36 protein-coding genes and 1 tRNA gene (1 of these 37 running past the window's edge) are annotated in these 45,793 nt (G+C 43.0%); 23 read left to right on the forward strand and 14 right to left on the reverse strand.

The annotated features are described in order from the left end of the window. Positions 1–169, reverse strand: the beginning of a protein-coding gene (gene mfd, locus ACFSYC_RS03465) for a transcription-repair coupling factor (protein ID WP_377123554.1). It extends 3,179 nt beyond the left edge of the window; 169 of the gene's 3,348 nt are visible here — the first part of the coding sequence; it begins with the start codon at positions 167–169; the stop codon falls past the left edge of the window. A 198-nt stretch (positions 170–367) separates the two neighbouring features. Here mfd and ACFSYC_RS03470 point away from each other — a divergent pair, with 198 nt between their 5' ends. The 5 genes from ACFSYC_RS03470 (at position 368) to ACFSYC_RS03490 (ending at position 4,631) form a co-directional block, all read left to right on the forward strand. Next, entirely contained in the window at positions 368–778 is a 411-nt protein-coding gene (locus ACFSYC_RS03470) for a DUF4199 domain-containing protein (protein WP_377123556.1), read from the forward strand. Beyond that, a complete protein-coding gene (locus tag ACFSYC_RS03475; protein ID WP_377123558.1) occupies positions 771–1,073 on the forward strand; it encodes a DUF2752 domain-containing protein in 303 nt (100 codons plus the stop codon). The genes ACFSYC_RS03470 and ACFSYC_RS03475 overlap by 8 nt, the downstream gene beginning before the upstream one ends. Positions 1,074–1,180: 107 nt before the next feature. Next, positions 1,181–1,588 carry a hypothetical protein gene (locus ACFSYC_RS03480; RefSeq protein WP_377123560.1) on the forward strand — a complete coding sequence of 136 codons (408 nt, stop codon included), beginning with the start codon at positions 1,181–1,183 and terminating at the stop codon, positions 1,586–1,588. A 134-nt stretch (positions 1,589–1,722) separates the two neighbouring features. Then, entirely contained in the window at positions 1,723–3,933 is a 2,211-nt protein-coding gene (locus ACFSYC_RS03485; RefSeq protein ID WP_377123562.1) for a transglycosylase domain-containing protein, read from the forward strand. Positions 3,934–4,001: 68 nt separating this feature from the next. Then, positions 4,002–4,631 (forward strand): NAD(P)H-dependent oxidoreductase, encoded by a 630-nt coding sequence (locus ACFSYC_RS03490; RefSeq protein WP_377123564.1) that lies wholly within the window; start codon positions 4,002–4,004, stop codon positions 4,629–4,631. A gap of 60 nt (positions 4,632–4,691) precedes the next feature. On the opposite strand, the gene ACFSYC_RS03495 is transcribed toward ACFSYC_RS03490, so the two are convergent. From ACFSYC_RS03495 to ACFSYC_RS03505, 3 genes are all read right to left on the reverse strand, one after another. Continuing rightward, positions 4,692–4,988, reverse strand: coding sequence for a hypothetical protein (locus tag ACFSYC_RS03495; protein WP_377123566.1), 297 nt, complete (start codon positions 4,986–4,988; stop codon positions 4,692–4,694). Between the two features lie 67 nt (positions 4,989–5,055). After that, the gene (locus ACFSYC_RS03500; RefSeq protein WP_377123568.1) at positions 5,056–5,499 is read right to left on the reverse strand and encodes an Hsp20/alpha crystallin family protein; all 444 of its coding nucleotides are present in this window, start codon (positions 5,497–5,499) and stop codon (positions 5,056–5,058) included. Between the two features lie 163 nt (positions 5,500–5,662). Further along, a complete protein-coding gene (locus ACFSYC_RS03505; protein ID WP_377123570.1) occupies positions 5,663–6,373 on the reverse strand; it encodes a LytR/AlgR family response regulator transcription factor in 711 nt (236 codons plus the stop codon). A 117-nt stretch (positions 6,374–6,490) separates the two neighbouring features. Here ACFSYC_RS03505 and ACFSYC_RS03510 point away from each other — a divergent pair, with 117 nt between their 5' ends. The 5 genes from ACFSYC_RS03510 (at position 6,491) to ACFSYC_RS03530 (ending at position 15,129) form a co-directional block, all read left to right on the forward strand. Next, positions 6,491–7,600, forward strand: a complete 1,110-nt coding sequence (locus ACFSYC_RS03510; RefSeq protein WP_377123572.1) for a sensor histidine kinase — start codon at positions 6,491–6,493, stop codon at positions 7,598–7,600. 145 nt (positions 7,601–7,745) lie between these two features. Then, positions 7,746–8,660, forward strand: coding sequence for a hypothetical protein (locus tag ACFSYC_RS03515; protein WP_377123574.1), 915 nt, complete (start codon positions 7,746–7,748; stop codon positions 8,658–8,660). A 17-nt stretch (positions 8,661–8,677) separates the two neighbouring features. Continuing rightward, positions 8,678–9,484 carry a hypothetical protein gene (locus ACFSYC_RS03520; protein WP_377123576.1) on the forward strand — a complete coding sequence of 269 codons (807 nt, stop codon included), beginning with the start codon at positions 8,678–8,680 and terminating at the stop codon, positions 9,482–9,484. 30 nt (positions 9,485–9,514) lie between these two features. Next, positions 9,515–12,481: an outer membrane beta-barrel protein gene (locus ACFSYC_RS03525; protein ID WP_377123578.1), complete on the forward strand. Its 2,967-nt coding sequence runs from the start codon at positions 9,515–9,517 to the stop codon at positions 12,479–12,481. Between the two features lie 119 nt (positions 12,482–12,600). Then, entirely contained in the window at positions 12,601–15,129 is a 2,529-nt protein-coding gene (locus ACFSYC_RS03530; protein WP_377123580.1) for a M14 metallopeptidase family protein, read from the forward strand. A 106-nt stretch (positions 15,130–15,235) separates the two neighbouring features. Here ACFSYC_RS03530 and ACFSYC_RS03535 read toward each other — a convergent pair whose 3' ends face one another. The 4 genes from ACFSYC_RS03535 to ACFSYC_RS03550 all read right to left on the reverse strand — a co-directional run bounded on the left by ACFSYC_RS03535 (position 15,236) and on the right by ACFSYC_RS03550 (position 20,079). Beyond that, positions 15,236–17,668 (reverse strand): outer membrane beta-barrel protein, encoded by a 2,433-nt coding sequence (locus tag ACFSYC_RS03535; RefSeq protein WP_377123582.1) that lies wholly within the window; start codon positions 17,666–17,668, stop codon positions 15,236–15,238. A 174-nt stretch (positions 17,669–17,842) separates the two neighbouring features. Continuing rightward, complete coding sequence (locus ACFSYC_RS03540; RefSeq protein ID WP_377123584.1) at positions 17,843–18,067, reverse strand: hypothetical protein; 225 nt, start codon at positions 18,065–18,067, stop codon at positions 17,843–17,845. Further along, positions 18,067–19,719 carry a PspC domain-containing protein gene (locus tag ACFSYC_RS03545; protein WP_377123586.1) on the reverse strand — a complete coding sequence of 551 codons (1,653 nt, stop codon included), beginning with the start codon at positions 19,717–19,719 and terminating at the stop codon, positions 18,067–18,069. Before ACFSYC_RS03545 ends, ACFSYC_RS03540 begins: the two co-directional genes overlap by 1 nt. Before the next feature lie 27 nt (positions 19,720–19,746). Further along, complete coding sequence (locus ACFSYC_RS03550) at positions 19,747–20,079, reverse strand: PadR family transcriptional regulator (protein ID WP_377123588.1); 333 nt, start codon at positions 20,077–20,079, stop codon at positions 19,747–19,749. 183 nt (positions 20,080–20,262) lie between these two features. On the opposite strand from ACFSYC_RS03550, the gene ACFSYC_RS03555 reads away from it, so the two are divergent. The 3 genes from ACFSYC_RS03555 to ACFSYC_RS03565 are packed head-to-tail and all read left to right on the forward strand — an operon-like array spanning position 20,263 to position 25,348. Then, a complete protein-coding gene (locus ACFSYC_RS03555) occupies positions 20,263–23,397 on the forward strand; it encodes a SusC/RagA family TonB-linked outer membrane protein (protein WP_377123590.1) in 3,135 nt (1,044 codons plus the stop codon). A gap of 11 nt (positions 23,398–23,408) precedes the next feature. After that, the gene (locus ACFSYC_RS03560; RefSeq protein WP_377123592.1) at positions 23,409–24,878 is read left to right on the forward strand and encodes a SusD/RagB family nutrient-binding outer membrane lipoprotein; all 1,470 of its coding nucleotides are present in this window, start codon (positions 23,409–23,411) and stop codon (positions 24,876–24,878) included. 11 nt (positions 24,879–24,889) lie between these two features. Next, positions 24,890–25,348 carry a hypothetical protein gene (locus ACFSYC_RS03565; protein WP_377123594.1) on the forward strand — a complete coding sequence of 153 codons (459 nt, stop codon included), beginning with the start codon at positions 24,890–24,892 and terminating at the stop codon, positions 25,346–25,348. Between the two features lie 49 nt (positions 25,349–25,397). Here ACFSYC_RS03565 and ACFSYC_RS03570 read toward each other — a convergent pair whose 3' ends face one another. After that, positions 25,398–26,315 carry a S66 peptidase family protein gene (locus ACFSYC_RS03570; protein ID WP_377123596.1) on the reverse strand — a complete coding sequence of 306 codons (918 nt, stop codon included), beginning with the start codon at positions 26,313–26,315 and terminating at the stop codon, positions 25,398–25,400. A gap of 78 nt (positions 26,316–26,393) precedes the next feature. Between ACFSYC_RS03570 and metG the strand changes: the two genes are divergently transcribed. From metG to ACFSYC_RS03590, 4 genes are all read left to right on the forward strand, one after another. Continuing rightward, positions 26,394–28,460, forward strand: coding sequence for a methionine--tRNA ligase (gene metG / locus ACFSYC_RS03575; RefSeq protein ID WP_377123598.1), 2,067 nt, complete (start codon positions 26,394–26,396; stop codon positions 28,458–28,460). A 105-nt stretch (positions 28,461–28,565) separates the two neighbouring features. Next, positions 28,566–28,637 (forward strand) — tRNA-Arg (locus ACFSYC_RS03580). Positions 28,638–28,901: 264 nt separating this feature from the next. Then, positions 28,902–29,432, forward strand: a complete 531-nt coding sequence (locus ACFSYC_RS03585) for a hypothetical protein (protein ID WP_377123600.1) — start codon at positions 28,902–28,904, stop codon at positions 29,430–29,432. A gap of 215 nt (positions 29,433–29,647) precedes the next feature. After that, positions 29,648–31,246, forward strand: a complete 1,599-nt coding sequence (locus ACFSYC_RS03590) for a hypothetical protein (protein WP_377123602.1) — start codon at positions 29,648–29,650, stop codon at positions 31,244–31,246. Positions 31,247–31,607: 361 nt separating this feature from the next. Here ACFSYC_RS03590 and ACFSYC_RS03595 read toward each other — a convergent pair whose 3' ends face one another. Both ACFSYC_RS03595 and ACFSYC_RS03600 read right to left on the reverse strand, forming a co-directional pair. Then, a complete protein-coding gene (locus ACFSYC_RS03595) occupies positions 31,608–32,651 on the reverse strand; it encodes an acyltransferase family protein (RefSeq protein WP_377123604.1) in 1,044 nt (347 codons plus the stop codon). Between the two features lie 143 nt (positions 32,652–32,794). Beyond that, complete coding sequence (locus tag ACFSYC_RS03600) at positions 32,795–34,438, reverse strand: ABC-F family ATP-binding cassette domain-containing protein (protein WP_377123606.1); 1,644 nt, start codon at positions 34,436–34,438, stop codon at positions 32,795–32,797. Between the two features lie 189 nt (positions 34,439–34,627). Between ACFSYC_RS03600 and ACFSYC_RS03605 the strand changes: the two genes are divergently transcribed. Further along, positions 34,628–35,644, forward strand: coding sequence for a zinc-binding alcohol dehydrogenase family protein (locus ACFSYC_RS03605; protein ID WP_377123608.1), 1,017 nt, complete (start codon positions 34,628–34,630; stop codon positions 35,642–35,644). 6 nt (positions 35,645–35,650) lie between these two features. Here the strand turns inward: ACFSYC_RS03605 and ACFSYC_RS03610 are convergent, their stop codons facing one another. Next, a complete protein-coding gene (locus tag ACFSYC_RS03610; RefSeq protein ID WP_377123610.1) occupies positions 35,651–36,991 on the reverse strand; it encodes a sensor histidine kinase in 1,341 nt (446 codons plus the stop codon). A 245-nt stretch (positions 36,992–37,236) separates the two neighbouring features. Here ACFSYC_RS03610 and ACFSYC_RS03615 point away from each other — a divergent pair, with 245 nt between their 5' ends. The 3 genes from ACFSYC_RS03615 to msrA all read left to right on the forward strand — a co-directional run bounded on the left by ACFSYC_RS03615 (position 37,237) and on the right by msrA (position 40,923). Beyond that, positions 37,237–39,690, forward strand: coding sequence for a phosphocholine-specific phospholipase C (locus tag ACFSYC_RS03615; RefSeq protein ID WP_377123612.1), 2,454 nt, complete (start codon positions 37,237–37,239; stop codon positions 39,688–39,690). A gap of 63 nt (positions 39,691–39,753) precedes the next feature. After that, positions 39,754–40,257, forward strand: a complete 504-nt coding sequence (msrB, locus tag ACFSYC_RS03620; protein WP_377123614.1) for a peptide-methionine (R)-S-oxide reductase MsrB — start codon at positions 39,754–39,756, stop codon at positions 40,255–40,257. A gap of 6 nt (positions 40,258–40,263) precedes the next feature. Beyond that, entirely contained in the window at positions 40,264–40,923 is a 660-nt protein-coding gene (gene msrA, locus ACFSYC_RS03625) for a peptide-methionine (S)-S-oxide reductase MsrA (protein WP_377123616.1), read from the forward strand. Positions 40,924–40,993: 70 nt separating this feature from the next. Here the strand turns inward: msrA and ACFSYC_RS03630 are convergent, their stop codons facing one another. After that, positions 40,994–42,046 (reverse strand): glycoside hydrolase family 43 protein, encoded by a 1,053-nt coding sequence (locus ACFSYC_RS03630; protein WP_377123618.1) that lies wholly within the window; start codon positions 42,044–42,046, stop codon positions 40,994–40,996. 316 nt (positions 42,047–42,362) lie between these two features. On the opposite strand from ACFSYC_RS03630, the gene ACFSYC_RS03635 reads away from it, so the two are divergent. Next, a complete protein-coding gene (locus ACFSYC_RS03635; protein WP_377123620.1) occupies positions 42,363–43,457 on the forward strand; it encodes a hypothetical protein in 1,095 nt (364 codons plus the stop codon). After that, positions 43,342–44,262 carry a T9SS type A sorting domain-containing protein gene (locus ACFSYC_RS03640; RefSeq protein ID WP_377123635.1) on the forward strand — a complete coding sequence of 307 codons (921 nt, stop codon included), beginning with the start codon at positions 43,342–43,344 and terminating at the stop codon, positions 44,260–44,262. Before ACFSYC_RS03635 ends, ACFSYC_RS03640 begins: the two co-directional genes overlap by 116 nt. A gap of 279 nt (positions 44,263–44,541) precedes the next feature. Here ACFSYC_RS03640 and ACFSYC_RS03645 read toward each other — a convergent pair whose 3' ends face one another. Further along, positions 44,542–45,552 (reverse strand): glycoside hydrolase family 43 protein, encoded by a 1,011-nt coding sequence (locus ACFSYC_RS03645; RefSeq protein WP_377123622.1) that lies wholly within the window; start codon positions 45,550–45,552, stop codon positions 44,542–44,544. Positions 45,553–45,793 lie beyond the last annotated feature (241 nt).

The following is a 45,793-nucleotide window of genomic DNA, read 5'->3' on the forward strand; positions in this document are numbered from 1 at the left end:
CCATGTGCTTGTGCTGCAAAAAATACAATGCTACCGCCATGGTTGCATCGCTTGATCCAACCAGCCCACGTAGCTGTATCCTTGGGTTTTTGGTGGCGTTTAATGCTGTAGCAAGCGCCTTTACCCGGTCATCAGCTTTATATCTGTCTAATATATCACGGATGTTCAAAACGGTGCAAAGATATGTAATTAGACCACTGTTTACGGCTGATTGTTTTGATTGGGCGTAATTTTTTATCAGCAGATTTTTTAATCGTGCAAAACAATATCATAACTAATTTCCTTTTAATGGTAGTTTAAGCTACATGCGTAATTATTACTTATGTAGATCATAACTCACAACTTTTTACCTAATACTTTTAAAAAAATGAGAAATGCATTAATATGGGGCGTTGTAATCGGAGTGTTAAGCGCCGCCTGGTTATTTATTACACATGCTATGGGTTATGATGCCCATGATGACAAAACCGCACCGCACGAGTATATCTCGATATTTATACCCATTATAGGTTTATTCTTCGGCGTTAAAAGCTACCGCGACAGCGAACTAAAAGGCAATATGGGTTTCCTTGAAGCCTTGGTACAAAGCTTTAAAATATTAATTGTTGGTGGTGTACTGGCTATATTTGTGGCTATCGTTTACATCAACTATATACAAACTACAGACAGCAATTTTATGGCATTCTCGGGCCGTATGTTTGGCGCTTTGTTAATTGGTATATTGTCGGCATTAGCCGTATCTTTGATTTTGGCAACAAAATCAAACAAGGTTGATTAAGTTTTTAAAATCAAATTTAGAACTGATATTTTGGGTAGCCGCCATCATTGCGCTGGCGGCTGCTAACCCTTCGCTTGAGTCTCAATACCCGCTTTGCCCGCTTAAGTTGATGGGCATAGCCTGGTGCCCAGGCTGCGGCATAGGCCACGCTATCTCGTGGTTACTGCACGGCAACATTGCTAAATCATGGCAGGCGCATTGGTTGGGCGTACCGGCAGTTATTATTATTACGTACCGGATATTTGTTTTGGGGCGGGCTATGCTTATGCCTAAGAAAGCGTTTAAGTTTGAATAGCGTGGCAAGGCGAATCTTTTTCCATAACCTGCTATAACATAAACTTTTATACAAAATTTAACATTTCTCCTATTGGATTTTCAAATGCTTAAGTATATTTTTGCTGTATGGTCAAAAGATTTACAGCGCTATTTTTAACCCAGCTATGCCTGGTAACGGTAATTGCCCTGGCGCTTAATCTTAATTTCTGTAATGATGCGCTTGCCGGTGTAAAAAGCGCTGCTGCTGCTGTTACCCCTCCGGGGGATAAATTATTGCCGCCGGTAATAGTAAAAAAAACCATTGAGCCACAACAGCCGGATGCTAAGGTTAAAGGCATCGCTCAAGCCGAATCGACCTCGGTTATATCTAAATTATTCAGTTTTGAGATACCGAAAACTACCTTCGGCGACTTTGTATTATCGGCACAAAAGGCCTTGTTAAGCAAGTTAATTAACGACTCACCTGCATTGCCCCCACCGCCATGCGGTAAAACCTCGCAGTATATTAAAAACGGCGTTTTACGCTGTAATTGATAGCTATCTGCTACCCTCAAAATTCTTATTTCACCTATAAAATAGCGGTTAGTAACTGCGGGTAAGGAAACATTTTAACAAACCTTACGTTTGTATTTTTACATTTACGTTAGTTTTGAACAAAAATCCTTTTGATGCGCCGCCTCAATCCTAAACACATCCGCATTGCGGTTATAGTTGCTGTTTCTTTAATTGTACTGTTACTTATCGGCGGTTTCATCGCTTACGGCAAACGCGAAGCTATTTTACAAAGCCAAATTGCCAAAGCCAAACTTAAAGCCAAACGCCAGTATAATTTAAATTTGCAGATAGGATCGGCTCATTTTTCAGGTTTAACTACCATAAGCTGCAAAGATATTATCATAGTACCTCAGAATAGGGATACCTTATTAAATGTAAAACGTTTTGAAGTAAGCATAAAGCTTTTGCCCTTGCTGTTTGGCAATATCAAACTGGCAGACGTTTATATGGACGACGCTTTATTGAACCTTACGGATATTAAAGGCGTAAGAAATTTTGATTTTTTATTTAAGAAAAAGCAAGACTCGGTTAAAACCAACACGAAGCTCGATCTGAGTGAGTTGTCTAACAACCTGATCAAACAGGTGCTTTACAAGATTCCTGATAACCTTAATGTTAGTAATTTCCTGGTATCATTTAAAAATGACAGCGCGAGGTTGAAACTACTGACCGAAACCGCCAAAATTGACGATGGCGACCTTACATCAACCGTTAAAATAAATGATACCGTTGCTACCTGGCATTTCTCGGGCATAATGCATCCAAGTGACAAGGAGATAGATGTTAAGCTTTATGCCGATAATGGCAAAGTGGAGATCCCCTTTATAGAAAAACGTTTTGGCGCAAAAGTAAACTTTGATAACCTAACGGTTAAGCTAACTAATGTTAAGCACAGCAATGGCGAAACCAAAATAGCCACTTTTTGCAGCGCACACAACTTGCTGATCAATCATCCGGCCTTTGCGGCTAATAATGTAATTGTGCCTGATGGCTCTATAGCGGCCGATTTTTTAATAGGGACTAATTACATTTCATTGGACAGCTCGTCGGTAATCCATTTAAAGAAAGCTAGCGCCCATCCCTACTTAAAATATACGCTTAAACCGGTTAAAACTTATGAGTTAAGGCTGAGTACAGGCTGGCAAGATGCGCAAAATATCTTCGACTCTTTCCCGACTGGTATGTTTGAGTCTTTAGAAGGTATTAAGGCCCAGGGTAAGCTTAATTACAGCTTAAACTTTTTCCTGGACAAAAGCATGCCTGACAACCTTCGGTTTGATTCGAAGATGGAAAAGGACGCGGATTTTAAAATTGTCCGATATGGCCGTACCGACCTTAGTAAGCTCAATAAAACATTTGTTTATACCCCGTATGAATATGGAAAGCCGATGCGCCCACACGTAATTGGCCCCGAAAATCCGGAGTATACACCGTTAGAGGAAATGTCGCCATACCTGCGTAACGCCGTTATGACTGCCGAGGACCCTACCTTTTACAAGCACCGTGGCTTTGTTGAAAAATCTATTCGGGCATCTATTGTTACAAATATTAAAAAGCAGGAGTTTAGCCGGGGTGGAAGCACTATTTCTATGCAGCTTGTTAAAAACGCTTTCCTTACCCGCAAAAAAACCCTGAGCCGTAAAATAGAGGAGATATTAATTGTATGGCTGATAGAAAATAATAATATCATAACCAAAGACCGTATGTTAGAGGTATACTTTAACATAATAGAATGGGGGCCGGGTATATATGGCATCAGCGAGGCATCACATTATTACTTTGGCAAATCGCCGTCTGAGTTAAATTTGGGCGAGAGTATTTACCTGGCCAAAATTGTTCCAAGACCTAAAGCTGGGCTATACGCGTTTTTACCTGATGGCAGCTTAAGGCCCGGGCTTGAGCGGTATTTTAACTCGCTTGGGCGCATGATGATGGGTAGGGGCTTTGCCCAGCAGGACAGTAATTCTTACGGGTTTTATACGATTAGGTTACGCGAAGGTTTACGCCAGCGTATTGAGTCGGTTGATTCGACAGAGGCTAACCAAATCCTTAACTCACCGCGACAGGATGATGTTGACCTGGCCTTACCCCAGATAGAAGACCCCGAACCGTCTAAAAAACCTAATTTCCTGCAACGGATATTTGGTAAACGAGATACCGTTACACAGCATACAGAGCAAATGCTGGAAGATGAAGAGGAACGACGCATTAACGCCATTGACGAAACCGGTAAATCTGGTAAGCAAATCCGCCAGGCGAAGCGGGCTATCAGAAACGATATTAAAGCCAAAAAGAAAGCGCTGGAAGCCCAGGGTAAACTTTAAATGGCTTATGTGTGACAACATGTAATGTTTAACCTTTTAATTTCGCATCGAATTAAGAATTGAATATCATGTCACTCATAGATAAATTAAATTGGCGTTACGCCACCAAAAAATTCGACGCAAATAAAAAGATCAGTCCGCAACAATTAGCCGAGCTTTTAGCCGCCGTGCAACTTGCCCCTTCATCAGCAGGTTTACAGCCCTACCGCATCATCATTGTCTCTGATCCTGAAGTTAAAGCCAAGCTACGCGATGCCGCCAAAGGCCAGCAGCAATTAACCACTGCATCGCATGTAGTAGTTTTTGCCGCCGAAACCAACCTGGACGAAGCTTATGTAAAACGCTACATTGATTTGATTGCAGAAACACGGGGAATGGATAGGACGCTGCTGGAGGCTTTTGAAACTAATATCATCCATAACGTTAACAGTAAAACCGAAGACGTTAAAATTACCTGGAACCATAAGCAGGCCTACATTGCATTGGGCGTTTTGTTAAGTGCAGCTGCCGATTTAAATATCGACGCCTGCCCTATGGAAGGATTTGAACCCGGTAAGTTTGACGAGATATTAGGCTTACGCGAACTGGGCTTAACAACATCTGTCATAGCGCCAATAGGTTTTCGAGCAGAAGATGATCATTTAAGCAAAGCCAAAAAGGTACGCAGACCTACGGAAGAGCTTTTTATTCATATTTAATATACTAAAGAAGCAAGATCACGGCAGGGAGCATCCTAAGCGGCTTTGTTTTAGGCCGTCTCATTCGTCGTAGGCCTTTAAATTTTTTTGCTTAAAAGTTTCCCGTGCAATAAGCTTGGTGTTTTCGGCTAGCTGATTTATGGTGCAACTTATTGTTTTGATTTTTGTTGGTAGTTCGTCAACAGTTTCCATGAGGTCAATATGTAATAAATGATCATCTGCCAATGTCCGGTTTCCTTGCAACTCATCAAAAAGTGTATTAGCTACTTTTCTGTCTTCACCCAAAAAATATTGTCCATAGGTCTCAAAGCCTTGTAAGGTTTTTAAACTCAGCAAAATATAAAAGCGTGTTTTCATAACCGTTTAATAATTAAAAAACAAATGGCCCCTGGTTACCAGGGGCCATTTGCTTTACCTGCCTAAATTATTTTATCTCTATTTGCCTGCGTACGGCTTTCGCTTCTTCGCGTTTAGCAATATCGATTTTTAAAACGCCGTCGGTATACGCGGCTTCAATGCCTTCGGCGTTGGCGCTGTCGGGCAGGGTAAATGAACGGACAAACGAGCTGTAGCTATACTCGCGTTTGCTGTAGTTTTTCTTCTGGTCAGTATTTTCGCGTTGCTGCTCCACAGAGATATTAAGCGCGTTACGTTCCAGATTGATCTTAAAATCCTCTTTTTTTAAACCCGGGGCAGCCAGTTCAACATGATAGTGGTCCTCCGTTTCGCTAATGTTAACAGCCGGAACGCGGGTAACCATGCAGTCGTTAAAAAAAGTGTCGTTAAAAATAGAATCAAAAACATCATTAAAGCCTGGCATTAATGATCCGTTGTGGGTTTTTGCGGGATTAAATTTAACCAATGTCATAGGTCGTCCTCCTCAAATAATTTAAATGATTGAACTTAATAATTAATTAAACTAATCATTGATATTCAAGTAAAATGCCAAACGGTTACAGGCATATATTTGCTGAAAAAAATACAGAACAGGGTGAAAAATTTTCAGTTAATCTGTCAAATTTTCAATCCGGCTACTCCATTTTCCCGGTCATTCGCGTTATTACTTCTTTATAGCCATCGCTAAATGGTATCTCTACTTCGGCAATTTTTATGCGCCCTTTGCGGATAGAGTGTACATGGTCAAGGTTGACGATGTATGATTTATGCACCCTGAAAAAATCGTCAGCAGGCAACTGGCTTTCCAACGATTTTATGGTGACTCTTGAAATGATCGGTTTTGGCGCGTTGGCCAGGTAAATCTTTACATAGTCTTTCAAGCCCTCTACATACATAATATCCTCATGGTTTACTTTAATAAGGTTATAATCAGCGTACAAAAAAATGTGTTTGCGGCGTTTGCCGGTTTCGGGTTCGTTAATACGTTTGGCTTGCTCATGTACGGCAACTGCTTTGTTGCATGCTTTTAAAAAACGCTCTACAGCTACGGGTTTTAACAGGTAATCAACCACATCAAGTTCAAAGCCGTCTAGCGCAAATTGTTCGTAGGCTGTCACAAAAATAATGAGGGGCTTTTGCGTCAGGCTTTTTACAAACTGCAACCCGCTGATTCCGGGCATTTGGATATCGCAAAATATCAGGTCGACCGTATGCTCCTTTAAAGCCTGCATAGCTTGCGTGGCTGATCGGCAACTGGCCACAAGCTCAAGTTTTTCAACCATGCGGATGTTGTCCTCCAGTAGTTCCAGGGCCAGTGGTTCGTCGTCTATAATGATGCAGTTCATAAAAGGTTATACAATTATAAGGTTATAATATCATAAAGTAATCGGGGTTCGTCGCAACAATGCGGGGTCTTGTCTACTATATGTTATATCGTAGTTTTTTCTGTTTTTATTTGTGGTATGAAAAAACTGCTTGATAGCCGCTGGTTTTGGTTTGCTATGCCTTTTGTAGTGTGGTTTGTGGTAATGGTACTGCCTTTTATTGCCAGTGCCGATAGTGGCAACTTCCCTGAAGAAGCCCGCCGTCGATTTATCATCAACATACTTACCGGTAACTTTTTATTGCTGTGTGTGTTTTATATTCACACCTACCTGGTTTACCCGCTGGTGAACAAAAAGGTGCTGTGGTACGTGCTTGCAGCATTGTGTTTGCTGGGTCTGTACTGGCTTTGCTGGCATTATTTGCGTGTTGACCAACCCCGTATGGTGCGTATAGATATAAAGCATGACATTGTTAAAAGCAAGCCATTTGGCGATGCTCACCCAATGCCACGCAGTGGAAAGCACTTTAGGCGTGAATTTGGCGGACCGTTTAATTTCTTTCCGCTGATGCCTTTGATCGCAATTTTGTTTAGCTATTGTTACCGCGTGATTATTGATAACCGAGCTAAACAGCAATTATTAAAAGAGCGCGAGAATGTGCAGTTGCAATCAGAGCTTACCTTTTTGCGGTCGCAAATAAGCCCGCACTTTATGTTTAACGTGCTTAATAACCTGGTAGCGCTTGCACGCAAAAAGTCTGATGATTTGGAGCCGGCCATTATCAACTTATCGCAACTAATGCGCTATATGTTATATGAGAGTGATGATAATAAAGTGCTTTTAAGCAAAGAGGTTGATTATATACAAAGCTTTATTAACCTGCAGATGCTGCGTTTTGGCAGCAACGTAAAAGTTAACATAGATATACAGGGCGATACCAATATGTATACGATTGAACCTATGCTGCTCATCCCATTTGTTGAGAACGCCTTTAAACATGGCACCGGCATGGTCGAAAATCCGATTATTGACATATTACTTACTATTGATAGTGAAACCAATTTAATGCGCTTTAAGGTTTATAATACAGTAAGCCCGCTTGATGTGTCTAAAGATGATAGTTCGGGAATTGGTATTAGCAACGTTATACGCCGGCTGGCCATATTATATCCTGCGAAACACAATCTGGATATTGTGAATGAAAACAATATCTTTACTGTAGACCTAAGCATTAACCTGTCCAACTAGCCTGCATAAAGCCCTGCGTGGTCGCACCAAAGGGTAATTTTGTCGCTACAAACAACGCGGTGGTATACTTTATTTTTAACTTTCACTTACTATTATTAACCTTGTTTGCGCCTAACCTAATACCGGCGCACACTAAGCTAAAACGATGAAAAAACCTACTCTCTTAGCAAGCCTGCTCCTGATGGCCGCGCCTTGTGTGTTTGCCCAGGAAACATCAAAAAAAATTAAGGATATACAAAACGAATCATCTTTAGCCCCATCAACGGTAAAGGTTGATGGCAGGGTAAGAGAATGGGAAGGTTTTCAGGCCTATAATAAAAGCACGCATTTGTATTACACCCTGGCCAATGACGACAAGAACCTTTACCTGGTAATAAAAACATCAGACCTTACCACCAACGCTAAAATAACGGCCGGCGGCATTACCCTATCTATCAATACAGCCGGTAAAAAGAAAGAGCAGGATGCGTACAGCTTAACTTACCCAATAATACCACGTAGCATGGGCAGGCCACCGGGCATGGCAACTATGTCAGGCGGCGGTGCTGGCGGCGCGCGTATCGTGAATATTACTGTTGGCGGTCCAGGCGGCAGCCCGGGTGGTGCTGCTTCCGGACCCGACTCTGCGATGGTTAAAGCCATGCATGACCGGGTGATCAATGGAGCTAAAGAGATCAAGGTTTCGGGCTTCAAAGATATCCAGGACTCGATGATAGCCATTTACAACGATTATAAAATAAAAGCTGCTATAGATTATGATAAAGACAATGCCTTTGTTTATGAATTAGCTGTGCCATTAAAGCTAATGGGCCTTGAAGCAGGTGATGGTAAAGAGCTGGCATACAACATTAAACTTAACGGCCTGCAGTTAAACTTCAGGATGCCCGAGGGCGGCGATGGCCCTCCCGGCGGCGGTTTTGGCGGCCCCGGTGGTGGTATGCGCGTAATGAGTTTTGGTGGCCCCGGTGGCGGCGGCCCGGGCAGAGGGGGGATTGATTTTCAGGATCTAACTAGCCCAAACGGATTTTGGGGTCAATATACTTTGGCTAAAAAACAATAATGCGATTAATGATTACGATGAGAAGGTTATATACCATAGGGATATTAGTGTTGCTGGTAGCAAAGGTATTTGCGCAAGAGGTTAACTATAAGAAATTAGAGAGTGTACAGGCTGCAAGCCTGCGCACGCCAGGCCCCATAAAAATTGACGGTAAGCTTGGCGAATGGAACAACAATTTTCAGGCTTATAATAGGTCTACCAGGTTAATTTACACGTTGTCAAACGATGATAAAAATCTTTATTTGATAGCTAAATCAAATGATTTTACAACCGTGGCTAAAATTATATCGGGCGGCATATGCCTGGCTATAAATACCGACGGCAAAAAGAAAGAGCAAGACAGTTACAGCATTACCTTCCCGGTGATTGAAAACCCGCAGCGACTGGCTGGTGGACTAAGTAATCGTTTTGAAAACCGCAACGCCGCGGCCGATACCGAATTGATGCGAACCGTACGCCAACGCACCATTTTAGCGGCCAAAACAATTAAAGTATTGGGATTTAAAGACATTACCGATACAGTGATATCTATTTATAACGAACACAGCATTAAGACAGCTATCAATTTTGACGAAACCGGTGCTATGACCTTTGAGTTGTCTGTGCCCTTGAAATCATTAAATCTAAATGCTGATAAACCGAAAGAGTTTGCCTATAACTTAAAGCTAAATGGCCTGCAGTTAAACTTTGGCGGCGGCGGCCCTCCGGGCGGCGGCGGTGGTGGCGGCAGGCCTGGTGGTGGTGGCGGGCGTAACGCGCTTGATTTTCTGGACCTGCTTACACCAAGCGATTTTTGGGCCAAGTACACTTTAGCAAAAAAATAACAACCTATCTACCTAACAATATACACAACAATGAAAAAATTATTGACTATAGCTATCCTGCTTACCTTATCTGTGGGAGCATTTGCACAGCGCGGTGGCGGTGGTGGTGGTGGCAACAATGGTGGCGGCGGCGGCATACGCCCCCAGCAGCCAACTACGCCTGTGGCGGTTGCAGCTCCTTTGGCAAGCCGCGACGTTAGCGGGGTTATAAAAGACGAAAAAGGCGAAACCATAGTTGGCGCTTCGGTGATATTAAAATCACCAAAAGATACCATAACGGTGGGTACCAATGAAGATGGCGTTTTTATATTTAAAGGCGTTAAAGGTAATACCTTTAACGTAACCGTTAATAACCTGGGCACTTTGCCGTTTGTGCAAAAATATGCCTTTAGCGATACCAAGAAAAACGTGGTGCTTGACCCCATCACCCTAAAAACTAACGCTAAAGAATTGGGTTTGGTAACCATAAACGGTACGCCAAGCATCGTTTACAAAACGGATACAGTAGAGTATCGCGCCAGCGACTATAAAGTGCGCGAGAATGCTACAGTTGATGAGTTGTTGAAGAAAATGGAAGGCATGGAAGTTGGTACCGACGGCTCACTGGTTCACCAGGGAACTGAAGTTGTGCGTGCCAAGTTAAACGGTAAAGAATATTCGGGTGGTAGCGTGGCGCAAGCCATACAAAACCTACCTGCAGACATTGTTGAAAAAATACAGATCGTTGACGATTATGGAGACCAGGCGGCGCGTACGGGCGTAAAGGAAGGTGAGCCCTCAAAAATATTAAACATTACCACCCGTGCCGATAAATCGGTAGGCACCACAGCGCGTATAACCGGGCAGTATGGTAGCGCGGGCCGTTACAATGGTCAAATCTTCGCGCAGCGTATTAATGCTAATCAGCAAATAGGCATCATCGGCAACATCCGTAACACGGTTTTAGGGGTAGCATCTACCGGTGCTGGTGGTGGTATTGGTGGCGGTGGCAACGGTGGCGGAGGAAACGGCGGAAACGGCGGCGGCGGTGGTGGTGGTGGCGGCAACGGCGCCAGTGGCGGCGTTACACATTCCGGTTCGCCAAGTGTGAATTATCGCGACCAGTGGGGGAAAAACGTCCAGGTGATAGGTAGTTATAATTATAATTTTAATAATAATAACTCTTTAAATGATCAATACGGTTTCCGCAATAGTGTGCGTGGCAAAAGTGATTTTATCACAAAAAGTAATTCAGACAGAAACAGCAAAGGGCACAGCGCAAGTTGGGAGATGGATATCAATTTAGATAGTGCTAATTATTTGCAAATAACCCCCAATTTTAGTTACAGCAATTCTAACAGCTCAAACGCCACTTATAACAAAACTATCAACTATTATACGCTATTTGAACACGCGATTAGAGAAGGAACTAATTCGACTGTAAACAGTTCTAATAGCATTGGCGTATCGGCACTGTACTTGCACGTTTTCAAAAAAGCAAGAAGGAATTTTTCATTGAACTTAAGTGTAAGCCGATCAGACAATAAGGCTGATGGCGAGCAGAATACAAGAATTAGAAATTACGCCGATGCTACCGAAGATCTGTTAAAGAGAGACTCGTTAATACACGTTTTAACTACAAGGGATAACGTAAGCAGTAACTTTTCCGGGTCATTGTCGTATGTTGAACCAATAAGTGCCCTTTCAGTGATTGAGTTTAGTGGCAGCATCAGCAGACGAAATAATAGTTCAATATCCTTACAAGACACTGTAGATGCCAAAGGTAGGGTGTATAGCGTCCCAGCGTTTAGTAGTATTTATGATTTTAATGTAACCGATAGCCGTGGTACGTTGAATTATAGATACAATGGTAGTAAGGTGACGTTTTCTATAGGCGCAGCGGCAGTTCCGTTTAACATTAGCGGTACAAAACTTAATGCCGCCGCAGGCACCAATGCCGAAACTTCGCTAAGTAATTTCAGGGTTATCCCTTCATTTAGATTTGGATATTCTTGGTCGCGTACAGAACGTTTAACCATAAATTATACCGGTCGCAATCAGGAGCCTAATTTTACACAGATACAGCCTTTTACAGATATATCTGATCCTAATAATGTTGTAATAGGCAACCCGAACTTAAAACCAACATTTACCCATTCTATAAACGCGCAGTATAATAATTATCTGGCTAATTCAAAGTTTAATTTCTCGTTAGGCATAACTGCAAACCAGGTTGAAAACTCGATAACACAAAACACAGTAGAGAGAGCAATTCCTATTTATATTGATGCGGACCCAAAAAAAAGTTTGTACCGGTATATTAACGAAGTTTACTATGTAAATATCAGCGGCGCTCAATCAGTTACCGGCAGGTATAATATCTCTAAACAATCAAATAACCGTGCAGTTAACCTCGCTTTAAACGGTAGTATAACATATAGCTATACACCGGCTTTAAGTAATAATGAACAGTTTCATCAAACAAACTGGCGTTTTAACGAACGTTTTGGTCCGCGTATAACTCCTACGGAAAGCATTGAGGTCAATCCTTTTATTGGTTATGACATTTCAAGATATTTCACTACGCTGGTACCTAAAAACACTGCGCCGGGATCTGCTGTTAATAATTCAACGCAGCTTAATACTGCCTCATTTGGCCTTAATGGCAGAATGTATTTTTTTAAAACATGGCAAATTAATTACGACGCCACTAAAAGGTATATATCTGGTATAACTGGTGGTAACACCACACCATTAATTATCAATGCGGGTTTTGAAAAGGAGTTTTTGGAGCGCAAAAATCTGGTACTAACGTTTAATGTGTATGACGTTTTAAAACAGAATAATTTTATACAACAAAGTGTAACTCCGCAAGCTACTACCAATACTATATCAAACGCATTGAGCCGTTACTTTATGGTTGGCCTGCGTCTTAACCTGCAAAAATGGAGCGGTACCCCGCAGCGTGGCGGCCGCAATATGCAGCGCCGTGGCGATGGTAGTTTTATTTATAATTAAACAAATCCAAACAATAGTAAAAGCGGCGGGCCATAAACCTGCCGCTTTTTTTATTTACTATAGTGATATTGTCCTTAGGCCGATAGCAATTTGCCAAAAACTCTTATCTTCACCTTTGTATGTTTAAGAAATTACTATTGCTTACCGTCGGCCTGTGTTTTGCCTTAGTTGCATCGGCCCAAAAAATAATGACGCCATCGGCGTTTTTGGGCTATGATCTGGGTACACAGTTTACGCCGCATCAACGGGTGATTGATTATTTTAAGTATGTAGCCGTAACCTCAAAGCAAGTAGACTATAAGGATTATGGCACCACTTACGAGGGCAGGCCGCTTATTGCTATGATCATAGCGTCGGCCGATAATATTAAAAAACTCCCGGAAATTCGCTTTAATAACTTAGCGCTTGCCGGGTTAGAGGAAAATAATGCTGCAGGTAAAAGTGTCACTAATGCCGCACCCCCCGCTAACACCCCGGTCATAGTTTGGTTAAGTTATAATGTACACGGTAACGAGCCATCATCAACCGAGGCCGCTATGCAGACTTTGTATGATATGGTGGATACAGACAACGCTAAAACCCAGGTCTGGCTACAAAATACGGTTGTTGTTATAGATCCCTGTTTAAACCCAGATGGGCGCGAGCGGTATGTTAATTTTTATAACTCGGCAAAAGGCGCAATGCCCGACATCAACCCCACCGCACGCGAGCATGTTGAGCCATGGCCGCAAGGTAGGACAAATCATTATTATTTTGATTTGAACCGCGACTGGGCCTGGCAAACGCAACGCGAGTCTAAAGCGCGCATGTTTTTATACAACTCCTGGTTGCCACAAATACACGTCGATTTTCATGAGCAGGGCTATAATTCGCCATACTACTTTGCCCCGGCTGCCGAGCCTTTTCATAAAGACATTACGCCCTGGCAAAAAGAGTTTCAAACTACCATTGGAAAGAATAATGCCAAATACTTTGATAAAAATGGCTGGCTATATTTTACTAAAGAGGAGTTTGATCTGCTGTATCCATCATACGGCGACACCTATCCAATATACAACGGCTCAATAGGGATGACCTATGAGCAAGGCGGCATTGGCGCCGGATTGGCAATAACAACCCATGTAGGCGATGAGCTGACCTTAAAAGACAGGTGGACACACCACCACTCCAACAGCTTAAGTACAATTGAAAGTGCGTCGGCAAATGCAAACAAAGCCGTGGCCGAGTTTAAAAAGTATTTTGATAACAGCCGCACAAACCCTACCGGACAATATAAAGCCTACGTTGTTAAAAATGATAATAATGACAAGGCACGCAGCCTGACCGACTTTTTGAAAAATAACGACATTAAATATACATTAGGTACAAAGGTTGCCGCCGCGGGCTACAACTACTTTACCGGTAAAACAGAGCGTTTTGATGTTGATGAGCACGATATCGTGATCAGCGCCTATCAACCAAAGTCCGTATTGCTGAATGTGCTTTTTGAGCCCAAAACTTTTGTGGCCGACTCAAACACATACGACATTACCGCATGGTCATTGCCCTACGTATACGGCTTACGTACCTATGGGCTTAATGAGGAAATTAAAACTACAAATAGCAAACTTACCGACGTTATACCCTTGCCGCCGCAACCACCCGCCGGTACAGTTATGCATGCTTATGCCTATGTGGCCAAGTGGCAATCGATAACCAACGTTAAGTTTTTAACCGAGCTTTTAAAAAATAACATTAAGGTACGCTATGCCGAAGCAGCGTTTGAGGCTGGCGGTAAGAAATTTGAAGCCGGATCATTAATTATTGCCCGCGCCGGCAATGTTGACAAGGGGTTAGATAACCTGCTGTTGGCTACTGCCTACAATACAGGTGTTGAGCTAACCCCATTAAACAGCGGCTTTGTCGATAAAGGTGTAGACCTTGGGTCGGCATCGGTGCATTTAATACGGGCGCCCAAAGTGATGTTAGTGAGTGGCGAAAGTACATCGGCAGAAGCCATGGGCGAGGTTTGGCATTACTTTGAAAAGCAAATAAACTACCCGGTTACTTTAGTTAATTACAACAACCTCGGCTATGCCAAGCTGAGTGATTTTGATGTGATCATCTTCCCCAACGGGGATTATGATGGCTTCCCTTCAGAGCGTTTGCAGGGTTGGGTGAACGATGGCGGTAAACTTATTGTATTGCAGGATGCCGTTGCGCAACTGGCCGGCAAAAAAGGATTTGATATTAAGGCTAAAGAGGTGGATACTACTAAAATCAAACCATCGGTAAAGGCTTATGCCAATCGTATCCGCAATGCGATTACGACCAATGTGCCGGGCGCTATTTATAAGATAGATTTGGATAATACCCACCCGCTGGGCTTTGGTTTTCCTGGGTATTATTACACACTAAAGCTAAGTAATGATATTTACGAATTATTGGGCAATAATGGCTGGAATGTAGGCACCGTACGCAAAGACGGCTACGTGGCCGGGTTTGTAGGTGATAACAGTAAACAAAGACTTAAAAACGGCATGCTGCTCGGCGTGCAGTCTATAGGCCGCGGCTCAGTAGTCTACCTGGTCGATGATCCGCTGTTCCGTAGCTTTTGGGAAAATGGGAAGTTGCTGTTTAGCAACGCGGTGTTTATGGTAGGGCAGTAAGAAAGTAGGGTTCAGTTAAAGTGTCAGTTTACAGTAGCATTCGTAATTTTACTACTCACACAATGACATCCTTAAATTCTGCAATTGCTACTAACATTTGCTGCAATTAATTTCCCCCGCCTGCACGGCTTTTTTCTTCTTCGGCACCGGTGCGGCGTTCGCGCTGTTTAATTTTGGCGTTGCCGAAATTGTAAGTAACGTTAAACTTAAAATAGCGCGTATCTCGTTTTTGCAGAATCACAAAGTTGTTGGCAAGCTCGTTACTGCTTATATCATTGCGGCGGGTATTAAACACATCATCTAAACCAACTTTAATGTTAATTTTTTTGTCGAAAAATGCCCTGCCTACAGCGGCGCTTACGCCATATTGGCGACGGATCTCGTAAATGCCGTAGGTAAGTGATGACCGATATTCGGCCATGATCTCCGCTTTATAGCTGCCAAACAGCAGGTTTTGCGTGGTTTTAAATACAAAGGCTTTACGGCCGTTATCAATTGCCCCACCATACAAATCGGCTGATTTAAAGCCTGCGTAAAAGCCATTAAAATTAACGTTACCTGTCCACCATTTAAACACGCTGTATGGCGAAAAGATATCTACACTATAACCTTTTTGGGTTTTTACGTTAGCAATTGTTTGAAAAGTTTTATTGCCTTGGGTAATGATAATTTCTAAACTGGCATCGGTGGTATGGCTATAGCCCAGGGTAATATTTACGGTTTTATTGTAACTGTAAGCCAACTCCAGATTGTGGGTATACTGTGGTTTTAAAAACGCGTTACCAGCCGAATAGGTATACGGATCAAGATAGTACACAAAGGGGTTTAAATCTTGGTAATTTGGCCGATCAATACGGCGGCTGTATGAAAAGCTCAAATCGTTTTTCGGGCTTAGCGTTTTATTAAAAAACAGGCTCGGAAATAAGTTTAAATAGCTGCGGTTTACAGACGTGCTGCCCAACAGGTTTCCGTTAGACTGTGTATACTCTGCCCTTAAACCCAGCTGTATGGAGCCCGATGTATATTGTTTATTAAAATTAGTGTAGGCTGCAGCAATTTTCTCTGTATAGACAAATCGATTTGACCGCGCGGTATCGTTCACAAAAGGCCCACCGTTTGATATTTGCGCGCGCAGGTCATTATCTGTTTTTACGCTGCTAAATTTTGCGCCGGTTTCAAACTTCATAGTTTTGTTTAGGGGTTTTGCATAATCAGCCTTGGCACTGTAAACATCAATTATAGCAGGGGTTTGGTTGCGCAACCAAAGCGGTGCATGCTGTACGCCGCCGCTACTCAAAAAGTAGTTTGTAAGTATCTCTGCGTCGTTGTTGTTTCTAAATCTTGAATAGTCAAGGTCAAAGCTTAGCGTTTGGCCAACAGTATCCAATTTTAAACGGTCATTAAAGTTTACAGCCAAATTTTTGCCGTTACTGTTAATAATTGAGGTGCTTATTAAAAATGAATCAATCAACCCTGGCTGCGAGCCTATGTTAGTACGGGTAAAATTGTCGTCAACGCCCGGGCCTGTGTAGCCGCTAACCACTAAGCCTAAGGTATTATTAGGTGTTATATCCCAATCGGCCCCAATTTTAAAGCTATTGTAACTATTTTTTGATGGCATACGCGTCATCTGATCGAAATAGATATTATTTGTGCCATTTTTTATAGTACGGTTAATGCTCATATCGCGGTAACGCGGGTTGTCGCCATGGCTAAAGGTGCCGAAAAGGTTAACGTCGCCCTCTTTATGATTAAGCGAAAGGCTTAAATTATCCCGCCATTTACGCGCTTTGCCTACACTAACCGCTAAGCTGCCGTTTGTACCGGCCTGTTTGTTCTTTTTAAGTTTTATGTTGATAATGCCTGAATTGCCCGCAGCATCATATTTAGCCGATGGGTTGGTAATGATCTCTATAGATTGTACCGTATTCCCGTCGGTTGAGCGTAACAACGTCGCCAGTTGTGTGGCAGACAGGTAGGTAAGCTTATCATTGATCATTACCATTACACCTTGTTTGCCTTTAAGGCTAATGTTGTCGTTATTATCAACTGTTACGCCGGGCGCGCGTTCTAATATCTCGAGCGCATTGTTACCGGCCGCCAACAAGCTGTTCTCGACATTAATAACGGTGCGGTCAATTTTACGCTCGATCAGTGGTTTGCTCGAAGTTATAGTAACGGTATTCAGCGTTTTTGAAGCCGCTTTCATGCTGATAGCCGGAACGGTGAAGCTACCCTTGTCGCCCGACATTGTAACCACTGCCGATGCAGCATTCGTATACCCCACCGAATTTGCTTTTATAATATAGCTGCCGGGCTTAACAGCATCAAACTTGTAGATGCCGGCATCAGTGGTCAGTGTGCCTTTTACAACGGCCGAATCGGCGGCATTTAATAGACTCACACTGGCATAGCTAATTGGTACGCCTTTATCATCCACCAATTTCCCCGACACCGCGGAGGAAGTCTGGGCAAATGCCGTTCCCGTGCACAGCAATAAAATCAGTAATGTATATATATTGTGTAAAGTTGTTTTCATGCGATAAATAGTTGTAAAAATTTGGCAATAGCTGTTCCCTTAGGGCTTTTACCTTTTTTATGTTGCGTTATTAAATTGTTAGGTTAATGAACAGGATTATTCTTGCTTCAGGACAATTAGTTTCAAAACAATGATTGGCCCTCTTTTTATAAGATGCAGAAGGGTACCAAAAGGTTACAAACTATTTCGACTTTTTAAAGCCGGAACGAACTTAAGGATCACATTACTGTAGATAGAAAATCGGCCGTTGCTGCCGATACTTTTGGTTATGGCATTTTTTCGTCGGATATCCTTATCTGCCAGGATATTTTGCCAGGCAATACTTAGGTATAAGTATAATATAAGCCCGCCGCAAAGCAGCAAGCTTATATTCCTTACATAGATAGCAAACGTCTTCACTATTTTTTCTTTAATACAGTGGCTGAGTCAATTGGCGCAAGCTTTGGCAGCACTAGGGTATCTATCTTGCAGCCCAGACCGGTTTCACTCATAATGTAAGCTGCTGACCTTAAGCCCTCCGGCCTCTTATTAGTTTTATTGCACTCGCCAATGTTGGCATAGTTACGTATATAATCGTTTATATCTTCGTCAATAACCAATACGGCATTTAATGGCACTTTTAACGTCAGCTCAATACTTTGATCATGCCAGCCGGTGTTGGGTGCTTTTTGTAAATAACGGTCAAACGTCAATACCGAATCTTTTTGACTAAATATATAGCTGGTGTTACGTGCGTTACGCAGTGCGTCTTCAAAGCGTTGGCCTTTTGCGCGGAATGTTTCAATCAAAATCGGTTGGGCAACATCACTGCGTTCTATGTTAATAGATACGTCGCTAAGCATCAACTCGTCAATCCCTTTACCATCAACCGTTACTACCATGTTTTTAAAGTCCGATTTCATATCTAAACGCACACTGTCATCGTGCGTAAAGTATTTTATGTCATTTAACTTTAAGTGATAGGTGTTCTTAGTTGCCGGTTTTAAAGTTAGGGTTTGGTTAAAACTGGCTGAGGACTGAAATTCTGACGCCACCTTTGTGCCATAGTAAGCTAATACTCCGACAGAGAATAGCCATATTATAAATATCACCGAACCGACAGACTTGTCAATTGCCCTTGTTTTAAATATAGCGTTAAGCGTTAAAAGAAAGATAGCTAACAGCGGGAGGAATGCCGCTACAAAACCTGCCAACAGCAAGCGGTTGGCATATTGGTTAGTCATAATCTCATAACTAAACAGATTGGGGTTCGCATCGGCCCATACGGTACCCATCGCCAACAACACTATTAATGTTATAGCAAAGCCCAGGCAGGTAAGCAATACCAGTATGCCAAATAACTTAACCAATACCTTGCCGGATACTTTAAAAAACTGCCCCAGGTGAAAAAAGAATTCGCCGAAAAAGTCGCGCAGCTTGTAAATCAATGGCTTAGCCTCGGCGCGCAAATTGGCCATGTGTGTACGTAAGTTACTTTCTTCTTCAAAACTGTTTTTAAACCCTTGCAGATTCAGTTTTTCGCCTTTCATAGCCATGCGGTCCGCGCGGCTATGGGCGCGGGGTATCACGATCCATAGTATAGCATATAACAATATACCGGTGCCAAAAAATGCAACTGCTACAGCAAACAACAACCTAACCCAAATAGGCTGTATGTCAAAGTAATTTGCCAGGCCTGAACAAACGCCTCCAATTAAGTGATCGTCAGGATCGCGAAATAAAGCACGTGAGCCCGTGTTGGTATAGGCAAAAGGGTTGCTCGCCACGCTTGGTTCGTCAGATTCTGCATTTACAAAATCTTCAACGGTACCCATTTGCTCCACTACTTGTTTAACATCCTGCTCTATAATAACCTGCTTGCTGTCTTTAATCAATATGTCAGAAAACATTTCGGCAATGCGGTTCTCTATATCAGTAGTTATCTCGTGGCTGTCAGCCGAGTTCATGAAATGACGTTTTACATCTGTCATGTATTGCTTTAGTATTTCGTAGGCATCCTCCTCGATATGAAAGACGGTGCCGTTTATATTTATGATGATTGTTTTGTTCATGATATAATTATTAATGCGGTGTAGGTATTATTTCTTTTTTCCAATTGCGGTGTCAACAGCGTACGCCAACTCTTTCCAGGTAGTATCCAACTGCCCAAGCACTTTGCGGCCTTCGTCAGACAGGGAATAGTACTTGCGTGGGGGCCCGGAGGTTGACTCGACCCAGTTATAAGTAAGCAAGCCGTTATTCTTTAAACGGGTTAATAATGGATATAAAGTACCCTCAACTACAAGCAGTTGCGCATTTTTTAGCTCGGCAATTATATCAGACGCATAGGTTTCATCGCGGGCGATGATGGAGAGTATACAGTACTCAAGTATACCCTTGCGCATTTGGGTTTGTGTATTTTCTGCTATCATGCTACAAAGATATATGTTTTAAATTGTATTATGCAATACATAGTACTGAATAAATTGTATTTTGTGAATAAAATGCGTTTGTGCTAAATATATTTTCGCTTTTTTGATGAATTAATTTGTGTTTTAAATAAGCGAATGCTACTTTTATAATAATTAACTATTAACTGATCTTATTTATTTAACATGAAAAAACTTCTACTAGTAAGTTTGTGTTTTCTGGTGTTATGCGTAACACAAGTATTTGCACAAAGCCGTACAGTTACTGGGACGGTTACCGCCAGCGATGATGGCCTGCCCATGCCTGGAGTAACGGTAAAAATTAAAGGTACCAACCTTGGTACACCTACTGATGTAAATGGTAAATACTCAATAAGTGCCCCGGAGGGTGCAATTCTTGTATTTTCTTTTATCGCGTTTGACACTCAGGAAGTGCCTGTAAATTCAAGGAGCGTAATAAATGTAACCTTATCTACGAACAACAAACAACTAACGGAAGTTGTTGTGACTGCGTTAGGTATTACGAGAGAAACCAAGTCCTTAGGATACTCTGTTGCGAGCGTAAAAGGGAGCGAGATTACTCAGGCCCGCGAAACTAACATCGTACAGGCCTTAGCAGGTAAAGTTGCTGGTGTTAACGTAACACAAGCATCGGGTACTGTAGGTGGGGGTTCTAAAATCGTAATTCGGGGCGCTACATCATTAAGTTCTGACATTCAGCCGCTATTCGTTATCGACGGTTTGATCATCGATAACTCATCGCAACAATTGGCTACAACTAACAGCGCTGTGCCGCAAGGTACTGCAGGTGTTGATTTTGGTAACCGTGCAGGCGACATTAACTCTGACGACGTTGAATCAATGACTGTGTTAAAGGGCGCCGCCGCCGCCGCTCTTTACGGCACTTTGGCTAAAAACGGTGCTATTATCATTACCACTAAGCGTGGTAAAAGAGGTGACAATGGTAGTGTAAGTTTTAGCTCCTCAACCAGATTTGACGCCCCTTTGGTTTTGCCTAAATTTCAGAATGACTATGCGCAAGGTAACCAAGGTGTTTACAACATAGCAAACACAAATGGTTGGGGTCCAAAAATTAGCGAAGTGCAAGACAGAACGTTTCCAAACTTTTTAGGACAAAACGTTAAGTTGCAAGCTTTCCCTAATAACATTAAAGAATTTTATAAAACAGGTAAAACTTACATAAACTCCGTAGCCTTATCAGGCGGTAACGAGCAAGGTGATTACCGTTTTGGTTTTACCAACACTATTCAAACGGGTATTATTGAGCAAGAGCGTTTAGTGAAAAATGCAGTGTCATTTAACTCTGGTCGTACTATTTTAAAAAACTTACAAGTTAGGACAAGTGTAAACTATGTTAGAAGTGTTACTGATGGTTTACCATTCCAGAGTTCAAACAATTCAAACGTACTAACTTCAACTATATATAGTTTGCCAAGAACGGTTGACGTTAATTTTTTAAGAGACAATTATTTAAACGCGACCGGGCAACAAAATACATTAACTCCTGCACGTAATGGCAATAATCCATACTGGTTATTATATAACAACAAAACAGGGGCGGTAAATAACCGTGTATATGGTAGCGCTAACTTTAGCTATAAAGTAGCTCCTTGGTTAACTTTGTCTGATAACGTTGGTACGGATATTTATTATGAGTTCCGTAAGTCAGTTACAAGACCAGGTACCATAGGTGGCCTAACCGGTAACTTCTTTACTGCTAACTTGTATCAGCGTATTATCAATAACGACTTCCTTGCTACATTCAATCATAATGTAACTCAGGATCTGAATGTTAAATTTATTGCCGGTACTTCAATTTATGAAAACTACTACCAGAGAGAGCAAAATGATGCTCAGGGTTTAACCGTTGATCAATTGTACGTTTACACAAACGCTGCAACCAATACGTTGTCAAACACCTCAAATAAAAAGAGAATTCAAGGTGTTTATGGAGATTTGACTTTGACTTATAAAGATTACTTGTTTTTACAAGCAACGGGACGTAATGATTGGAGCTCTACATTACCAAAAACTAATAACTCTTATTTCTACCCATCGGTAAGTTTGGCTTTCGAATTCACCAAGGTGATTCCTCAAATGGACTGGTTATCATATGGTAAGTTAAGAGGAAGTTACGCTAACGTGGGTGGTGATACTGATCCGTACCGTGTTGACTTCGTATATTCTGCAGCAAGCAACGTATTTGCACAATACAGTGCTGGTTCATCTTTCCCATTCAATGGTTTGTTAGGCTTTACCAGCCCGTCAACTATACCTGGTTTGGATAAACTAAAATCACAAACACAAAATTCAACTGAATTCGGTATTGATTTGCGATTCTTAAATGACAGAATTACTTTAGACGCTGATTATTACAGCAGCAAAACTTCTAACCAAATCTTAGCTTTACCTTTACCTCAGTCTACCGGTTACGCATTTAAAGTAATTAATGCGGGTGATTTGACTAATAAAGGTTTTGAAGTTAATCTAGGCATCGTTCCGATTAAGTCTCAATTTACCTGGGATTTACAATTGAGATATTCAAGAAACAAAAACGTAGTTACCTTACCTGCTGAAATTAAGCAAGTAACTGTACAAAGCGGTTACAGTGGTTTGACTCTTAAAGCAGAAAACGGCAAATCTATTGGTTTGTATGGTGTAAAGTGGTTACGCGACCCGGCGGGTAATATTGTGATTGACCCTGCAACCGGTCTTCGTAAAACTATTACCGATCAGCGCTTAGGCCAAACCGCACCAGATTATACTACAGGTATAACTAACACATTTAGTTACAAAGGATTTCAGTTAGCATTTACTGTTGACGCTCGTAAGGGCGGTGTAGTGTTCTCTAACACTGTATCATCTTTACGTACGAGTGGTTTGGCTGACGAAACTGCGCTTAATCGCGGTAAAGTATTTATAGACAAAGGTGTTACCCAAGTAGGCACTACCACCAGCTATATACCAAACACAATACCCGTACAAAGCATGCAAGACTACTGGAGCCAGTACCAAACTGGTAATACAGAAGCAAATACATTTGACGCGTCTTACATAAAACTAAGGGAAGCTAGACTTGCTTACAATATCCCGTCAACAGTATTAAACTCATATGCCAAATTTATTAAAGGTTTATCTGTAGGTCTTGAAGGTAGAAACCTATGGTTGATTCACTCTAACGTACCTGACATTGATCCTGAGGTGAACTTCTTTGGTTCAGGCAGTGCTGGTGAGGGTGTTGAATTTAACTCTATTCCATCAACAAGAAGCTTTGGATTTAACGTACGTCTTACGTTCTAATTTTAGAAAACATGAAACAGAAATTTTTAATTACATTTAGTGTTTTAACACTAATATTAGCTTTACCGTCGTGTAAAAAATATTTGGACATCAACAAAAATCCAAATGCGGCGGTAACGCTTGACCCGAAGTTGCTATTTTCTTACGCCGTAACCTCATATGTTAACTTGAGGCCGAGTGGTGACATGGGTCTTCCATTAAATTTGGCTGGCCAAACCATGGCCGATGGCTTTAATAACCCTACCGGCTGGTCTGGCGGTGGCTTAAACGAAGCTGAATATAGAATTGATCCTCTTATTTATGGTAACCCTTGGAGAGCTTATTATACTTCAATTGGCAACAATTTGCAACAAGCAATCCAACTTGCTGAAGCGGCTACGCCTAAAAACAATAATGCTGCTGCACAGTGTAAGGTTATGTTGGCTTTAGTTTATTATGAGTTGACGACGCTTTATGGTGACGTGCCATTTTCTGAGGCTTTCAGATCTGATGTCACTTATCCAAAATTTGATCCTCAGCAAAAGGTTTTAAGCGGTGTTGTTTCAACACTTGATGGTGCATTGGCCCAGTTTGATGAAGCTAGTACAGTTAAAATAGCAGACTACGATTTATTTTATAAAGGCAACATTGCTCAGTGGAAAAAACTTGCTAAATCATTAAAGCTACGCACGTATATGGTGATGGTTGATAAAGATCCGTCTGTTGCAACTAAGATTGGTGAGATGATAACTGCAGGTGGTATGGTTGCCGCGGCTGCCGATAACTTCTTTATTCCTTTTCAGGATATTCAACAAAAGAAAAATCCAAAATATGATATTGGAGAGAGATTTAATGGTAAGATCAATTTCTTCTTCGCTATCAAATGGGTGACCGATTATATGGATCCGATGAATGATCCTCGCCTGCCTAAATTTTATGATAAACCTGCGACCGCTGCGCGTTACGTTGGTATAGAACAAGGTACTGATGGTGATGATAAACTTCATCCTCGTGTTTCAACCACCTTGCAAAGTGCTGCACAGCCAGAGGTAATATACACATATGAAGATCAACTGTTTTACGAGGCTGAGGTTTATGCAAGAGGTTTAGGTGTACCGCAAGATATCGCTAAGGCTAATACTCTACTAAAATCAGCAGTTAACGCATCTTGTTTGTTTTACAAGGTTGATGCTACCACTGCCACAAATTTTAGTGCAGCCCTGCCTAATTACGTAGGTGCCACCGGCCCAACTTCTGTTTTATACAACATACATTACCAACACTGGTTAGATATGTTTGATAGAGGTATAGATCCGTTTACTGAATGGAGACGGTCTGGGCCTGAAGGTCAGGAAATTCCTGCGTTTACAATCCCTGTTGGCGCGCCGTCAAATGGTTTATTTAGAAGATACGAGTATCCTATCACTAATGAGATCAACCAAAACCCGAATGCACCGAAGGTGACAATTAAGTATTACGAAAAAATGTGGTTTGACCTATAATATTTAGAAACATGAAAAAATTAATTTATATATGCTTATTGTTGCCCTTAGTGGCATTTCAATCATGCAAAAAAGCGGCATCACCCGGCGATAACTATGATTTTTCAAATCCGCTGCCGCCTTATGCCGAGTTTAAAGCCCTTACAGGCCTTAGCGTTAAGCTAGCTGCTAATCAAACCACTGCCGGTACTGCTAAAGTTACCTTTATAACGCGTACTGCTTTACAGCAGGATGTTACCGTTACTTATTCGGTAACAGGTGCAGTTAATTTAGCGAACCAAACAATAGTGATACCTAAAGATGCTACAACAAGTGCTGAGGCGTCTATAACTATACCGGCTAAAACAGCTCCCGGTACTGCCGTTGTAACAATAAACAAAGTGGTAGCTGCGGATGGTACACTTTTAGCTATTGGTAAGGATAATGTTGCTGCTAACCAAAAGGTAACCATTACCATAACTCAGTTGTAATATTAAGTGATAATTAAAAGCCCCGCAAACATTAGTTTGCGGGGCTTTTTTATTCGGCGAAACTAAATTGATTATTTGCTACAGCAAGTACCGCTGTCTTACCAAATATCACCGCCCTATTATCAGGTATATGCCCGGCCGGGAAATCAAAGCATACCGGATAATCATAATCTTTAACTATATCTAAAATTATTTCGGGCACAGTTTGCCCAAACGGGATATCATTATCTTTAATATCTGTGAAGCCGCCTACTATTATACCAGCCAGTTTTTTAAGTTTACCGGCTCGTTTTAGTGTCCGCATCATACGGTCTACGGCGTATAAATACTCGCCTACGTCTTCAATAAATAATATTTTGCTATTGTAATCAGGATCTGACACTGAGCCTATTGCTGATATCAGCAGGCTTAAGTTGCCGCCTATCACGATGCCGGTTGCCTCGCCGGGTTTATTAATGCTATGCGACTGAAATTGGTAGGACACCTCCTCGCCAAACAAAGCCTTTTTAAGGCTTTTAAGCGATGCTGCCGAAGCGTCCGGTATATTTACCGGCATTTGTCCGTGGATACTTTGCAGCCCGTAATTAGCAAACAGGTGGGCATGTAAAAGGGTAATGTCACTAAAGCCGATCAACCATTTAGGATTTGTTGCCAATCGGCTGAAGTCAACCTGGTCTATCATTCGCACCGTACCATACCCACCGCGGGCCGCAAAAATGGCTTTTATGCTGTCGTCATCAATAAATCGCTGCATGTCCCGGGCGCGCAGCTCATCATCGCCAGAAAATTGGTGATAGCTGGCCGTAACCGTTTCGCCCAATACAACTTCCAATCCCCATGATTGTAGCAGCGCCACCGCGTCATCCATTGGCTTTGGTAGTTTTTTTGCCGGGCAGGTAATGGCAACCTTATCGCCCTTTTTTAAAAATGGCGGCTGTATAGTTTGTATGGGTGTGGCGCTATGCATATCCAATATTAAAAAAACTTTCTGACTTTACGCCTTTCGCACTTCCCAACCAAATAGCTTACCTTTGCTATACTCATTATGTCACAACTCGATAAATTTAAAAGATATACTATAACGTCGGCTTTACCGTATGCTAACGGTCCGCTTCACATAGGGCATTTGGCCGGTGCTTACCTGCCTGCTGACACTTTTGTGCGGTACCTTCGCCTTAAAAAACGCGATGTAATTTACATTTGCGGCTCTGACGAACACGGTGCGGCTATCACCATAAAAGCAAAAAAAGAAAATACGACGCCAAAGGCCATAATTGATAAATACCACACTCAGATAAAAGAAAGCTTTGAGCAATTTGGGATAGATTTTGATATTTATCATCGTACCTCATCGCCTGTGCATCATGATTTGTCGCAGGAGTTTTTCCTGAATTTGTATGAGAAAGGCGAGTTTATAGAGAAGTATTCTGAACAGTATTATGATGAAGAGTTCAACCAGTTTCTGGCCGATCGCTACATTACCGGTACCTGCCCTAACTGCAGCAACCCAAGTGCCTACGGCGACCAGTGCGAACGCTGTGGTACGTCATTAAATCCTACAGACCTGATTAACCCGGTATCAACCCTTAGTGGTAAAACACCGGAATTAAGACCTACTAAGCATTGGTTTTTGCCCCTGGATAAATATCAGCTATGGCTGGAGAAATGGATAGATGAGAAAGACGGCGAGTGGAAGGTTAATGTATTTGGACAGTGCAAGTCCTGGTTAAAGTCCGGCTTGCAACCCCGCTCAATGACCCGCGACCTGGATTGGGGTATTGACGTGCCTTTAGCGGAAGCAAAAGGTAAAAAGCTTTACGTTTGGATGGATGCGCCGATAGGTTATATATCTGCCACCAAACAATGGGCCGAAGACAACGGTAAAGACTGGCAACTATACTGGAAAAAACAAGCCGACGAGGCAGATGATACCTGCCTGATACATTTTATTGGTAAAGACAATATTGTTTTTCACTGTATAATTTTCCCGTCGATATTGCACGCGCATGGCGATTATGTGCTGCCGCAAAACGTACCGGCTAATGAGTTTTTAAATTTAGAAGGCGAAAAGCTTTCAACCTCCCGCAATCACGCGGTGTGGCTGCATGAGTATCTGGAAGAGTTTCCGGGTAAGCAGGATGAGTTGCGCTATGTGCTGACCTCAATATTACCCGAAACCAGCGACAGCGAATTTACCTGGAAAGATTACCAGGCCCGTGTAAATAACGAGCTGGTGGCCATATTAGGCAACTTTGTAAACCGGGTAATGATCTTAATGCACAAATTCTTCGACGGTAAAGTTGAAGCTGACAGCGACATCAAACTGACAGACGGTTACCTTAACGACGAGATCGGCATTTTTTATGATAGCCTGGAGAGCAGTCTGGAAGCCTACCGTTTTAGACAAGGCCTGCAAAGTGTGATGGACATTGCCCGTTTAGGCAACAAGTACCTGACAGACAAAGAGCCTTGGAAAAGTATCAAAACAGACCCTGCCGGCGCCAAAGATGCTTTGCATAACTGCTTATTTATTATTGGGCATTTGGCTACCTGTGTGCAACCATTTTTGCCGGCTACAGCCAAAAAGATATTTGGTATGCTGAACCTGCCTGAGCAATTTACATTTGACCAGGAGATAACTTTTGCAAACGGACATCAGCTTAATGCTGCTGCCTTATTGTTTGAAAAAGTAGAGGATGAAATAATTGAGGCCCAGATTCAGAAATTGCATAACAAGAAACAAGAGAACGCCGTGGCCGAAGAAATAATAATAACACCAGCAAAGGACAACATTAATTACGAGTCGTTCGCAACGATGGATATCCGTACGGGTACGATTTTAGCCGCCGAAAAGGTTGCCAAAACCAAAAAGCTGTTAAAGCTGACAATTGATACCGGTATTGACCAACGCACGGTAGTATCGGGCATTGCAGAGTTTTATGAGCCCGAAGCTATTGTTGGCCAAAAGGTAAGCATACTGGTTAACCTGGAGCCACGCGAGATAAAAGGCATTCTGTCGCAGGGGATGATACTGATGGCCGAGAACGGCGAAGGTAAGCTAAGCTTTGTAGCGCCGGTAGATGATTTTAACAACGGATCTGTAATACGTTAGATGTGGAGCTATGCAAATGGGCGGACGTGCAGATGTGTTACTTTTCGCTTCTGATAATCACTGATAATTTGCACATTTGCACATCTGCAAATACGCACATCAAATGGTCCCGTAGTTCAACGGATAGAATAGGAGTTTCCTAAACTCTAGATATGGGTTCGATTCCCGTCGGGACCACTATAACCATCAAAGTGGTGGCATAGGAAAATTGTTGAAAGCCTTTAGATGTAAATCTGAAGGCTTTGTGCTTTTCTTTGTTATTTTAGCAGTATGCTTAAAGCCATCACTCTTTTGCTTTAAACAATTATTTCAATTTCTCAATTAGGATGTAAATTCGTAAAAGAATCGAAAAAGGGTACAATCTTCAAAGAGTTTGAAGGGTTAATCACTTACCACGAAATAGGTAGAAGTAGCGATAGTACTTTAAATGTAGACGATACGGTGCAGGTTTTTTACGCTCATGGGAATTATGTAGGCTTACATTCTGATAAATCGCAAGGATTTCACTTAGTTAAAGATTACTACTTTGAAGCCGAACCGTTACGATTATTACTTTTTAATAATTCGGATACCTTACATCAATTAGATTTAAATTTTTCCATCGAAAAGTTAGATAGTATTAAAGTAGGTAGAATAAAGAATCAAGTACTTTCAAGAAATTGCGAAAGTATTGATCTGTATACCAGTTACTCTGAAAATGGGAATAAGAGTTATACAGACTTTAATTTTGTTTTTTCAAGAGGTTATCTAAATATCGAAAAAGAGCACTTTGAAGACTGGAATCTCGGATTCTTTAATAAAATCGTCGAAGAGTCGGGTGCCTTTTATTTGAAATTTAAAGCAGTTCATTATGACAGTTCGCACAAGAATATTTTGTCATATAAAACATATGATGTTATATCTGTAAAAGAACAACCTGTTGACCCGGAAATATTCAAAATTGACCGCTCGAAGATTGCATCATCCAAATAATATGCCGCAAAAGGATTACCCCACCCATGCAGACGGCCTTACAAACCCCGCTGCGCGATTCAAATCAGCCATAAAAAAAGTTGGAGTTTTGTAGTCTAATGATCATAACAGTAATTGACATATTACTGAGGTGCGCAGAAAAGGCAGCCTTGTAAAACCTTTAATACAATCCCCTTTAGCTAAAGATTGACGGACGGTAACCTTATATTTAAGGGATGATAAAACCGATCAAAATACTTAGGGCTAAAGCGATCTGCTTACTGTTGTTTGTTTTGTTTACGACGCCATCCGTGGCGCAGATCAAATGGCCGGCAGGTCGGTTACTCCCCTCATTCCCGACGCCGGCACCTGTTCAGGACCTGATAACGCTCCGTACAAGTGGGCGCAGCGCTTCGGCAGAGCTTTACCTGTTTGCTTCGCTAAAAGGAGTTGTCAACAGAACTACGCCACGTATTTTTTCCTATGAGGGCAATGCATCCGGCGAAGGACCGACTACCTGGCTGGAATCGTTAGATTTAAAATGGACTGAACCTGCTGACAAATGGGACCTGATCACTAAATACCGGAAAGAAATTTCGGGCCTGATTGTTTATGATACCGCCCAAATACACACTGTAAACCTGGCTACCGTGCTTGCCAAAAGCCAAGGCGCCTTAATTGTCGCGCCCTCATTAGTGGCTAAACTAACTGCTGCTCCATATAACCTGCCCATCTTGCTTGATCTGCGGGGGAAATTCAATAGTAAACTCGAGGTTTATCAATCGCTTTATGATAACTATTGGCCAAAGCTGGACCATCGCTTACTGATCGGCCTGAATCCTACTACGCATAGAGCGGCCCTGCGGGAATACGCGGTTGCTCTTGGTACAGCAACGGTATGGCTTGATCCTAAAGTTGCCGGCGAAAGTGAGTTGCTTGATAAATTTCTGTCGTCCATGTCGCCCGGTGCAAGCTATATGGGTTGGTGGCCCGAGGAAGCGCCCGGAATTACCAGGGCGTCTAAGTACGGCATAGCCACCATCGCCAGCGATTGGTCTTTTAATCTGACTGTATTTAGTGGTACATCAAGGGTTATCAATATAAAACCTACGCCCCCAAAACCGCCGCTAAAAAATAAGATCTATGTGGCTTTTATTTTAAGTGATGGAGACAACCTGCAATTTGTAGAACATTTAATGCGCAAACTCTGGAACAATCCGGACAGGGGCGCGGTGCCGATGGGTTGGACTGTTTCGCCGGCTATGCTGGATGCCATGCCAGGCGCGCTCAACTATTATTATAAAACCGCCACGGATAACGATAACCTGATCTCGGGACCGTCAGGCTTTGGCTATACGTATCCAAATACCTGGACGGACAAAAGCCTGCTCAAACGCTTCGTCGCTAAAACAGAGGACTACAATAAACGGGCAGGGCTGCGGGTAATCACCATCTGGAACACCATTACCGGTGGTATCAATCCTAACGTCGGGAAGATCTATGCGCAACAGGCAACATCAACCCTTGGTATAACCGGCCAAAACACAGGCGGCGGAATCACAATTTACAATGATAGCTTGCCCGGAATGGCGCTGTCATGTAACTACTGTACCAATGAGCAGGCCATAAAAGATCACATCGCCCGGGCTGCCGCGGGCTGGGATAAAACCTCGCCACGGTTTGTATTGATACAAGCGCAGCCATGGCAGGGCGTAACACCAACCAGCTTTAAAAACGTGGCGGCTTCTTTGAACGATGATTATGTCACCGTTCGCCCTGACCACTTTTTTCAGCTTATTCGCGAGGATAGAGGTATTGCTGTCAATCCAAAATAAAGGATCATAACAAGCGGTAGCTGTAAACTACCGGCTTTTTAACCTACGTTTGTTGGTGATAACACTAACAAAGGCGGAAGAGTCTTTGCAATAGTTTTATATTTTATAGATGGCCAATTTTTCCTCCGCCCGTGTTGGTGTTATCGCCAAAAAATCCTGGTATTTGTACATTGGTGACATGGCCTAAATAAATTTTCACCACCATCCCCAATTTTACCTAATACGAGAGAATTGAGGTATTGCGTTCAATCCAAAATAGGGCACCAAAAGTAGGCTGTATTTATTTATAAGATAGCTTCTTTGAATTTTTAGCTATCTTTTTAAAACATTGAATGTGTACAAACTTTAACAACTGATTTAGTTATTTTCTTCTATAAAACTTACTTTCAAAAAATTTAAAAGAAAGATGCGCTACTAACATAGTAATGACTATCACTAATAAATTAAGTAATACGATAAACAAAGTAGGATTTATATAACTATAGAGCTTAAATTTAGTTACCAAGAATAGAATTCCTGTAAATACAATAGCGTGATATACATAAACACCGTAGGATATCTTACCAAGATAATCTAAGAATCTGTTTTTTACAATGAAAATTGGATAATCACTTATTAATGATATAAATAATCCACTTATTAACATGTTAAATACATGGTAGATGAATATATTTTCACTTTCGAAGACATTAGTTAAGAATGAAAAAATGAACAATAAATATACCACTATGTGTAGTGCCTTATTTTTAAATATAGCTCTCTTTTTCTGTAAGCTTATTGAAGACAACAACCCACCAAATATAAAATAGAAATAAAAATTTTGATAGACATAAAATTGGGGAAAAAGAAACAGAATAATAAGAAGTATGAGCAAGAGAAACGAAATATATTGGATAACATTTCTTTTAAATAGAAACATAAAGACTGGAATGAACAAGTAAAACTGTTCCTCAATACCAATACTCCACAATACTATTAAAATGCTTCCAGGGTTATAATAATGCTTAAAGATATTGGGTATGAAAAAAACATAGTCTAATACTAAAGCTGATAAGGGATATTTTCTGTCAAATGCAAAACCGAGATAGGGCAAAATTAAGTGATAGAGTACTACTCCAATAAAAAAAACCAAATAGTAGGCGGGGTAAAGTCTGGTTATTCTTCTTAGGTAAAAAGTTTTAAAATCGAAAGTGTTAGTTTTTTGTAATTCAGCATGAATTAAACGCAAAATTAAAAACCCAGAAAGGGTGAAAAAATAAAACACGGCTAACTCGCCTTTGGCAAAAAGAGGCGATGAGTTATAATAAGGAATTTTTAAGGTCGCGCTTATAAGTGGTAAATGATATATTATAACCACTAGAGATAGAAAGAGCCTTAAAATATATAAATTAGGTAAATGTTTCATGCGTTATGGTAAATGATGCTAACACCTAATAAAGATTTAGGCTGGGGTTAAATTTATTTATATTGGATATTACATTAATTTATGTCAAATTATCTTCTAAACGGAATGAATGCTTCAAATCACCCATAAAAGAATCGAGTTTTTTATCGTGTAGACTTTTGCTCTATCTGCTTCAAGCTATCCATCTTCTTATAAGCTAAAAAACCCTTAATGTCCTCAAAATGTTCGCGGACACGTTTATTGCCAAACTCGAATACTTTCGTTGCCAGGCCATCCAGGAAATCCCTGTCGTGGGACACCAGGATCAGTGTTCCGTCAAAATCTCTTAGGGCATCTTTTATAATGTCTTTGGTTTTCATATCCAAATGATTGGTTGGCTCATCCAATATCAATACGTTTACCGGCTCCAGCAGTAGTTTTATCATGGCAAGGCGCGTTTTTTCGCCGCCGGATAGTACTTTAACCTTTTTAGTGGTATCATCGCCGCTAAACATAAATGCACCCAAAAGATCTTTGATTTTTAGGGAGCCATCGCTCAGCGGGATCTGGTCAATGGTTTCAAACACGGTTAAGTTTTCATCTAACAAAGCCGCCTGGTTTTGGGCGAAGTAACCGATCTTGGCATTGTGGCCTACTTTCAAGGTTCCCTCAAAATCTATCTCGCCCATAATGGCTTTGATCATGGTAGATTTACCCTCGCCATTTTTACCAACAAAGGCCACTCTTTGGCCCCGCTCAATCACCATGGCTGCTTTTTCAAACACTACATGGTCGCCGTATTTTTTAGTCAAATCTTCCACCATTACCGGGTATTGACCTGACCTTGGCGATGGCGGGAATTTTAAGCGCAATGCCGAAGTATCCACTTCATCAATCTCAATAACCTCCAGTTTTTCGAGCATTTTTACGCGCGACTGTACCTGTAAAGTTTTAGAATATACACCTCTAAACCGGTCTATAAATTCCTGGTTATCGGCAATAAAACGCCGTTGTTCCTCGTAGGCTTTTAACTGGTGTACCCTGCGGTCGGCACGCAACTGCAGGTAATGGGTGTATTTGGCCTTGTAATCATATATCCGCCCCATGGTAACCTCTATGGTACGGTTGGTAATGTTATCTACAAAAGTACGGTCGTGCGAGATAACCATCACCGCCTTTGCCGAGTTGATCAAAAAATCTTCTAACCATTGGATACTCTCAATGTCCATGTGGTTGGTCGGCTCATCCAGTAAGATCAGATCAGGTTTCTTTAACAGGATTTTAGCCAGCTCGATACGCATGCGCCAACCGCCGGAGAATTCTGAAGTTTGGCGGGTAAAGTCCTTGCGTTCAAACCCTAAACCTTTTAAAACCTTTTCTATCTCTGCATCATAATTAACCTCTTCTTGCGAGTAAAATTTCTCGCTCAGTTCTGATACCCGTTCTATCAGCTTCATGTACTCGTCGCTTTCGTAATCGGTACGGGTATTCAATTGCTCGTTCACCTCCTCCAGGTCCTTTTTCATCTGGTTATTCTCGGCAAACGCCTTCATCGTTTCCTCAAAAACGGTGACATTATCCTGGGTCAGCAAATGCTGTGGTAAATACGCTATTACAGCATCTTTAGGGCCCGTTACGTTGCCCGTAGTAGGTTTAGATGCACCGGCAATAATTTTAAGGATGGTAGACTTGCCTGCGCCGTTCTTACCCATCAGGGCTATCTTATCATTCTCGTTTATAGGGAAGGTGACGTCGCTAAATAAGGTGGTTCCGCCAAATGAAACGGAAATGTTGTTTACATTAATCACTGTATGGAAATATTGAATTTGCGCAAAGATAAGCGAAAGACATATAATTATGGGCAGGACTTTAAAGGGATACCGAAGGCCTCGTAAGGGCTATTTTTATACACTGCTTTGCCATAATAGTTTAGCACGTTTTATGAGCGTATTTACAATTAGCCTGTTACATTTGATAAAATACCAATAACACCTGTAATGAAAGTATTGATCTGTAACCAGCCGGGCGAGCTAAGCTATGTAGAAAAGGAGACGCCTGTCGCGTCGCCCGGCCACGCTTTGCTGAAAATAAAACGTGTTGGTATTTGCGGTACAGATTTACATGCCTTTGAAGGGACACAGCCATACTTCAGCTATCCGCGGGTGTTGGGGCATGAGTTAGCTGCCGAGGTGTTGACCGTTGACGCTAACAGTGCTTTTAAACCGGGCGACACGGTAACGCTTATCCCCTATATAAACTGTGGTAAATGTGTGGCCTGCCGTGCCGGCAAAACCAATTGCTGTAGCAGCATACAGGTGCTGGGCGTACATACTGACGGGGGCATGGCAGAATATATAGAAGTGCCGGAGCGCTTATTGCTATCAGCAAACGGGCTTAGCCTTGACGAATTAGCTTTAATTGAGCCTTTAGCAATTGGCGCGCATGGTGTCCGCAGGGCAGCGGTAAGTAAAGGCGAGTTTGTTTTGGTGATTGGTGCCGGCCCAATAGGTTTGGGAGCGATGGAGTTTGCACGCATAGCAGGTGGCAAAGTAATAGCACTTGACATTAACCCAAAACGATTAACATTTTGCGGCGAAAAACTAAAAATTGACCATATCATAAACGCGCTTACCGCTGACGTAACCGCACAACTAATGGAAATAACCGGTGGCGATATGCCTACCGTGGTTATTGATGCTACCGGGAATCAAAAGGCTATAAATAACGCGTTTCAATATATGGCGCATGGCGCAAGGTTTGTACTGATAGGTTTGCAAAAAGGTGACATTAGTTTTAGCCACCCCGAGTTTCATAAACGCGAAGCTGCTTTAATGAGCAGCCGTAACGCTACCCGGGAGGATTTTGACCATGTAATAACCGCTATAAAAAACAAACTTATAAACCCCTTAATCTATATTACGCACAGGGTAAAGTTTGATGATGCGGCTACACAGTTCGCATCCTGGTTAAACCCGGAGGCGGGGGTTGTAAAAGCAATTATTGAGTTTGCTTAGTAATGATCAAGCCATTTGATCCATCTTCGCCACCGGCACAAAAATATAAAAGCTTGAGCCGGTGCCGGTGGCGCTTTCAAAAGTAATGCGGCCGCCCTGGTGCTCAATGTACTCCTTGCATAGCAGCAGCCCCAGGCCTACGCCTTTTTCGTTATTGGTGCCATAAGCTGGCTGGCTGTGTAACGAGAAGATGTTAGCTTGCTTATCATGGTCAATGCCCTGCCCGTTATCCATAATCGTTACCCGGTACTCGCCACCATCTAAGCAGGCATCTACAGAGATAGCGCCACCTGTCGGCGTAAATTTTATGGCATTGCTTACCAGGTTACGTACTACCATTTGCAGCATATTGATATCGGCAGCTACCCAAAAGTTGGGGTCTATCTGGTAGCTCAAAACAATGCCCTTGCGTTGTGCCTGCATTTTACCCATCTCGAGCGTGCTTTTTATGGCGTCGAGCAGGTTAAGCACCTGCAAATTAACCAACGGCCCTTCCATTTGCGATTTGGACCAGTGCAGCAAGTTGCCCAGCATCTCCATGGTGTTATTAGTGGCCGCCAAGAGCTCTTGTTCGAACCGGGGGCGTTGCTCTTCATTCACCTCGTTGCTGTTCAGTAACTCAAGGTAACCGTGTATGTTAACCAACGGGGCCCGTAAATCGTGCGATATGATAGACATCAACTTGTTTTTTTCGGCATTGCTTTTCTCTAGCAGGTCGCGCTGATGCGATATTTGTTCGTTGCGTACTTCAATGGCAATAGCTTTTTCTTCTGCGGCCTTGCGCTCCTTATCATGGCTGCGGCGCATGTATTTCATCACAACGTAAATACATATTACCGGCAACGGGAAAGCGGTTATACGGTCAATAAGCTGCCCCTTACCTGCGTCAAACGGATAACTTACCAATTGCGGATATTGATAAGCAACCAGGTGCAATGCCATAAATGCCAGTAAATAAACAATTAGCCAGGTTAGGTGGTGGCGGTAGGGCGACACAGCAAACAGCAATAATAAAAACGCAGGCCAAATAACATCGGTAGAACCATGGATGCCAGAGTTTGCAAAATAGTTAATGGAGAAAAGTATAAGGCCGGTTAACCCTAAAAAAATGCTGTTATGCCGTATGCCTTTGTAGCGTGAGTGATAAAATTGATAGAAAAATAGCAGGCTAAAAATAAGGCTTGACCCGCCGGCCACATACAGCCCGGCAAAAATATCATAAGGGACGTAAAAGCCGGCCAGCATAACCAGGCATAAACTAATGGAGTGAAATATCCGGCTTTCTAAAGAAAAATCAGACGCGCTGCCCGTAAGCTCACGCCATTTTAGGGGGATTGTTTTTATCATAACGTAGCAGCGTATAATAATCCACCTATTGCCGCAACGTACAAGGGCTCATTGAGTTACCCTTTTATAGCGATGGCAATGAGTTTATCTAAAGTTGATAAATAGTTTGATTAAAAAAGAACAAACAAGGGTTTAATTACGCTATTGCATCTAAAACTTAATTTTGTTAAGCATGGGTTAAGGTGTTTTTAATAACTTAACGCCTTATTAACCTGTTGCAGGGTTATTTTGGTTTTATTTGTTTTATGACTGATACCCGTCGCGACTTTATAAAAAAGGCTACCCTGCTAACAGGTGCTGCAGGTTTGTTTACTGTTTTGCCCGATTCGATACAGAAAGCGCTGGCCATAGACGCCGAAAAAGGGACTACCTACCTGGATGCCGAGCACGTGGTTTTTTTAATGCAGGAAAACCGGTCTTTTGATCATTGTTATGGCACACTGCAGGGCGTGCGCGGGTTCGACGATCCGCGGGCTATGCACCTGCCGGGTATGAACAAGGTGTGGGCACAAACCAACAAAGCCGGCGAAACCTATGTGCCTTTCAATCTTGATATCAAAAACTCAAAGGCCACCTGGATGCAATCGCTGCCACACTCATGGGAGGACCAGGTAGACGCCCGTAACGACGGCAAAATGGATAACTGGCTGGATGCAAAAAAATCGGGCAATAAACAATACGCGGCAATGCCCCTAACCATGGGCTATTATGACCGTAACGACATCCCTTTTTATTACGCTTTGGCGGATGCTTTTACCGTTTGCGATCAGCACTTTTGCTCGTCATTAACGGGCACCAGCGCCAACAGATCATATTTTTGGGCGGGCACCATTCGCGAGCAAGGCAAAGCATTAGTTAACAACGGCGAGATCAATTATAAAGACTTAACCGCTACCACCTTCCCCGAACGGTTGGAGGAGTTGGGCGTATCATGGAAGGTGTATCAAAATGAACTAAGCGTTGATGTTGGCCTTAACAGCGATGAGGACGATTGGCTGGGCAATTTTACCGACAATAACCTGGAGTTTTACAAACGCTATAATGTTAAACTGCACCATGCCCATTTAGCATGGTTGCCAAAACGCCGGGTAGCATTAGAAACCGAGCTGGCCGGGCTGCAAAAGCAACCCCCGTCGGTTATACTTACCGCGCAGATCAAAAAGAAAACAGAAGAGCTGGAGAAAATAAAAACGGAGATAACCCAGTGGACGCAGGAGCGCTTTGATAAACTAAGCGACTTTGAGAAAAACATCCATCTAAAGGCCTTTACTACCAATAGTAACGATCCCGATTATCATCAGTTAAGTACGTTAAGTTATGACGATAATGGCACACAGCGCGAAGTAAGCGTACCTAAAGGAGATGTGCTGCACCAGTTTAGGCAGGACGTTAAAACGGGCAAACTCCCTACAGTTTCCTGGCTAACGGCGCCTTCAAATTTTTCAGATCATCCGGGGTCGCCGTGGTATGGTGCCTGGTACGTGTCTGAGGTATTGGATATATTGACCCACAATCCCGAGGTATGGAAAAAGACCATCTTTGTATTAACCTACGACGAGAACGATGGTTACTTTGACCACGTAGCCCCCTTTGTGCCACCAAATACTGCACGACACGAAACCGGCAAAGTATCTGCCGGCATAAATACCGAAACAGAGCATGTAACCAAAGCGCAAGAAATAGCCCGCGGCAATACCGAACCGCACCACCGCGTAAGCCCTATCGGTTTGGGTTTTAGAGTGCCTATGGTAGTGGCGTCGCCTTGGTCAAGAGGTGGTTGGGTAAACTCGCAGGTGTTTGATCATACATCGACCCTGCAGTTTCTGGAAACCTTTTTGACCAAAAAGACAGGCAAGGCTGTTAAAGAGACCAACATCAGCGACTGGCGCCGCACGGTTTGCGGCGACCTGACCTCCATCTTCAGACCATACAGCGGCGAAAAGATAAATTATCCTATATCGCTAAATCGCGATAAAACGGTGCAAAGTATTCACCAGGCAAAGTTTAAAGGTTTGCCTAATAAGTTTAAAGCCCTATCTATAGACGATATTAATGCTGTAAACAGCAAAACCGGAATTGCCCGTTTCGCGAAGCAAGAAAAAGGTAGCCGCCAATCATGCGCCTTACCATATGACTTGCAGTTAAACGGATCGTTATCGCCAAAAAAAGACGAGTTGCAAATAACGTTTAAAGCGGGTGCTGGTGTAGGAGCGCCGTTTAATGTTTATGCCCCCATTTTAAACGGCGGCCAAACAGAAATAAAAGCGTGGAACTTTGCTGTTAAACCTAACGACGAGTTAAACTACCCGTTTAAATTAATTAGCTTTAAAGACGGCGCTTATAATTTAATGGCTTATGGCCCTAACGGTTTTTTAAGAACCTTTGCCGGTGATAAAAATGATGCGCCGGTAACGATTGATGTTGCCTATCTACCCCAGGGCGATATTGAGCTCAGGTTTAAAAATACAGGCGACCTTAAACATGAAATCATTATAACCGATAATAGCTACAAAACCAACAATCATCAGCTAAGTATCGCCGCAGGCGCATTATCTGTACAAAAGCTTAACCTGCAAAAAAGTCATTTCTGGTACGATTTTGCCATTACCTTAAAAGGCAAGGAAAACTTTAGCCGCGGTTATGCTGGCCGGGTTGAAACCGGTAAACATGGTTTTACAGATCCCTTAATTGGGGCGTAATCGACTGATATACATAACGGCAGATTTTTTGTAAGGAATTACCCTGTTGACCGACTAACAGGTATGAGAACGATAAATTTAATGATTACCCTATTGCTGCTTGGAGCTTTGCAAGCCTGCAGCCAGGGCAAAAAAAATACTGCCGCGGCGCCCGATATTGAAAGCACGTCGCAATTTGCCGGTGCTAAGCCAAAATCGTACTGGAAAACAGTACTTAGCCCGAAGGCATACGACATTATGGTGAATAAAGGCACAGAACGGCCATTTAACAATCCATACCATGACAACCATCGCGCCGGAACTTACGTGAGCGCCGCCACAGGCAAGCCGCTTTTTTCATCAACCACAAAATTCGACTCGGGGACGGGCTGGCCAAGTTTTTTTAAACCTATTAATGATAAAGACATCATGATAGTTAAAGACTATTCATTCGGCAGCGTGCGCGAAGAAGTGGTTGAGCGCAGCACCGGCCTGCATTTGGGCCACGTGTTTGACGACGGCCCCGAGCCAACCGGCAAGCGCTATTGCATGAACTCGTACGCGCTAAAATTCATCCCAGCTAAATAAATAAACATGAAAATATTAGCAATTAATTTTTTGGCGCTGCTGCTGTTTGCCAGCTGCGTTAATGGCCAGGATCAGCCGGGCGACCATGATTTCGCGGCGTTGCCCGCCCCCAAGGCGGGCGAAAAACTAGCCACCTTTGCAGGTGGATGCTTTTGGGCACTTGCCGAAGGTATGTCTGAACTAAAGGGCGTAAACAGGGTAGTAGCGGGCTATGCAGGTGGCAAGGTTAAAAACCCAACCTACGAGCAGGTTTGTACCCGCACAACCGGCCATGCCGAATCTGTGCAGATCTATTATAATCCATCAGTTATCAGCTATGCTACATTGGCCGAAGCGTTTTTTTACGCGCATGATCCCACCACGCTTAACCGGCAGGGGCCCGATGAGGGTACAGATTACCGCTCGGCCATATTTTACCGCACGCCCGAAGAAAAGGTAACCATTGCAGCCGTTATAGCTAAAATAAACGCAGGTAAGCATTACGCTAGCCCGATAGTAACGCAGGTTGTACCCTACAAGGTTTTATATCCTGCGGAGGTTTATCACCAGGGTTATTACCGGGCGCACCCGTCGGCAGGTTATATCAGATCGGTATCAGTGCCTAAAGTAATGAAATTACGCGCCGCCAAAAGCGAGTTGTTAAAGCCGGAGTTTAAAGGAAAGTAAGAAAACCTGGCAGAAGGAATCGTAGAGACGCAATGCATTGCGTCTCCCGCTTTCGCCTCCCGCGTGCAATTTATTTCTTATTCGGAAACGTAGCTAACAACGCCTTAGCCTCTGCACTTGTCAGTTTTGATAAACTGCCATGTCTGGCATCTTTTGGCAGGCTAACATCTTTCACAATGGTCCATTTAAACAAGTCCGGCGATGAGGAAATGCCGTAATCATCGGCCATTGGATAATCGTAATACAGCAGCCAGCCGTTAGGTTTCATGGGGTCGGCCATTACGCTTGGGCCCTCGGTGATGGTTGGGGCTATCTGGCCCTTGTTTAGCGGGCCTTCGAATATTTTGTAGGGTCCTTCCAACTTCTTTGATGTCGCAACGCGGATGCCACGACGCTCGCCGGTGGCGGGGCTAAACTCTTCTTCTTTATGTACCAGGTAATAGGTGTCTTTGTGTTTAATCATGGTGCCATCAATAACCGAATAGTTGGGCGCAAACAGCACCTTGGCCGGGCTGAAGTTTTTCCAGTCGGTCGTTTTGCAGTACCATAGGCGGCTCTTTTTCCAACCCGCGTCCTCAAAAGTCGACGACCATATCAGCGTATACTCCTTGCTTGCCTCATCATAAAAATACTCCGGCGCCCAAATGTTGCGCACAAAAGCACCGGCATCATTCTTTACATCCTTCATTAGCGGCAGGTAGCTGTCAAACGTCCAATGAATCAAATCGGGCGATGTGGCATACATGCAGCTCGGGCCAAACTCGCGGCGGTTAGGGGCGTTGCGTCCACCGCCGGTAGCAATCAATCGCCATAAACCATCCGGCCCTTTGCGGATAAACTGGTCGCGCATGTTTTGGTCCCAAATGGGTTCGTTATTGTTAATCGGGGTCCAATGGCGGCCATCATTTGATAGTGAAATATGCAATTTCTCTACCGAGAAGGGGTTAGGCAGCGGCACCTCAATAGTTTTACCGTCCTTATCAATCTCTATCCGCGTAGGGTAGCGCTGGCGGAAATACGTCAGCATCCACACATCTTTTTTGGTGTCAACCTGCGCCAACGCGGGCAGGGTAGCGTTAAGCAGCAAGATGAATGCTGCAAGTTTTATGATGGTTCTTTTCATAATATATTAAAGAGTCTCTATGAAGCTCTGTCATTTCGAACAACGTGAGAAATCTATACACTGACCGTCCGCCTGCTTAGCGTGTGTATAGATTTCTCGCTACCGCTCGAAATGACAATAAGTTACAGTATCCGGTACCTGTACAATACGTACGAGTTTGGTTTTAATAATTCAAAGCTAACATGATATTGTATTTATTGATTTTAAAAACGGTACAGAAGACATCCGTAGAAATGCGCTGGTAGTTAAAGATGTAATCCGTTGGGTAAACTCTGTTAAGCAAGGCACAGAACCCAACGTTGTTTTGGGTTTAAGCATGGGTGGTTTAGTAGCGCGTTACGCGCTTAAAAAAATGGAAGCCGCTAATGAGAACCATCAAACACGTTTATTTGTCAGCCATGATGCGCCGCAACAGGGTGCCAATGCGGCTATCGGCGCGCAATATATGCTAAATGCAACCGCAAATTTATATGCCCGTACCGGGCCGGCAAACTTGTATACCCTCCTAAGGGTATTCTCCCCATCGCAACCTAAGTACGATCAGCTTTTAGCGCTTACCGAAACGCCCGCGGCTAAGCAAATGCTTATTAACAGGATAGATCAATCTTTAAATATTAATAATACCATACACAACTCGTGGCAAACAGAGCTAACTAACCTGGGTTATCCGGCTAATTGCCGCAACATAGCCATAAGCAATGGCTCTGAGTGCGGGCTTGATCAAAATTTATTGCCCGGCTACCAGCTATTAACTATACAGGGCCGGGTTAATACCAATGCGGTAGATTTTGGTGGCGAAGTGGCATTGGGCAGTATATTTGCAAACCAGCCGCAGGTATTTACATTAAATGGCTTACCCGGCAGCAGCAAATTTACCGGCGATTTCCAGGTATATGCTGTCGCCGAAACCGGTGGTAATGCCGTTTACCGCGGCAAATTAACTTACACCAAAAAGGTTTTTGGTTTAATAAATGTTAACCATACCATAACAGACCGTACAAATTACGCCCCGGGTGGTATGTATCCGTTTGATAGTTTTGGCGGTGGTAAGTATGATATACCGGCTACAATTGCAGGCTCGCCAACCCTAAGCGTATACATAGCACCGGCGGTAGGCTTTGTGCCAACAACAAGCGCCCTTGATATTAGCGGAAGCGCTACCAACCTGGCCAAGGCTGATTACAGGGTATCTTATGTTGGAGCCAACCCGCCGTCGTCGCCTAAAAACACGCCATTTAGTAATTTTATCACCGCGTATAACGGTAAACCAGGTACAGCAGGGGAAAATGAAGGCCATATTAGTTTATACCGCGCGCAATGGCGACTGGCTTGCAGCAGAGCTAAATGGCAGCACGCCTTCTGTAAGTTGCGCAGCCTTGTGCCAAATACAACAGATAAGTGGTTCTGCTAACGTTTGCTACGCCAGCCCGCAGCAGTTTTCGTTACCTTATGTGGCGGGTGTTACGTACAGTTGGTCTATTACACCAGGTTTACAGATCAACAGCGGGCAAGGTACCAGTTCAGTTCAGGTTGCCTACATAAATGGGTCTTATTTAACGGGGCAGGTAACCTGTACTATCAGCAGCAGCGCCTGCGGCAGCGCCACACTTAACAAAGCCGTAACTATGGGTACACTTGTTAGTGTTGCCCAAGTATATATTAACGGAACGCCTTATACCGGCAGCAATTACGCTTACCTGCAAAGGCTTACCCAATATACCTTAAGTGTTGATCCTGTAGCCGGGGCTACAAGCTATTTTTGGTCGCTTAGTAACAACATGACGATAGATTATGGGCAGGGCACACATACAGTGCACGTAACTGTAGGCAGCCCTGCCGGAAGCTCGTTATCAATAGCCGTGCAAGCAGAAAACATGTGTGGCCGCGGTGCAGGCGTAAATGTTAACGGAGAGATAACCGGCAGTGGCGGCGAGTTTGAAGGATTTGCAATGTATCCAAATCCAACAAATGAAATGTTAACCGTTAGTTACAAATCAAAAGAACAGAGAAGTGCTGAAAACAATACAAAAGCGGTCAAAAAGATTTTCGACATTAAACTGTTAAACAGCAATGGCAAAATGTTGCGTTTGGCAGAAAATCAGACCAGTGCTAACGAAGTAAAGATTGATACGCGCGATATTGCAGCCGGCACATACTTTCTTCACATAAAGCATGGTAAAGAGACTATAAAAAAACAGGTCATCATTAAACATTAAGTTTCCATAAAAACTGAACCTGTCCCTTGCCGGTAACGCGCTGGCAAGGGACTTTTTATTTGATTCTGGTTGCGGGGATAGTGTTTTACTGATTTATGCTAACGGCCATGAGCGTTCTAAAAGCGCAAGGTAGCCGCCAAATACTTGCGCCATTTTGTCCTATGTAGAGATTGCTTCGTTCCTCGCAATGACGGGTTCAGAACAGCGCACAAATCCCTCCCTACACCCTCCCAAGGGAGGGAATCGCACGGATGGCCCCGCTTTTAAAGCCCAAAAATCTTACTTCGTCCCAGACGGCTTCTGCATTGCTACGCCATCCTTTAGCGGCACGCCGAAATTAGGCGTACCATTTTTGTTCCAGGTAAACTTTTGGGCACGTGGGGCACGCTTGCCGCCGCAGCCGTCGCCGGGGTTGCTGTTGGCGTGGTACAAAATCCAATCCTCTTTACCATCCGGCGATTTAAAGAACGAGTTATGGCCGGGGGCGTAGATCTTGTTCTCCGGGTTTTGCGAAAACACCGGCTCCGGCGCTTTCTTCCATGACAGGCTATCCAGCAGGTTGGCCTTATCGTTAGCGCTCAGCATCCCCAAAGCATAAAAATCTGTCCAGCAACCACTGGCCGAGTAAATGATAAACACCTTATTGCCATGCTTCAGTATCTGCGGACCCTCGTTAACCAGCACACCTATGCCGCTGTTGCTCTCCCATTTGTAGGTAGGGCTTGACAGTTTGGTGCGCTTACCGCCGATGGTCCAGGGGGTGCTCAATTCGGCAATGTATATGTTCTGCATATCGTTTTTATCACCTTCCCAGCCAGACCATAGCATGTACATTTTGCCCCGGTTTTCAAACACGGTAGCATCAATGGCCCACTTGTTAGTCTCGTCGCTCACGGCGCCTTTAAAGGTCCAATCGCCCTGCATAGGGTTGGTGTTCGGGTTTTCTACTACATACATGCGGTGATGGTCGTTCTTGCCATCATCGGCAGCAAAATACATATACCATTTGCCCCGCATAAAATGCAGCTCGGGCGCCCAGATCTCTTTAGAATAGTTGGTGCCGGGCGGCGGTGTCCATATCACTTTTCGCTCTGCAGCTTTAAGATCGGTAAGGTCCTTTGTTTTCCATATCACCAGGTTATGGCCGCTGGTTTGGGTGTAATAGTAGTAGCCATCCTTATAAATGTTCCAGGGGTCGGCCCCCGACGGTGTAAGCGGGTTGGTAAAAGTTTGCGCAAAAGCGCCGGCAAATACTATGGTAAAAGCTATAAAAAGGAGTGCTTTTTTCATGAGTTTAATAGGATTTATATGGTAAATATACCAATTATACCCCTACAACGCCGTGACAAATATGTTACATGAACTGTCGGTTTTTGTTTTGACTTGTCCTGCTATAGGTTGACAAAACTGATGGACAAATGGACAAACAGAAACACAAACAAAAGATTATAGCTGAATACTTGCTTGGGGGTACAAGTACCCGTAAATTAGCTATCAAATATGGCTACGGCCATGTCACGATATCCAGATG

The organism is Mucilaginibacter antarcticus, assembly GCF_042686155.1.
In the GTDB taxonomy this organism is placed as follows: domain Bacteria; phylum Bacteroidota; class Bacteroidia; order Sphingobacteriales; family Sphingobacteriaceae; genus Mucilaginibacter; species Mucilaginibacter antarcticus.

What these genes read in the sequence shown, in the direction of transcription:
- ACFSYC_RS03570 (WP_377123596.1), bottom strand. Translation starts at nt 26,315, where the DNA reads ATGCATAGCGCCACACCCATACAAACTATACAGCCGCCATTTTTAAAA.
- ACFSYC_RS03630 (WP_377123618.1), bottom strand. Translation starts at nt 42,046, where the DNA reads ATGAAAAGAACCATCATAAAACTTGCAGCATTCATCTTGCTGCTTAAC.
- msrA (WP_377123616.1), top strand. Translation starts at nt 40,264, where the DNA reads ATGAAAATATTAGCAATTAATTTTTTGGCGCTGCTGCTGTTTGCCAGC.
- ACFSYC_RS03545 (WP_377123586.1), bottom strand. Translation starts at nt 19,719, where the DNA reads ATGAACAAAACAATCATCATAAATATAAACGGCACCGTCTTTCATATC.
- ACFSYC_RS03495 (WP_377123566.1), bottom strand. Translation starts at nt 4,988, where the DNA reads ATGAAAACACGCTTTTATATTTTGCTGAGTTTAAAAACCTTACAAGGC.
- ACFSYC_RS03535 (WP_377123582.1), bottom strand. Translation starts at nt 17,668, where the DNA reads ATGAAAACAACTTTACACAATATATATACATTACTGATTTTATTGCTG.
- ACFSYC_RS03515 (WP_377123574.1), top strand. Translation starts at nt 7,746, where the DNA reads ATGAAAAAACCTACTCTCTTAGCAAGCCTGCTCCTGATGGCCGCGCCT.
- ACFSYC_RS03615 (WP_377123612.1), top strand. Translation starts at nt 37,237, where the DNA reads ATGACTGATACCCGTCGCGACTTTATAAAAAAGGCTACCCTGCTAACA.
- ACFSYC_RS03550 (WP_377123588.1), bottom strand. Translation starts at nt 20,079, where the DNA reads ATGATAGCAGAAAATACACAAACCCAAATGCGCAAGGGTATACTTGAG.
- ACFSYC_RS03525 (WP_377123578.1), top strand. Translation starts at nt 9,515, where the DNA reads ATGAAAAAATTATTGACTATAGCTATCCTGCTTACCTTATCTGTGGGA.
- ACFSYC_RS03555 (WP_377123590.1), top strand. Translation starts at nt 20,263, where the DNA reads ATGAAAAAACTTCTACTAGTAAGTTTGTGTTTTCTGGTGTTATGCGTA.
- ACFSYC_RS03565 (WP_377123594.1), top strand. Translation starts at nt 24,890, where the DNA reads ATGAAAAAATTAATTTATATATGCTTATTGTTGCCCTTAGTGGCATTT.
- ACFSYC_RS03480 (WP_377123560.1), top strand. Translation starts at nt 1,181, where the DNA reads ATGGTCAAAAGATTTACAGCGCTATTTTTAACCCAGCTATGCCTGGTA.
- ACFSYC_RS03560 (WP_377123592.1), top strand. Translation starts at nt 23,409, where the DNA reads ATGAAACAGAAATTTTTAATTACATTTAGTGTTTTAACACTAATATTA.
- ACFSYC_RS03590 (WP_377123602.1), top strand. Translation starts at nt 29,648, where the DNA reads ATGATAAAACCGATCAAAATACTTAGGGCTAAAGCGATCTGCTTACTG.
- metG (WP_377123598.1), top strand. Translation starts at nt 26,394, where the DNA reads ATGTCACAACTCGATAAATTTAAAAGATATACTATAACGTCGGCTTTA.
- ACFSYC_RS03490 (WP_377123564.1), top strand. Translation starts at nt 4,002, where the DNA reads ATGTCACTCATAGATAAATTAAATTGGCGTTACGCCACCAAAAAATTC.
- ACFSYC_RS03470 (WP_377123556.1), top strand. Translation starts at nt 368, where the DNA reads ATGAGAAATGCATTAATATGGGGCGTTGTAATCGGAGTGTTAAGCGCC.
- ACFSYC_RS03510 (WP_377123572.1), top strand. Translation starts at nt 6,491, where the DNA reads ATGAAAAAACTGCTTGATAGCCGCTGGTTTTGGTTTGCTATGCCTTTT.
- ACFSYC_RS03605 (WP_377123608.1), top strand. Translation starts at nt 34,628, where the DNA reads ATGAAAGTATTGATCTGTAACCAGCCGGGCGAGCTAAGCTATGTAGAA.
- ACFSYC_RS03610 (WP_377123610.1), bottom strand. Translation starts at nt 36,991, where the DNA reads ATGATAAAAACAATCCCCCTAAAATGGCGTGAGCTTACGGGCAGCGCG.
- msrB (WP_377123614.1), top strand. Translation starts at nt 39,754, where the DNA reads ATGAGAACGATAAATTTAATGATTACCCTATTGCTGCTTGGAGCTTTG.
- ACFSYC_RS03505 (WP_377123570.1), bottom strand. Translation starts at nt 6,373, where the DNA reads ATGAACTGCATCATTATAGACGACGAACCACTGGCCCTGGAACTACTG.
- ACFSYC_RS03485 (WP_377123562.1), top strand. Translation starts at nt 1,723, where the DNA reads ATGCGCCGCCTCAATCCTAAACACATCCGCATTGCGGTTATAGTTGCT.
- ACFSYC_RS03520 (WP_377123576.1), top strand. Translation starts at nt 8,678, where the DNA reads ATGAGAAGGTTATATACCATAGGGATATTAGTGTTGCTGGTAGCAAAG.
- ACFSYC_RS03645 (WP_377123622.1), bottom strand. Translation starts at nt 45,552, where the DNA reads ATGAAAAAAGCACTCCTTTTTATAGCTTTTACCATAGTATTTGCCGGC.
- ACFSYC_RS03500 (WP_377123568.1), bottom strand. Translation starts at nt 5,499, where the DNA reads ATGACATTGGTTAAATTTAATCCCGCAAAAACCCACAACGGATCATTA.
- ACFSYC_RS03530 (WP_377123580.1), top strand. Translation starts at nt 12,601, where the DNA reads ATGTTTAAGAAATTACTATTGCTTACCGTCGGCCTGTGTTTTGCCTTA.
- ACFSYC_RS03635 (WP_377123620.1), top strand. Translation starts at nt 42,363, where the DNA reads ATGGGTGGTTTAGTAGCGCGTTACGCGCTTAAAAAAATGGAAGCCGCT.
- ACFSYC_RS03595 (WP_377123604.1), bottom strand. Translation starts at nt 32,651, where the DNA reads ATGAAACATTTACCTAATTTATATATTTTAAGGCTCTTTCTATCTCTA.